Source organism: Clostridioides sp. ZZV15-6598 (genome assembly GCF_020657705.1).
Lineage (GTDB): Bacteria > Bacillota > Clostridia > Peptostreptococcales > Peptostreptococcaceae > Clostridioides > Clostridioides difficile_F.
The window spans coordinates 1-45940 of sequence record NZ_JAGWCS010000019.1 but is presented as its reverse complement, the minus strand read 5'-3'; the positions used below and the strand labels follow the sequence as shown (position 1 = coordinate 45940).

Annotated in this window: 45 protein-coding genes, 1 tRNA gene and 1 riboswitch; of the genes, 5 read left to right on the top strand and 41 right to left on the bottom strand. The window is 29.7% G+C overall.

Annotation, left to right across the window (positions count from 1 at the left end):
• Nucleotides 1-335 precede the first annotated feature (335 nt).
• From KGF50_RS05870 to KGF50_RS05850, 5 genes are all read right to left on the bottom strand, one after another.
• The gene (locus KGF50_RS05870; protein ID WP_227847222.1) at nucleotides 336-1727 is read right to left on the bottom strand and encodes an FAD-binding oxidoreductase; all 1392 of its coding nucleotides are present in this window, start codon (nucleotides 1725-1727) and stop codon (nucleotides 336-338) included.
• A 10-nt stretch (nucleotides 1728-1737) separates the two neighbouring features.
• Complete coding sequence (locus tag KGF50_RS05865) at nucleotides 1738-2958, bottom strand: FAD-binding protein (protein WP_227847221.1); 1221 nt, start codon at nucleotides 2956-2958, stop codon at nucleotides 1738-1740.
• Between the two features lie 13 nt (nucleotides 2959-2971).
• Nucleotides 2972-3760 (bottom strand): electron transfer flavoprotein subunit beta/FixA family protein, encoded by a 789-nt coding sequence (locus tag KGF50_RS05860; RefSeq protein ID WP_227847220.1) that lies wholly within the window; start codon nucleotides 3758-3760, stop codon nucleotides 2972-2974.
• Between the two features lie 16 nt (nucleotides 3761-3776).
• Nucleotides 3777-5051 carry a nickel-dependent lactate racemase gene (gene larA / locus KGF50_RS05855; RefSeq protein ID WP_227847219.1) on the bottom strand — a complete coding sequence of 425 codons (1275 nt, stop codon included), beginning with the start codon at nucleotides 5049-5051 and terminating at the stop codon, nucleotides 3777-3779.
• Between the two features lie 117 nt (nucleotides 5052-5168).
• Nucleotides 5169-5882, bottom strand: a complete 714-nt coding sequence (locus KGF50_RS05850) for a FadR/GntR family transcriptional regulator (RefSeq protein WP_227847218.1) — start codon at nucleotides 5880-5882, stop codon at nucleotides 5169-5171.
• A 124-nt stretch (nucleotides 5883-6006) separates the two neighbouring features.
• Between KGF50_RS05850 and KGF50_RS05845 the strand changes: the two genes are divergently transcribed.
• Both KGF50_RS05845 and KGF50_RS05840 read left to right on the top strand, forming a co-directional pair.
• Complete coding sequence (locus tag KGF50_RS05845; RefSeq protein ID WP_227847217.1) at nucleotides 6007-7266, top strand: sporulation integral membrane protein YlbJ; 1260 nt, start codon at nucleotides 6007-6009, stop codon at nucleotides 7264-7266.
• A gap of 268 nt (nucleotides 7267-7534) precedes the next feature.
• A complete protein-coding gene (locus KGF50_RS05840) occupies nucleotides 7535-8101 on the top strand; it encodes a tyrosine-type recombinase/integrase (protein ID WP_227847216.1) in 567 nt (188 codons plus the stop codon).
• Nucleotides 8102-8232: 131 nt separating this feature from the next.
• Here KGF50_RS05840 and KGF50_RS05835 read toward each other — a convergent pair whose 3' ends face one another.
• From KGF50_RS05835 to KGF50_RS05795, 9 genes are all read right to left on the bottom strand, one after another.
• Complete coding sequence (locus KGF50_RS05835; RefSeq protein ID WP_227847215.1) at nucleotides 8233-9435, bottom strand: homoserine dehydrogenase; 1203 nt, start codon at nucleotides 9433-9435, stop codon at nucleotides 8233-8235.
• 103 nt (nucleotides 9436-9538) lie between these two features.
• Nucleotides 9539-9645, bottom strand: a riboswitch (SAM riboswitch).
• A gap of 93 nt (nucleotides 9646-9738) precedes the next feature.
• Complete coding sequence (locus KGF50_RS05830; RefSeq protein WP_227434088.1) at nucleotides 9739-10107, bottom strand: YhbY family RNA-binding protein; 369 nt, start codon at nucleotides 10105-10107, stop codon at nucleotides 9739-9741.
• 29 nt (nucleotides 10108-10136) lie between these two features.
• On the bottom strand, nucleotides 10137-11414 hold the full coding sequence (obgE, locus tag KGF50_RS05825) for a GTPase ObgE (RefSeq protein ID WP_227847214.1): 1278 nt from the start codon (nucleotides 11412-11414) through the stop codon (nucleotides 10137-10139).
• Between the two features lie 110 nt (nucleotides 11415-11524).
• Nucleotides 11525-11815: a 50S ribosomal protein L27 gene (gene rpmA / locus KGF50_RS05820; RefSeq protein WP_003419086.1), complete on the bottom strand. Its 291-nt coding sequence runs from the start codon at nucleotides 11813-11815 to the stop codon at nucleotides 11525-11527.
• 13 nt (nucleotides 11816-11828) lie between these two features.
• Entirely contained in the window at nucleotides 11829-12146 is a 318-nt protein-coding gene (locus tag KGF50_RS05815; protein WP_227847213.1) for a ribosomal-processing cysteine protease Prp, read from the bottom strand.
• 14 nt (nucleotides 12147-12160) lie between these two features.
• Nucleotides 12161-12472: a 50S ribosomal protein L21 gene (rplU, locus tag KGF50_RS05810; RefSeq protein ID WP_003419082.1), complete on the bottom strand. Its 312-nt coding sequence runs from the start codon at nucleotides 12470-12472 to the stop codon at nucleotides 12161-12163.
• A gap of 100 nt (nucleotides 12473-12572) precedes the next feature.
• The gene (locus KGF50_RS05805; protein WP_227847212.1) at nucleotides 12573-13994 is read right to left on the bottom strand and encodes an Rne/Rng family ribonuclease; all 1422 of its coding nucleotides are present in this window, start codon (nucleotides 13992-13994) and stop codon (nucleotides 12573-12575) included.
• A 19-nt stretch (nucleotides 13995-14013) separates the two neighbouring features.
• The gene (locus tag KGF50_RS05800) at nucleotides 14014-14712 is read right to left on the bottom strand and encodes a TIGR03936 family radical SAM-associated protein (protein ID WP_227847211.1); all 699 of its coding nucleotides are present in this window, start codon (nucleotides 14710-14712) and stop codon (nucleotides 14014-14016) included.
• A gap of 1 nt (nucleotide 14713) precedes the next feature.
• Nucleotides 14714-16558 (bottom strand): TIGR03960 family B12-binding radical SAM protein, encoded by a 1845-nt coding sequence (locus tag KGF50_RS05795; protein WP_227847210.1) that lies wholly within the window; start codon nucleotides 16556-16558, stop codon nucleotides 14714-14716.
• 317 nt (nucleotides 16559-16875) lie between these two features.
• On the opposite strand from KGF50_RS05795, the gene KGF50_RS05790 reads away from it, so the two are divergent.
• Entirely contained in the window at nucleotides 16876-18069 is a 1194-nt protein-coding gene (locus KGF50_RS05790) for an FprA family A-type flavoprotein (protein WP_227847209.1), read from the top strand.
• Nucleotides 18070-18212: 143 nt separating this feature from the next.
• Here KGF50_RS05790 and KGF50_RS05785 read toward each other — a convergent pair whose 3' ends face one another.
• From KGF50_RS05785 to polA, 26 genes are all read right to left on the bottom strand, one after another.
• Nucleotides 18213-18626, bottom strand: a complete 414-nt coding sequence (locus tag KGF50_RS05785; protein ID WP_227847208.1) for a methylglyoxal synthase — start codon at nucleotides 18624-18626, stop codon at nucleotides 18213-18215.
• Between the two features lie 39 nt (nucleotides 18627-18665).
• On the bottom strand, nucleotides 18666-19796 hold the full coding sequence (rodA, locus tag KGF50_RS05780) for a rod shape-determining protein RodA (RefSeq protein ID WP_227827074.1): 1131 nt from the start codon (nucleotides 19794-19796) through the stop codon (nucleotides 18666-18668).
• 84 nt (nucleotides 19797-19880) lie between these two features.
• Nucleotides 19881-20165, bottom strand: a complete 285-nt coding sequence (gene minE / locus KGF50_RS05775; protein ID WP_054273171.1) for a cell division topological specificity factor MinE — start codon at nucleotides 20163-20165, stop codon at nucleotides 19881-19883.
• Nucleotides 20166-20182: 17 nt separating this feature from the next.
• A complete protein-coding gene (gene minD / locus KGF50_RS05770) occupies nucleotides 20183-20980 on the bottom strand; it encodes a septum site-determining protein MinD (protein ID WP_227847207.1) in 798 nt (265 codons plus the stop codon).
• A 23-nt stretch (nucleotides 20981-21003) separates the two neighbouring features.
• Complete coding sequence (gene minC, locus KGF50_RS05765; protein WP_227434078.1) at nucleotides 21004-21687, bottom strand: septum site-determining protein MinC; 684 nt, start codon at nucleotides 21685-21687, stop codon at nucleotides 21004-21006.
• A 98-nt stretch (nucleotides 21688-21785) separates the two neighbouring features.
• The gene (locus tag KGF50_RS05760; RefSeq protein ID WP_227847206.1) at nucleotides 21786-24764 is read right to left on the bottom strand and encodes a penicillin-binding transpeptidase domain-containing protein; all 2979 of its coding nucleotides are present in this window, start codon (nucleotides 24762-24764) and stop codon (nucleotides 21786-21788) included.
• An 11-nt stretch (nucleotides 24765-24775) separates the two neighbouring features.
• On the bottom strand, nucleotides 24776-25264 hold the full coding sequence (gene mreD, locus KGF50_RS05755) for a rod shape-determining protein MreD (protein WP_227847205.1): 489 nt from the start codon (nucleotides 25262-25264) through the stop codon (nucleotides 24776-24778).
• 15 nt (nucleotides 25265-25279) lie between these two features.
• Nucleotides 25280-26173: a rod shape-determining protein MreC gene (gene mreC, locus KGF50_RS05750; RefSeq protein WP_227847204.1), complete on the bottom strand. Its 894-nt coding sequence runs from the start codon at nucleotides 26171-26173 to the stop codon at nucleotides 25280-25282.
• A gap of 9 nt (nucleotides 26174-26182) precedes the next feature.
• Nucleotides 26183-27244 carry a rod shape-determining protein gene (locus KGF50_RS05745; protein ID WP_269469188.1) on the bottom strand — a complete coding sequence of 354 codons (1062 nt, stop codon included), beginning with the start codon at nucleotides 27242-27244 and terminating at the stop codon, nucleotides 26183-26185.
• A gap of 70 nt (nucleotides 27245-27314) precedes the next feature.
• On the bottom strand, nucleotides 27315-27974 hold the full coding sequence (radC, locus tag KGF50_RS05740) for a RadC family protein (protein WP_227847224.1): 660 nt from the start codon (nucleotides 27972-27974) through the stop codon (nucleotides 27315-27317).
• Nucleotides 27975-28018: 44 nt separating this feature from the next.
• On the bottom strand, nucleotides 28019-28603 hold the full coding sequence (locus KGF50_RS05735) for a Maf family protein (RefSeq protein WP_227847203.1): 585 nt from the start codon (nucleotides 28601-28603) through the stop codon (nucleotides 28019-28021).
• Nucleotides 28604-28822: 219 nt separating this feature from the next.
• Nucleotides 28823-29794, bottom strand: coding sequence for an RnfABCDGE type electron transport complex subunit B (locus KGF50_RS05730; protein ID WP_227847223.1), 972 nt, complete (start codon nucleotides 29792-29794; stop codon nucleotides 28823-28825).
• A 15-nt stretch (nucleotides 29795-29809) separates the two neighbouring features.
• Complete coding sequence (gene rsxA, locus KGF50_RS05725) at nucleotides 29810-30385, bottom strand: electron transport complex subunit RsxA (protein WP_054269663.1); 576 nt, start codon at nucleotides 30383-30385, stop codon at nucleotides 29810-29812.
• A gap of 14 nt (nucleotides 30386-30399) precedes the next feature.
• Nucleotides 30400-30993 (bottom strand): electron transport complex subunit RsxE, encoded by a 594-nt coding sequence (gene rsxE, locus KGF50_RS05720; protein WP_227434073.1) that lies wholly within the window; start codon nucleotides 30991-30993, stop codon nucleotides 30400-30402.
• Between the two features lie 12 nt (nucleotides 30994-31005).
• Nucleotides 31006-31575, bottom strand: coding sequence for an RnfABCDGE type electron transport complex subunit G (locus KGF50_RS05715; protein ID WP_227847202.1), 570 nt, complete (start codon nucleotides 31573-31575; stop codon nucleotides 31006-31008).
• On the bottom strand, nucleotides 31575-32552 hold the full coding sequence (locus KGF50_RS05710; protein WP_227434071.1) for an RnfABCDGE type electron transport complex subunit D: 978 nt from the start codon (nucleotides 32550-32552) through the stop codon (nucleotides 31575-31577). The genes KGF50_RS05715 and KGF50_RS05710 overlap by 1 nt, the downstream gene beginning before the upstream one ends.
• A gap of 22 nt (nucleotides 32553-32574) precedes the next feature.
• On the bottom strand, nucleotides 32575-33912 hold the full coding sequence (gene rsxC, locus KGF50_RS05705; RefSeq protein WP_227847201.1) for an electron transport complex subunit RsxC: 1338 nt from the start codon (nucleotides 33910-33912) through the stop codon (nucleotides 32575-32577).
• 215 nt (nucleotides 33913-34127) lie between these two features.
• Nucleotides 34128-35072, bottom strand: a complete 945-nt coding sequence (locus KGF50_RS05700; RefSeq protein WP_227847200.1) for a hypothetical protein — start codon at nucleotides 35070-35072, stop codon at nucleotides 34128-34130.
• 109 nt (nucleotides 35073-35181) lie between these two features.
• Entirely contained in the window at nucleotides 35182-36471 is a 1290-nt protein-coding gene (locus KGF50_RS05695; protein ID WP_227847199.1) for a C40 family peptidase, read from the bottom strand.
• A gap of 131 nt (nucleotides 36472-36602) precedes the next feature.
• Nucleotides 36603-36974, bottom strand: coding sequence for a VOC family protein (locus KGF50_RS05690; RefSeq protein WP_227847198.1), 372 nt, complete (start codon nucleotides 36972-36974; stop codon nucleotides 36603-36605).
• 232 nt (nucleotides 36975-37206) lie between these two features.
• On the bottom strand, nucleotides 37207-37806 hold the full coding sequence (locus KGF50_RS05685; protein WP_227847197.1) for a hypothetical protein: 600 nt from the start codon (nucleotides 37804-37806) through the stop codon (nucleotides 37207-37209).
• Nucleotides 37807-38006: 200 nt separating this feature from the next.
• Nucleotides 38007-38219, bottom strand: coding sequence for a heavy-metal-associated domain-containing protein (locus KGF50_RS05680; RefSeq protein WP_227434065.1), 213 nt, complete (start codon nucleotides 38217-38219; stop codon nucleotides 38007-38009).
• A 78-nt stretch (nucleotides 38220-38297) separates the two neighbouring features.
• Nucleotides 38298-40016, bottom strand: a complete 1719-nt coding sequence (locus tag KGF50_RS05675; RefSeq protein ID WP_227847196.1) for an ABC transporter substrate-binding protein — start codon at nucleotides 40014-40016, stop codon at nucleotides 38298-38300.
• A complete protein-coding gene (locus KGF50_RS05670; RefSeq protein WP_227847195.1) occupies nucleotides 40016-40570 on the bottom strand; it encodes a lytic transglycosylase domain-containing protein in 555 nt (184 codons plus the stop codon). Before KGF50_RS05670 ends, KGF50_RS05675 begins: the two co-directional genes overlap by 1 nt.
• Nucleotides 40563-41165, bottom strand: coding sequence for a dephospho-CoA kinase (gene coaE, locus KGF50_RS05665; RefSeq protein WP_227847194.1), 603 nt, complete (start codon nucleotides 41163-41165; stop codon nucleotides 40563-40565). The genes KGF50_RS05670 and coaE overlap by 8 nt, the downstream gene beginning before the upstream one ends.
• Nucleotides 41166-41173: 8 nt before the next feature.
• Nucleotides 41174-43822, bottom strand: coding sequence for a DNA polymerase I (gene polA, locus KGF50_RS05660; RefSeq protein ID WP_227847193.1), 2649 nt, complete (start codon nucleotides 43820-43822; stop codon nucleotides 41174-41176).
• A 329-nt stretch (nucleotides 43823-44151) separates the two neighbouring features.
• On the opposite strand from polA, the gene KGF50_RS05655 reads away from it, so the two are divergent.
• A tRNA-Leu gene (locus KGF50_RS05655) sits at nucleotides 44152-44234 on the top strand.
• Between the two features lie 231 nt (nucleotides 44235-44465).
• On the opposite strand, the gene KGF50_RS05650 is transcribed toward KGF50_RS05655, so the two are convergent.
• Nucleotides 44466-45341 (bottom strand): LysR family transcriptional regulator, encoded by an 876-nt coding sequence (locus KGF50_RS05650; RefSeq protein ID WP_227847192.1) that lies wholly within the window; start codon nucleotides 45339-45341, stop codon nucleotides 44466-44468.
• 136 nt (nucleotides 45342-45477) lie between these two features.
• Between KGF50_RS05650 and KGF50_RS05645 the strand changes: the two genes are divergently transcribed.
• Nucleotides 45478-45825, top strand: coding sequence for a cupin domain-containing protein (locus tag KGF50_RS05645; RefSeq protein ID WP_227847191.1), 348 nt, complete (start codon nucleotides 45478-45480; stop codon nucleotides 45823-45825).
• Nucleotides 45826-45940 lie beyond the last annotated feature (115 nt).

The window sequence follows — 45940 nt, the reverse complement described above, 5'->3', positions numbered from 1 at the left end:
CTTTTACACTCGTCCAATATATGTAAAATAAATTTTTTAAATAATCTTATCCATTTTAAATAACCTCATTAAATTAATAAGATGTATTTCTAATTACAAATATTTTTTATAGATAAAATATGCTTCACATATGCATTCATATTTTTAGGATGGTAACATCAACTTAACTTAAATAATATTTCATATTTCTAAAGTTAAGTAAACATTGCCATCCTAAAATCTTTATAAATAATATTAATATTTCCAAGTAATATTAACATTAAAAAGTAAATTTAAGCTATTAAATTTAAACCTGTTTTTTATAACTTTTATGTTTAAAAATAACATTTATATATTTAATATATCTTTCCTGGATTTAAAATATTTTTAGGGTCAAAAGCTACTTTTATGTTTTTAATTAACATCATATAGGCATCTGATTTTGATTCATGTAAATATTCTTTTTTTGCATACCCAATACCATGTTCACCTGAGACTTGACCATTAAGTTCTCTAGATTTTTTATACATACAGTCAAAAGTTTCTTTTAATCTTACTTTCCAAGTTTGTTCATCCATACCATCTTTTAATATATATATGTGTAGATTTCCATCACCTGCATGACCAAAACTTTTTATTCTTATTTTTAAATCATCTTGAAGCTCATGAGTATATCTTATAAACTCTGCTACCTTGTCTCTTGGTACAACGACATCACATTCATCCATTTCTGTTGTAGATGCCTTTATAGCTTCTAAGAAAGCCCCTCTGGCTGACCATATGGAATCATTTCTTTCTTGTGTATCTGATATAAATACATCTAATGCTCCATTTTCTAAACACAGATTAGCGACTTTTTCATATTCTTTTTCTATATCTTCAACACTATTTCCATCAAACGTAAGTAAAAGATAAGCATCTGATGTATTATCTGGAAACTTTTTACCTAAAAATTCTTCCGCAGCCAATATTACATCTCTTTCCATAAATTCTATGGCTGTTGGTATTGATTTTGATTTTATTATTTTAGGAACAGTCTCTATTGCCATTGATAGATTTGGAAAAGGTATAAGTAAACTTACACTTTTCTTTGGTAAAGGAAGTAGTTTTAATATCGCCTTTGTAACTATTCCTAGAGTTCCTTCTGAACCTATTAATAAATCTTTTATACTATATCCAGAACTATTTTTAACTACTTTTCCCCCTATATTTACAACTTCTCCATTTGGTAATACTACTTCAAGGCCTCTAACATAATCTCTTGTAACACCATATTTTACTGCTCTCATTCCACCTGCATTAGTATTTATATTGCCTGCTATTGTAGCACTCTTCTCACCTGGGTCAGGTGGATAAAATAAATCTCTCTCTTGAACATATTGACCTATTGTCATAAGTAAAACTCCTGGTTCTACTGTCAATGTTAGATTTTCATAATCAACCTCAAGTATTTTATTCATTTTACATAGATTAATCATTATTCCACCATTTATGGCAACAGCAGCTCCTACAAGACCAGTTCCTTGTCCTCTTGGCGTAACTGGTATATTGTTTTCATATGCATATTTCATTATTTTAGATACTTGTTCGGTTTCAAGCACATTTACTAGAACTTCAGGATATTTTTCTATTCCTCCAAGTTCATCATGTGAAAAGTCTTCATTTATATCACTTCCAACTACTACATTTTCATCTCCACAAATATCTATTAAAAAATCTATATCTTTTTTATCAATTGATTTATACATCTCTATCCCCCTATTCAGCTGCTGATGCCACATATATTTGCTTATCATCTTTTTTATTTTCTATTTTTTTAATCAATTTAGGAATAATATCATAAATATCTCCTATTAAAGCTAAGTGTGCTACATCAAGTATAGGTGCTTTATCATCTTTATTTATAGCTACTATATAATCAGCTCCTTGCATTCCTGCAACAAATTGAACAGCTCCAGATACACCACAAGTTATTATTAATTTAGGCTTGACAGTTCTACCACTAAGACCTATTTGTTTTTTAGCATCTATCCAACCTGCTTCTATAATTGGTCTTGTTCCTGCTACTTGAGCATTTAACTTGTCAGCTAATTTATATATCATATCCATATCTTCTTGTTTCTTTATTGCTCTACTTGCAACTACTATTACTTCTGCTTCTTCAAGACCAACTTCTTTACTTTTTTCCTTTACACTCAGTACTTCAATTTTAGATTTTAGCTCTCTTTTTTCTATTTCACATAAAGTTATTTTTCCTGTTGCATTTTCTACCTTTTCTGGAGCTGAAAATATTTTATATCTCACAGTGGCAAATTGAGGTCTATTATTAGGTGTATTTATGTGAGCCATTATATTTCCACCAAATGCTGGTCTTATTTGGTCTAAATCAGTGTTTGATTGAACATCAAGTATTGTACAATCTGCTGTAAGCCCTGTTTTAAATCTAGCAGCAAGCCTTGGAGCTAATGACCTACCTAATGTAGTTCCACCAACCAACATTATTGTTGGTTTTATTTTATTTATAAAGTTTTCTATTGCTTTTGCATATGGTTCTATCCTAAACTCTTTAAATTCATCTTCATCATATACAAATACTTCATCAATACCATAAGAGATAAGATTCTTACACTTATCTTTTATATCTTTTCCTACAAATACACAATATACAGGTTGCTTTATTTTTGATGCCATTTCACGAGCTTTTCCTATAAGTTCATATGTTACAGGATGTATATTCCCATTATGATGTTCTACATATACTGCCACTCCCTTCCATTCATCCTTATTTATTTTTGCTTTATCACTCTCTATAAATTCAAATGCACCTTTGGGTCCACTTTTGACACACAATTTGCACATCTTACAGCCAGCACTTATTTCTACCTTACCTGATTTTTCTTCTATAGCACCAAAAGGACAAATTTCTAGTACTCTTTTCAAATCAGTTATTTTATCTTGATTTACAACTATTTTTGACATTTCTTCTTCCCCCTTAGACTAATTTTAATTCCTCTAATTTATTTATAAGTGCAGAACTTAACTCTTCTGCATTTCCTCTCATAATATTTTTATCTGTATTTGGCTTAGGAGGAAATATTCTTACAACTTGAGTAGGGGAACCATTTAATCCATAATTATTTTCGTCATTGTCTTCAAAATCATCTAGACTGTACACAGGTATTTTTCTTTCTTTAGTCTCTAACTTTAACTTAAATGAAGGTAATCTTGGTTGAAAAATATCTTTTTCTACTGTTATCAAACAAGGATATTCAATTTCACATACTTGTAAATCATTTGGCATATCTATTTCAACAACTATGCTTTTCTCTTTTATTTCAATTAATTTTGTAACATTAGTTACATGAGGTATATCTAAAAACTCAGCTACTTCAGGTCCAACCTGTGCTGTATCTCCATCAGTAGTTTGTTTTCCACAAATTATTAAGTCTACTCTACCCATTTTTCTAATACCTTGCGATATAGTGTAAGAAGTTGCCAAAACATCTGCTCCTCCAAATCTTCTATCGCTTATTAAAGCTCCTTCATCTGCCCCCATCATAAAACTCTCTTCTATTACCTTCTTTGCTTGCGGAGGACCCATAGTAAGTACTTTTAGATTAGCTTTTGTGTCTTTTTTTATTCTAAGTGCTGTTTCTAAAGCATATAAATCATAAGGATTCATTTTTGAATCTACTCCATCTCTCTTCAATACACCTGTGGATTCATCAACCTCTACTGCGGTTGTCCCAGGTACTTGTTTAATACATGTCAAAATTTCCATAAACTACACCCCTTTTCTATTTAACTATCACAGATACTCCATCAGGTATAACTGTAACTTTACTATCTTCACCAACTATATTAGTAGCCATGTCTAAAGCATCCTTAAAATTAAATGCATGCTTCATATGCATTTTCTTTATCATTTCAGGATTACACTTATCTGTTACCATTATTACAGTATACTTAGATAGTATTCTTGCTAATATCTGAAATTCCCATTGGTCTGGAATTGTATCACATCTGCCAACACTCCTAATTTTTTCTAAAAGTTGTTTTGGAGAATCTGCATTTGCCACATTTTCATAAAAGGATTGACCTCCATGACCATCATTACATGCTGCAATCATTATTATTACTCCACCTTCTTTACAGGTAGCCTCTGCTGCTGTCATCCCCTTAACTGCTTGATAAATATTTTGGTCTAATGGGTATCCACCATTTGTACTCACTACAATATCTGACTTTATGGAATTTACTTTTGAAAGTTCTGTTACAAATTCACAACCTTTGGTATGTGCTTTTTCGACATCACCAGCAAATGATGCTATTACTTTTTTCTCTTTATCTATTACAACATTTAATATAAATGCTAGTTTGGCAACCTTAGCTGCATATACCATATCTTCATGAATAGGATTATTTTTTAATTTTCCAGTTCTTGAATTGTCGCTATCTATAAAATCACTACAATGGTTATACATTATAGTCTTTGCAGAAGCTATTCCTGGGAGCACACTTTTTCTTCCTCCTGAGAATCCTGCGAAGAAATGTGGTTCTATAAAACCTTCTGCGATTAAAAGTTCTGCCTCATATGCAAGTTTATTTATATATAAATCCCCTCCTGAAGGTAATACGCCTACCTTGCACATAGCTTCATCATCAGTAGATATATGCATGATTATTTCTTCATTATCTACAATTTCTTCTCCCATCTTATAAACTAATTCTTCTCTTGTACTTGGCCTATGAAAACCAGTTGCTACTATAATTTTCACATCAATTTTAGGATTAACCTTCCTAATTCTTCTTAAAAGAATTGGCATAGTTACTTTACTTGGAACAGGTCTCGTATGGTCACTTGTAATTATAACTACATTCTTTTTTCCTTTAACTAACTCTTCTAATGATAAAGAGCCTATTGGATTATTCATAGATTCTTCAACTATTTCTTCTTGTGTCTTATGTTCTACATAATTATCCGATTTTGATTCCAAGACACCAAGAAAACGTTTGTTAGGTATTTCTAAAATCATTCCTTGCTTTGAATAAGGTACTTTTAACTTTACCATTTTTAATCTCCCAATATAATAAACTATAAAATTGGTATGTGGTCATACCAGTTTTACATTTATATAATAATACCATTATCTTCTATTTGCAAGAATAATTTATTTTATAACAAACTTTTAATTTTCATTTTTTCTGTAGTTTTTGCTTATAAATATCATATGCTCTTTCGCTTTTTCATGAGCAAGTTCAGTATTATTTTCTATAACTGCATTATATATAGCTTCATGTTGCTTAAGTAATATAGTTTCATTTAAAGGTTCTGCAATTATCTTCTCTCTTGCATCTTCTATAAATCCATCAAACAATTTTGATGCTGTTATAAAAAGACTTTGAATTAAATAATTTTTACTTATTGTGGCCAATTTGCTGTGAAATTTTTGATCTAATAAAACCAAAATTTGATTATTATCTTTTTTCTTGGTTTCTATTCTCATTTCATCTATTATATTTTTTAACTCTATAGATTCAGAAGAAGTTATTCTCTTTGAGGCAAGTTTTGCAATCTCAATTTCTAAAATTATTCTAAGCTCTAGTATATCTTCAAGTGTACCATTATTCAGTTTAAAAATCATAGATAGAGGCTCTATTAAAGTTTTTTCTATATTTGTGCATATAAAATTACCCTCACCTTGTCTGCTTTCTATCACACCCATAGTTTCTAAAACTCTGATAGCTTCTCTAATAGAAGTTCTACTTACATTCATTTGTTCAGATAATTCTCTTTCAGACAGTAGTTTATCACCCTTTTTTAACTCTCCATTTAATATCTTATATTGAATTTGCTCAATTACTTGTTCATAAACTTTTTTACTAGCTATACTATTAAACATTTTTTCCTCCCATGTAGTAATCGTTGTTATAATATATATCTATTATATATCTTAAGCCATTACATTCATATATTTTTGTTACTTTTAATATAATATCTTATAACTCAAATTTATAGGTGATATTATGAAAAAAAATAAAATTATTGGTTTTTTCGCTCCAGCTATCATAGTTGGAGTTCTAGTTTTAGGCATTATCTTATACCCAAATGAAGCTATAAAATCTGCAAGAGAGGGGTTTTCCATATGGTCTAATGTTCTAGTCCCATCCCTACTCCCTTTTATAATTGGTGCAAACCTAATTGTCGATTTAAAAATAGTAGACATTATAGGGTTTATTATTAATCCCATAACTAGACTTGTGTTTAATGTATCAGGAAAAAGTGCTTTAGCTTTTGCAATATCAGCAGTATCTGGTTATCCAGTAGGAGCAAGTCTAGCTTCTGAATTTAGAAGCAATAAACAAATTTCTAAGCATGAAGCCCAAAGGCTTGTATCTTTTTGTTCTACATCAGGACCTTTATTTATAATAGGTTCAGTTGGTACAGGTATGTTTCAAAATTCAAATTTAGGTTACTTGATGATTTTATGTCATTACTTGGGAACTATCTTGGTTGGTCTTTTCTTTAGAAATTATGGAAATGAGAATCTTCCAAAGACAAAATTAGATTTAAAAACAAACATAAAAAACATAATTAATATTAGAAGTTCTAGTGGTAATGGTTTTTTTGTTCTATTTGGAAATGCTGTCTTTAATGGAGTAAATACATTACTTACAGTTGGTGGATTTGTAATTGTTTTTTCGGTAGTATTTAAAGTACTATCACTATTTAATGTAATATCATTAATAGCATCAGTTATATATTTACCGCTTTCACTTTTAGGTGTCAATAAGGAACTCTGTCAAGCATTTGTAAGTGGTCTATTTGAAATCACAATTGGTTGTAATAAGGTATCTAGTATAACAAGTGCCCCAGAAATCCTCAGAGCATCTTTGGCTAGTTTTCTGATAGGATTTAGTGGATTGTCCATACTAGCTCAATGTTGTACGTTTTTATCAAAGACAGATATAGACTTAAAATTATACATACTAAGTAAGTTTGCACATGGACTTTTAGCAGGTTTATTTATTTTTATACTTTATCCTATTGCAAACTCTACTGTATTAGTTTCTAGTTTTGCTGATACATATAATGTTATATATAATAACTTAATTTGGTTCTATTATCTTAGCTATTATGACACGATTCTTCAAATTGTAATCATAATTTACTTAATTTCAGCCTTATTTGTTGCTAAAAAACATATGAGAAATTTATCTACAAGTGGAAAATTAATTAGATATAAAGATACTTTTTTTATAAAAAACTTATTTCGAAAAAAATAAAATGTATAAAAATTAACTAAATGCTTCCATTTTTTAATTATATTTGTCATAATCTTAATAACCTTTTTAATTACTTTATCATCATAGTTACTTCATCACAATCTTGATAATTTTTTATAACAATATTTTTCAAAAATTCTCCTTAATCACATACAGCACACTTATATAAATTAATTGGTATATTTTTCCAATATATAATATTTCATTTATATTATATAATAAATACCGACCTAAACTTATCAAATCAAACTAAGAGGAGTGGTTGAAAATGGCAACAAGACCTATAGAAATAGACGAATATAAAAAGATAATGGAACTACTACATACGGGCTTTATTTACATTGAAAATGGCGTTGAAAAAAGATTTAGAAAGAATCCTAAGGTTGCATTAGCACTAATGTTAGAAGCTAATTTAGGTCTAAGAATATCAGATATTTTAAGATTAAAAATAGGTAATTTTAAAGGTAATATGTTGGAAATAAATGAAAAAAAGACAGGTAAACTACAGTATAGACCTGTTAACAAAAATATAATTGAATCTATAAATGAACATGCAAGAAAGTATAATCTTAAATCAGATGACTACTTAGTAAATATAAAGACAAAAGCTATTCAAAAACAATTGAGGATAATTTGTAAACACTTAAATTTGTATAACATAAGCACACATAGCTTTAGAAAGCTCTATGCTACTACTCAATTTGAAAAGAGTAACAATAACTTAGAATTAGTTAAGGAACTCTTAAACCATAGTTCTGTGGCTACTACACAGCGATATATAAGGGTAACTCAGCAAGCTATTAACGAGGCTAGTGAAAATTTTTTTATTGAATAAGTAAAATGTTATAATCTATCTATTTTTCTATTATCTTATTAAGTCACCATATGTTAAAAAGGTGAAGAAAAACAAAATAAACGTTTTGTTTTTCTTCACCTTTAAATTTTTACAATCATTACATAAATATTTTAATCTACTTTTAATAGTTTTTTAACTGACTTACTATAATCATTTCTCTTTACATCTTCTAAGAATCTATCAATTTCATGCTCTGATTTTGCATTTACAAAAATAGCAAGTTCTTCTTCATCTATAATATTATAGCTATCTATATACTTATCTAAACATTTTAAAATACCATCTCTATTATATTCACTAAATCTGACTACCGCACTACATTCATCTTCTATAAGCCCACTCAAATCCAATTTACCTTTTGAAAAAGACTTTATATTTGAACTCCTATCATCTATTATATCTATTATATCAGCATAAACAGCACTTCCTGTTGCACCTCTTCCAGCTCCCTTACCTACAAAAGAAAGTTCTCCTACTGAATCTCCTACTATAATTACTACATTAAACTCATTATCTATTTTAGACAGCATATTATCATTATCCACCAATGCTGGTCTAACAAATCCACTTACTTCTCCCAATTCATATTTACTTCTAGCAACTAATTTTATCTTACAATTTAATTTCTTAGCATATTCTATATCCTTTTCATCTATTGAAGTTATTCCTTCTAATAGCAAATCTTTCCAGTATACTATTTTCCCATAAGATAAAGTAGATAATATAGATAATTTTCTAGCACTATCATATCCTAAAACATCTGCATCTGGATTAACCTCTGCAAAGCCTAGCTCTTGTGCTTGTTTTAAAGCTACATCATATGGTAAATTTTCATCATACATCTTTGATAATATAAAGTTGCATGTTCCATTTAAAATAGCATTTATGCTTTTTATATTATTACCTTCTAGTGATTCTATTAATGGCTTTAAAACTGGAATACCTCCTGCTACTGATGCTTCAAATTTAATGCTAACATCATTTAAGTTAGCCAACTCTATAAGGTCACTACCTCTTTCAGCTAATAAATCTTTATTTGCTGTTACTACATGTATTTTTTTATTTAGAGCTCTTGTTACATAATCAAGAGCTGGATTTAGTCCTCCAATTACTTCAACTAATATATCAATATCTTTACTAAATATATCTTCTATATTTGTTGTTACCTTATCAAAATATCTCTTTGTTTTATGCTTCTCTTTGTTTTTAACTAAAATTCCAACTATTTCTATTTCTCTTTTTGAAGTATTATTCTCTATTAAATCTATTAATCCACTTCCTACTGTTCCATACCCTAATATTCCTATCTTCACTGTTCCATACCCCCATCATTTTTGATTGTATTAATTTATTTATATATATAAATAAATTAATTAAAAAAGCTTGAGTATAAACTCAAGCCATATGACGGGTTTATACTCATCTTTCAGCATAATTGCTGCAGGATTTAGCACCAATGTATATTAAAATATACTGGTTGCCGGGCTTCATAGGGCCAGTCCCTCTGCCTCTCTTGATAAGATTGCTAATTTAAATTTATGTTTAATAGTATAATACAATTTTTGCCAATTGTCACTATATTTTTTAACTTCTTTTTTCTAAAATAATCTAATTAATTATCTAACTGCTCTTTTAGTTGGTTTACCTTTTTTTGTAACGTTATTATTTTTAACCTTAGCTTTTGCCTGTTCATGCCCTGGGAAAAGTATCTTAGGCTCATCAATATTTCTCTTGTAAATAGTAAATTTAAAACCAATAGCTTGAACAAACTCTGCTCTTAAAGCTTCACATACTGCATTAGCAGTTTCTTTAGCATCAAGACCTGCATTTTCTAGTATAGTAACCTTTACTAATTCTCTAACTCTTAGCATATCCTCTAATTGCTCTAAAAAGCTTTCTGTAACGCCTTCCTTACCAATTTGTGTAGTAGGCTTTAAAGTATTTGCTAAAGATCTTAAATATGCTCTTTGCTTTCCTTTTAACATATTATCACCTCTATAATTCTATATCAAAATTAATTGTAAAATTCAAATTCCAATTCATAAATTCTAACTATATCTCCATCTTCAATTCCCATCTCTCTAAGCCTATCAAATATACCTTGACTTTCCATAGCTTTTTGGAAATATTGAAGTGATTCCATATCATCAAAATTTACAGAATACATTATTCTTCTAAGTGCCTTACCTGTAACTACATATACACCATCTTCAACATCTATGTTCAATTCTTCTTCTGTTCCAATATCAAGTTCTGGTCTATACATTTCTTCTTCTGAAACTAATTCTATATCTTCTACTTCTTTTAACATTTTAGAAACGTAGGCAATTACATCATCTATTCCTTGACGAGTTGCTGCAGACATCTTAAATACTGTATATCCTCTACCTTCTAATTCATCCTTAAATTTTTCAAATTGGCTTTCATCTTCCAATATATCAAATTTATTTGCAACTACAACTTGAGGTCTTGTTGAAAGCTTCTCATTATATAACTTAAGCTCATCATTTATTTTGTCAAAATCCTCAATTGGGTCTCTACCTTCTAGTCCAGATATATCTACAATATGTATCAATACCTTAGTTCTCTCAACATGTCTTAAGAATTCATGACCTAATCCTATACCTTCAGACGCACCCTCTATAATTCCAGGTATATCAGCAAGTACAAAACTATCTCCAAACTTAGTTTGAACAACACCTAAATTTGGTGTCAATGTTGTAAAATGATAGTTTGCAATTTTTGGCTTAGCTTTAGTTACAACTGATAAAAATGTTGACTTACCTACATTTGGAAATCCTAAAAGACCTACATCTGCTATCATTTTAAGTTCAAGAGTTATCCATCTTTCTTCTCCATCTGTACCAGACTTTGCAAAAGCTGGAGCTTGTCTTACTGCATTTGCAAAGTGTTGATTACCTTTACCACCTATACCACCTTTTGCAACTACTGCTGTATCTCCTTCTTTCTTTAAATCTGCTAATACAAGACCTGTAGCTTCATCTCTTATTACTGTACCTGCTGGTACTTTTAATATTAAGCTTTCTCCATTTTTACCAGCTCTTTTACCTTTGCTACCGTCGCCACCGTGTTGAGCTTGATATTTTTTCTGGTATTTGAAGTCCATTAATGTTCTAAGACCTAAATCAACTTCAAATATGATGCTCGCTCCACGACCACCATCTCCACCATCTGGCCCACCAGCTGGAACATATTTTTCTTTTCTAAATGCTACCGAACCATTTCCACCATTTCCAGCTTTAACAAATATTCTCGCTTTATCTATAAACAAATTCTTCACCTACTTAATTAAAAACTTTTAATTAGCATTACCAAAAATACTATTATAAATTCATCAGTATTATAAGAAAAAGGAGTGCCTCAACACTCCTTTTATGTATATTACTCAGCTATTGCTACTGGATATATACTAACTTTTTTTCTCTTCTTATCTTTTCTTTCGAATTTAACAGTACCATCAACTAATGCAAATAAAGTATCATCGCTACCTTTTCCAACATTAGTTCCTGGATGTATTTTAGTTCCTCTTTGTCTAACTATTATACTTCCAGCAGTTACTAATTGCCCATCGAATCTCTTAACACCTAATCTTTTAGATATAGAATCTCTACCATTTTTAGAAGAACCTACCCCTTTTTTAGATGCTAATAATTGTAAATTCATGTTTAACATATGGAGTCACCCCCTACTTTTTTAAAATTTTTATATTTTTTGGGTATTCCCGTTTAATTTCTTCAACCGCTAATTGAAAGTGATTTAGTAATAACTGTGCATCTTTTAGATATGTATTTTTAACTATACATTCTATATGCCCTTCTTCTCCTACTACTTTTTCAAATTCAATCTTTTGTAACTTGTCTAAAGAATTTATAACTGCAATCGCATTAGACGTAACTGCAGCACATACTATATCATAGCCTATTTCAGCAAAATCAGCATGTCCCTTTAAACAAAAACCTTGCAACAAGAAATCATCATTATAATAATACTTAACTTTTATCATAACTAGTCCAATAACTAAGCGTTAATTTTTTCTACAACTATCTTAGTGTATGATTGACGATGTCCTTGTTTTCTTCTGTAATCTTTTTTTGCTTTATACTTGAAAACTATAACTTTCTTAGCTTTACCTTGTTCAACAACTTTTGCTTGAACAGATGCTCCTTCTACTACTGGAGAACCTAATTTTAATTCTCCATCTTTAGAGCAAGCTAATACTTCGTTTAAAGTAACAACATCACCTGCGTTAGCTTCTAACTTTTCAACGAATAATACATCACCTTCAGAAACTTTATATTGCTTTCCACCAGTCTTTACTATAGCGTACATTAAATACACCTCCTCGGTCTCAAACTCGCCAGTACAAGGTACTTCATTAGAAGATTTAGACCTTTACTGTGCGGCATTACAATTATTAATTATAAAATATTTACATTTTATTGTCAACTATTTTATCAAAAATAACATTTGTTTTATTGTGTTTTAATGCACTGTTTGCGTTTAAAGAAATTTTCATATTATATTTTTCACCAATTTTATCAATTATATCCATATAATCTTCTTTTATTTGTTTAAAAACAAAATCATTGAATTCTATTATTATGTTCTTATAAACTGTATGCTCACTTATTCTCATAATTTCTTTCTCGACACTATCTACTATAGGATGTATAGATTTTATAGTTTTCGTTCCATCACAACATGGGCAATCCATTAAATAATACTTATCAACAGACTCTTTTTCTCTTCGTCTTGCAACTTCCACTAAACCAAGTTTTGTCATTCCTAACACTTCAGCTTTTCTCTTATCTTTGCTAAACTCTTCCTCTAATATGTGTAATACCTCATTTTGATATTTCTTTTTATACATATCAATAAAATCAATTATTATTATTCCAGCTATATCTCTAATTCTAAGCTGTCTTACAATTTCCTTTGCGGCTTCAATATTTGTTTTATAAACAGTCTCATCAAGTTTCCCAGTTCCAACAAACTTACCAGTATTTACATCTATAACTGTAAGAGCTTCTGTCTTTTCTATTATTAAATAACCACCACTCTTTAACCATACTTTTTCATTTAATAATTTTTCTATTTGAGATTCTATTCTATATAAATCAAACACATCTTTATTTTCTTCAAGACATAATTTATCAATATAATCATTATTTATAAGCTTCAAAGTAGGTCTTAATTCACAATATTTATCATAATTATTGGTAATTATAGACTCAATCTCATCATTTACATTATCTTTTACATATTTAGTTGCAAAATCTAAGGATTTATATAATAACTTTGGTCCTATACCAAGCTTATATTCTTTTAAAATATTATCATACTTTAATTTTAACTCTTCTATATCTTTTTTTATTTCATCATGAGTACATCCTTGAGCTTCAGTTCTTATTATTAATCCCAAATTTTCTTTATTCACTGCTTTAGTAATTTTTTTTAATCTAAATCTTTCTCTTTCATCAGTAATTTTATTTGATATTGTGGTTCTGTCGTTGGAAGGTATATAAACAATATACCTTCCAGAAATACTAATTTCAGTATTTAATTTTGCACCCTTAGTACCAATTTCTTCTTTATTTACTTGAACCAAAATATCTTGACCAGATTTTATGGTACTTTCTTTTTTTAACTGTAAATAAGCAAGTTTCTTAAATCCAATATCTACAAAACATGCTTCTATTCCTGGTATAACTTTTTTTACAATTCCACGATATATATTGGATACAGTTTTTTTATTTAAATTATCTTCAACAAAAAGTTCTACTAACTTTCCATCTTCAAGCACTGCTGTTTTCTGAGACCCTATTAAGGACTCAATAACTATCTTCTTCACAACTTCACCTCTCACTAACTTACATAGGAGTCACTAATTCCCCATCTTCTAATACATATAAATCTCTTCTCAATATATCAACTTCTAATGGGTCAATATCCAGTTCAAACATCTCTAACATTTTAGGAATAAGTATATTAGTATTTAAATTAGTTTTTGAACCTGTAGCTATAGTAGCAGTAAGAGTAATATGGTCATCTTCTAAATTTAAAACATCAAAAGTTCTTATCATAGGTCTTATATCAACTTCGACCATTTTTCCTTTTTTATTCTTTTTTGTTATGATTATTTCTTTATTATTCATAAAGTCAATTACTTTTCTTTTTACAAACTCTTTAGTCAAAGGCCTTTTTAAATCTATATTAAACAGATACTCTCCATAATCTATCACAGAAGAAAGAGAAGGTGTCTGCCTATCAATTTCCTCTGCTTTAATAAATTCTATCCCCTCTGGAAGTTGAACTGACACTTTACCTAAAAACTCATCTACTGATAAATCATCTTCTATCTCAATATCCACATACTCGCCTTGGCTTTCTGTTCCTAATGCTAAAGCATTACCATAACTCATCTTAGGATGAGGGTTAAACCCTTGAGAATGTGATAAATTTATTTCAGCTCTCCTAAATGCTCTTTGTAATAATCTTTGAAGGTCAAGATGTGATATATATATCATATCACCTTCTTTTTTAAATTTGACTCTCATTATTTTACTCATATTAACAAAGCCCCCTTCCTATATCATGTATATTTATTCCACAACCATTACAATTATGTCTGCAATCAGAAGTGATTTTTTCTTTTTTAGCATTTTCGTCTTCTCTAATCAAGAATTTTTTACTTACACCTACATCTATATGGTCCCAAGGGAATACCTCTTCATATTCTCTATTTCTATGTGCATAGAAATCTATAGAAAGATTGTTTTTTTCCATAGCTTCCTTCCATATATCTAAACTGAAGTGTTCTGCCCATCCATCAAATTTTGCACCTAATTTAAATGCGTCATATATAACTTTTCCTATCTTTCTATCTCCTCTAGCTACTACAGCTTCCATTAAACTAGTTTTTGAATCATGGTAGTTGTATTTTATATTGTTATTTCTCAATTTATTGACTAAATGTCTTTGCTTATCAACTACTTCCTCTGTTGTATCTTGACCATGCCATTGGAAAGGTGTAAATGGTTTTGGTACAAATGTAGACGTACTTACTGTAACACCAAAGCTTCTTTTTAGCTTTCCTCCATTTACTTTTCTATAAATATCAATAACTTTATAAGCTAATTTAGCTATTCCATCCAAATCATCATAAGTCTCAGTTGGCAATCCAATCATAAAATATAGTTTAACACTATTCCATCCCATTTCAAAAGCTCTTTCTGTTGCATTTTCTAAGTCTTCTTCTGTAACACCTTTATTTATAACGTCTCTAAGTCTCTGAGTTCCTGCCTCTGGAGCAAAGGTAAGTCCAGATTTTCTTACTTGTTGTATTTTATCAGCAATCTCCATTGAGAAATTGTCTAATCTAAGTGATGGAAGTGAAATTCCTATATTATTAGATGCATACTCGTCTACTAAATAATCAGTAAGCTCAGACAACTTACTATAATCACTTGTACTAAGTGATGATAATGATATTTCATCATATCCAGTATTCTTAACTAATTTGTCAAGTATCTCTTTAAGTCTTTCGACACTCTTTTCTCTTATTGGTCTGTATATCATACCAGCTTGACAAAATCTACATCCTCTTGTACAGCCTCTAAACAATTCTAACACTATTCTATCATGAACAGTATCTATATAAGGTACTATTAATTTTTCTGGATAATCTACAGTTTCAACATCTTTTATTATCCTCTTAGTAGGACTCTTAGTAATCCCTTCTCTATTAGGAGTTACACTTTGAACTGTACCATCTTCATTGTATTTAACATCATAAAAACTTGGTATGTATACTCCCTCTATACTTGATATTCTGTATAAAAAATCATCTCTAGTTGTTTTATTTTTCTTCCATTCTTTATACTCATTTACTACTTCTAAGTTAACTTCTTCACCTTCACCTAATATTACTACATCTACAAAATCTGCTAAAGGTTCAGAATTATAAGCACAAGGACCACCAACCATTATAAATGGGTCTTCCAATTTTCTTTCTTCTTTTAATATTGGTATATTGGCTAAATCTAATATATTTAAGATATTAGTGTATGAAAGTTCATATTGAAGTGTAAAAGTAACAAAATCAAAGTTTGTTATAGGCTCTCTTGACTCTAATGCAAATAATGGTATATTTTTTTCTCTCATTATATTTTCCATGTCAACAGCAGGAGAATACACTCTCTCACAAAATACATCTTCACTTTTATTTATTACATCATATAATATATGGCTTCCTAGATGACTCATACCAACTTCATACAGGTCTGGAAAGCAATGTGCATATCTTATCAATTCACTATTACTAGTATCTTTATGAATTGAATTTATTTCATTCCCAAGATATCTAGCAGGCTTTTCTACTTTTTTTAAGATTTTTTTCAAGTCTACTTTATTCATTTATTAAAATTCCTCCAAACAAGTTCTTTATTTTTATTCTTATTTATAAGTAATATTATACACGATAAAATATTTTCTATCAAAAATATAACTAAAATATTGAATTTAAAATCTATATTATTCACAAAATAGGATATCTAAAACTATTTAATAATATTTTCTATTAATTTTTTATTAAAATACAGATTTTTTACTAAATATGATATATTATAAACATAAAACTATGTTTTTGGTGACTTATAATGACATCTTTTGTTTCACTAACCTCAAAATGGGGTATGTTATTTATATAATGATAATTTTTAGGAGGGTTAAAAATGAGTAAAGTTTTTGAAGTAAAAAAAGATATCTACTTTACTGGTGTAGTAGATGAAGGTTTAAAAGTATTCGACATAATAATGGAAACAGAGTTTGGGACAACTTATAATTCTTACTTAATAAAGGACGAAAAAACGGTTTTATTTGATACAGTAAAAGCAAATTTTAAGGATGAATTTTTAAGTAATTTATCAGAAGTTACTGATATATCTGAAATTGACTATGTTGTAGTTCATCACACAGAGCCAGACCATGCTGGTAGTTTAAAATACTTATTAGATTTAAATCCTAGTATAGAAGTTTATTGTACTAAAGCTGCTAAATTATACTTAGACGGTCAAATAAATAGACCTTTTAATTGTCATGTAATAAAAGATGGTGAAGTTTTAAATATCGGTAAGAGAAATCTTAAATTTATAACTGCTCCATTCTTACATTGGGTTGATACAATGTTTACTTACATTGAAGAGGACAAGACTCTTCTAACTTGTGACGCATTTGGTTGCCACTTTGCAAGTGTTGATGCAGATGTAGTAAATAGTGAAGATTACCTAAAATCAGCTAAACACTATTATGACTGTATAGTTAAGCCATTTGCTAAGCATGTTTTAAGTGCTGTAGATAAGGTTGTAGGAATGAACATAGAATTTGATACTATATTAACTTCTCATGGTCCAATGCTTACTAAAGACCCAATGGCTGCTGTTAAAAGATATGTTGAGTGGTCTACAGAAGCTATTAATACAACTAACCAAAATCAAGTTTCTATATTCTACTTATCAGCTTATAGCAATACTTTAGAAATGGCTAAAAAGATAAAAGAAGGACTTGATAAAGAAGGTGCAAAAGCTGAATTATATGATTTAGAAAATATGACATTAACAGAGATGCATGATACATTAGTAGTATCAAAAGTAATATTATTAGGTTCTCCAACTATAAATAAAACAATGGTTAAACCTATGTGGGATTTATTCTCTGTTATAGACCCAATGGCTAATCAAGGTAAGATTGCAGGAGTATTTGGTTCATTTGGTTGGAGTGGTGAAGGTATAACTATGGCTGAAACTTTACTTAAAGCTATGACATTCAAAATGCCTGTAGAATCTCTTAAGAAAAAATTCTTCCCTAGTGAAGAAACATTAAAAGAATGTATGGAATTTGGTGCAGAATTTGCAAAATTAGTTAAATAGTTATTTTTATTTGAATGACTTACATCTATAATCCATCATTCAAATTATATAGAAAACTTATATTAGAGTTTTTATCTTATAAAACAAATTAAAATGAGGTAGCTATTTTAGCTACCTCTAACTTTATATATTATTTAATTTTATTAAACACGCTGACTTTTGTTCTTCCTAACTTCTCGCCATGATAGTTCTCCTCTATCAAGAGCTTTTATAAATATTTCTGCAGAAGCTAGATTTGTAGCTATTGGAACATGATAAACATCACAAAGTCTTATCAAGGCTTGTATATCTGTTTCATGAGGTTGAGATGTAAGTGGGTCTCTTAAAAAAATAACTAAATCTATCTCCTGTGTTACTATTAAAGAGCCTATTTGTTGGTCTCCACCTAATGGTCCAGATGCCAGTCTAGTAATCTTTAAGTCAGTTTCATCCATTATTCTTTTTCCTGTAGTTCCAGTTGCATATAATCCATACTTTTTTAAAATTGATTCATAACCTATACAGAATCCGACCATAGTATTTTTCATTTGGTCATGCGCTACTAATGCTATATTCATATACTCAATCTCCTCAATTTATATTTACAAGTATTAAATCTAGAAATTTATTTTCTTTCTTCTCATACACACATTTAGCACTAATCCTAAATTGGCTAAAGATGTTAATAGTGAACTTCCTCCATAACTTACAAAAGGTAATGTTACCCCTGTTACTGGAATTAACGCAACAGTCATAGCAATATTTTGGATTATCTGGTAAGCAAACATACCCATAACCCCAACTACAATGAGGGTTCCATAAAAATCCTTAGCATCTCTTGCAATTGCTAAAATCCGTAATAGAAATATTGCAAATAATATTATAAGTACTGCCATTCCTATTACGCCAAGTTCTTCACCCACAACAGCAAATATAAAGTCACTGTCTTGTACTGGTAAGAAATCTTCTTGGTTCTGACTTCCATTATATAGACCTTTTCCAGTCATACCACCAGAGCCTATTGCTATCAAAGATTGCATAACCTGATAGTTTCCTTTTAAGGTTACATCTTCTGGATTTAGGAAGGCTTCTATTCTTACTTTTTGATGGTCTGCCATCATTAAATACATCAATGGCATTGATACCAATAGTATTATTATTCCTCTTTTTATTAACTTGGAACTAAGACCTGCTGTAAATAGCATTGCAAATACCATACAACAAAATACAATTCCTGTTCCTAAGTCTGGTTGAGCAAGCAATAATCCAATAAATGGAAGAGAATAAACTACAACAGGTATAACCTCTTTTAATGTATTTAATTTATCCTTCTTTGTCTCAAGTATCTTTGCATAACTAAGTACAAATGTTAATTTTACTATTTCAGAGGTCTGCAAATCAAGTGGACCTAAGTTAATCCAAGACCTCGCACCGCCTTTTTCAGTACCAATTCCAGGTAATAAAACTACAGCTAATAAAACAAGGCTTATTATATAAAGAGCTTTATAGTACCTTCCTAGAAGATTATAATCAAAAAATAGTATGACTATAATCATTCCTATGCCAAGCACAAAAGCTAGTCCTTGCTTAACTAATTGATTATATGAACCTGTAGAATTAGCATGTGTTGCACTACTAAGTATAACAAGCCCAAAAATAAAGATAGCTAATACTGTAACTATAAGTTTCCAGTCTAACTGTTTTATCAACTTAATTGTCGACTTATAATTAATATTGATTTTTTTCAAAGAATCACCGTCTTTCTATCTTTAAACATATAATTAAATAAAAGGGGCATATACCAATAAGGATATCCCCCTTTTAAGCACTAATTACATACATCTATCTTTAATATTCTTTAATGGTATATTAGCAACTAATGCAGATACAGGTTTGTCATCATGTTCACCTCTGCATTTAGACATTTTTATTTCAAGGCCATCTTCTTCTATTTCTGCATAGTTGGCTATTACTTTTAAAATATCTGTTTTTATCATCTCTAAAAGTTGTGGTGAACAATCTACTCTATCATGAACTAAAACTAGTTTTAACCTCTCTTTAGCAACAGATTTACTAGTTTTAGCTTCGTTAGAAAAAACTCTAAATAAATCTAACACAGATGTATCCTCCTTTGCTACTTAGCCATGCTAAACATTTTTTTTAGTCTACCAAAGAATCCATCTTCAACTTCAAGTTCAAGTAGAGGAACTTCTTCATTTAGTATCCTTTTTGCGATATTTTTGTATGCGTTACCAGCAAGAGATTTTGAATCAAGTATTGCTGGTTCACCTTTATTTGTTGATATAATTATACTTTCATCATCAGGAACAAGACCTAATAAATCTATTGCTAGTATTTCTATTATATCTTGTTTGTCCATCATGTCTCCACGCTTAACCATATCATTTCTAATTCTATTTATAACTAATCTTATTTCTTTTATTTCATTTGCTTCTAATAGACCTATTATTCTATCTGCATCTCTTACTGCTGATATTTCTGGATTTGTAACCACGATAGCTCTATCTGCACCTGCTATTGCATTTTTAAATCCTTGCTCAATACCTGCTGGGCAGTCTATTATTATATACTCGAAAGATTCTTTTAACTTTTCACATAGGTCAACCATTTGCTCAACTGATACAGCATTTTTATCTCTAGTTTGTGCTGCTGGTAATAAATATAGATTATCAAATCTTTTGTCTTTTATTAGAGCTTGCTTAAGCCTACAAGTTCCTTCAACAACGTCTACTATGTCATAAACTATTCGATTTTCAAGACCCATTACTACATCTAAATTTCTAAGTCCAATATCTGCATCTACAACTACAGTTTTTTTATTTTCTAGGCTTAGCGCAGTTCCTAAGTTTGCTGCGGTAGTAGTTTTTCCAACTCCACCTTTACCAGATGTTATAACTATAACTTCGCTCATAATACTACCCCCTATTTTTCTTTCTATTTGTCCAACTTTGACAAATAGCTTTCGATTACAATTCTTCCATTACTCACAAAGGCTATTTCTGGGCTAATTTCTGATTCAATTTCATAATTTTCTTCATCATCTGGAGCTTCTGCAATATTATCTGCTATTTGTAATATTTTTGGATTAAGATTTCCAGCAACAACATAGGCAAACTCATTACCCTCTGAACCTGCATGCACAAAACCTTCTATTTTCCCCATTACAAAAACATTTCCTCCTGCTACAACCTTAGCGCCAGCATTTATATCTCCCATAACAACTGTATTTGATTTTGAAATGACTTTTGAACCAGGTCTCATATCATTTAATATGACTACATCACCTTCAAATTCAATATTTTCGCCAGATCTTAGGGTATTGACATATTTTGTTTGAAAATTATTATTTTCTTCAATTTTTTGATCTTCAACAAATTCCACATCAAATCTAGAAGTAATTCCTTCTTTTAATTCTAGAATCTCCATGTCAGTTAAATAATCACTGTTAATTTTACTAATTTTAGCACCATTAAAAAAACCAACATATGCTTCCAATTTGTTTATTATATTTTCTTGTATTTCTTCAAATGGAGCTTCTCTTTTTATATTTACAATTATCCCTCTTTTATTACCCTTGAACTCTACTAGTTCTTGACTACAAATTTCTCTTAAAGACATAACAACCTCCAGAGTGATATATCATTTATATTCTTCAAATGCGCTTTAAACCCTTTTATTTTTTCTATATAAAGCTAAAGTTTATAAATGGATTTAGCTTATCTATTGATTTGTGACTCGAAATTTATATTTTCGTCAGAAGAATTATTAACATCATCCGTCTTGTTGTCTTTTTTGCCATTAGTTGGCTCTAATCCCATATATGTTCCAATAACTTCTCTAGTTGGTAAAAGTGAGAATACACTTGAATCCCCTTGAGGAATTACACATACAACAGCTATTTCTGGGTCATCTGCTGGTGCAAATGCAACAGTCCATGTAAAAGAACCATAATCTGCTTTAAACTTATCTATTTGGTCATCTGTTATTTTTGGATTTAATTCTTTTATAGCTTTTCTTAAATATGAAGAATTCACTTTATCAGTATCCTCTAATTTAACTTTTACTCCATCTTCTAATTCTTCTTCTAATTTCTTTCTTTCTTCGTCCTTTAAATCTTTATTTTCTAATTTTTTCTTTATTTCTTTCTCTTTAGCTAATGAAAGTTCTTTTTCTTTTTCTACCTTCATCTTATCAGCCATTTTAATTGCATCGTTTAGATTAACATTATAAGATGACATATGACTCTTTAAATATTCATATTCATTATCTGTAGGTATTTTACCACTTTTCTCAGCTGTACCAGTCTTTGCTGCTACATCTATTGGGAAATCAGCAAAAGCACTTTTTGCTGTACCTTGTCTAGCAACCAATTTCATACCTTTTATTAGTTCCTTTAGATTATCAGGGTTTTTGAAAGCTATTTTTTCCACTTTCTTTTGGTCATTGATTTTTACTGATGAATAATCACTTGAAACAGCTCTATCAACTACAGATAATTCTACTAAATTACCTCCATTTGCTATAGCAGCTACATATCTTGATATTTGAGCTGGTGTATAGGCATTTTCACCTTGTCCTATAGCTAAGTTGAATGTGTCAGCAGTACTCCATTTTGCAAAGTTAAAGTAACTAAATACTGCCATATCTGCTACATCTTCTATTCTGTTTTCTTTAACATCCAATTTTTTCAATCTATTCATAGTTTCTACTCTACCAGGAGTTTTCTTTTCAGCTGCCCAACTTACAATTTCATCGATTCTTTTTTCGTATTCTTTAGGATTTTTATCTCTAGTTATATCAACAAAGTCATTGGCCATTTCTCTATCTAAAGCTGATTTTAACAATGCTTGTGTTGATTTTAATTTATCCTCTGTACTAGGGACTTTACCTGCTCTTTCTTCTACTTCGTCTTCAAGCCCAGTATTTTCATTTAATCCAAATAATTTTGCATACTCAAGTATCTTATTTGCATTCATATCTATACCAATACTTTTTCCACCTGGCCATGTCTTACCTGTACCAATAGTTGCCATGTATATGTTACAAGACTCTTGTATAGCTTTATATAAGTTTGTCATACCATGATTTCCTCTACCATGGTTCCACACATAGTCCCCAAATGATTTTTTCCCTAACATAATAACCCCAGGGTCATTTATAGTGAAATTTGGATTTAGGCCATTTTCTAAAGCTGCCATTGAAGTTACCATCTTAAAGGAAGAACCTGGTTGGAATTCCCCTTGTGTAACTAAGTTTAATAGTGGACTTCCTGCCAGTAAGTCATTTGGATTCTTTGGTTGTAGTGCTTTATAGTCTTCTGTAGAAATACCTTTTGCAAATTTATTTGGATCATAGTCAGGATAACTTGATGAAGCTAAAACTTCTCCATTTTTAACATCAATAGCTATAAGAGCTGCTGATTGTGCCTTTCCTGCATATGCGCTAATTGGCTTATCCCCAAACTTACTTTTAAAAGTACCTCCTTTTGAAGCAACTTCTATTATCTGTTTTAATGCATTATCTGAAACCTCTTGTAAATCTTTATCTAATGTAAGGTATACAGTATCTCCTGATTTAGGCTTTTTGGATTCAATCTCTTTACTGATTCTACCCAATGCATCAACTTTAACCATTTTATAACCATCAGTTCCTCTTAGCTTACTTTCATTACTTTTTTCTACTCCTGCAAGGCCTACCATATCTCCTGTTTTATATCCTTTTTGTAGATATGATTCTATTTGAGTTGATGGCATTTTTCCTACATACCCTAACATATGTGAAGCTAAAGTTCCATTAGGATAATATCTCACTGGTTCAACTGCTACTGAAACACCAACAAGGTCCATAGCACTTTCCTCAATCTGTGCAATGGTAGTTTCTCCTACATCTTTTGCAATTGTTACTGGATTATATTGAGAATATCCTTTTGATTTTATTAAATCTCTTACAACCATTATTTTTCTTGCATCTTCATTGCTTAAACTCTTATCAATCTTAAATGCATCACTATTTCTTACTTTTTCAAACGCTTTTTCAGCACTTAAATTAGTCTCTTTTATTTTATAACTGGCCAACCAATCTCTCTTATCTCTCTCTGCTGTAAACATCCATTTACTAACTAAAATAGGAGGATAGTATCCATTTTCATTTAGTTTTGCTTGTAATTTTGTTGCATCTAGCCTTTTATCTTCTTGAGACAAGATTCCTGCTGATATAAGTTTATCTACCAAGTAATAAAAACTCTCTTTAGCATTATAATCACTTGGTATTCCATTTTCTGATTTATATTCTCTAATCTCTCTGTCATATGTATAATAGTACTTTCCATTTTCTACATATATAGGAAATTCATCTACATATTCTTCACCATTTTTCTCAAGTAAATTTATAAGCTTCAATGATATTTCATTTGCTCTTGAACGCTTATTAGCATCTTTTTTATTAATATCGTTACCTGAAACCTGAACAGTAAATAAATTTTTATTTCCTGCTAGCAATCTTCCATATCTATCTTTTATTTCTCCTCTTGGAGCTTCTATTGCCAATTTTTTATATGTTTTATTTTCAGCTAACTCATTGTAGTATTCATATTTAAATGTAGTCATGTAGACTATTTTTACTAAAATAGCTAAAAATATCACGCTTATGACTATTTTCATTATTTTAAATCTATCAACTTGTTTATTTTCTTCCATGAAATCACCAACTAATCTTCTTTAAGTTTTAAAACTGCTCTTTTAGACAAGCGATATATTATTAAACCAATTAAACTATTCACTATTGGTGCTACTAGTAGACCTTTTACTAAAAGTGTTGATATGCTATAGCTTTGATAGATTATACTAGATGTACCTATATTGACAATTGAATCAATTAAACTTCCTATTAAAACCAAAACGAAAGTAATAATATAGCTACCTTTATATAGTTGATCCCTCATGTGTCCAATCGCATATGCAATAACAAACAAAACTAATGCATTTACACCAAGAATTCCACCAACGGTTATGTCTTTAATAAGCCCTATTATAGCTGCTATAATTCCACCCTCTAATTCATCTAAATAAAGAGAAATTATAGTCACATATATAAGAACTAAATTAAAGCTTATACCAAAAATATTTATATAATTTGTTATACTATTTTCTATAGTCATAACCACAATACCCAATAGACAAAGTAAAACTTTTTTCATTGTTTTTTATCCCCTTTATCCTATATTTCTTGGTTCTATGACTACAACGTCATCTATATTCTTAAAATCAACATAAGGTTTTACAACTACATATTTTAGTGATTTATCTTTATCATCAATTACCTTTTCAACCTCACCAATTGGTATTCCTTCTGGGAAAAATCCAAGACCAGATGTTGTTATTATATCTCCTTGAATTACATTATATGATGAGTCAAACATATAACCTTGTAAATAGCCTTTACTATTATAACTATTCTTATTGTCTAAAGTAGTATTTTGAGTAATTGCGCCTTTAGCACTAGCATTTTTTGATAATTTAAAACTTACAGATGCTTTAGAATCTAATAGCGAAATTGCCTTACTATAATCGTTAGAAACTTCATAAACTATACCAACTAGACCACTGCCATTCATAACTATACTTTCTTTTTTTACACCTGAATTTTTTCCTGCACCTATTATAAAACTCTCATACCAATTCCCATCATTTTTACCTACAACACTTGTAGAGATACTTGTTGCTTTATATTTTTCTTCTACAAAGTTAAGTGTCTTCTTTAAGTCTTCTAATGATTCTGTCTTATCTAATTTGGTATTCAAGGCTATAACATCTTTTTTAAGTTTTTCATTTTCTGATTCTAATTTTTTTGCCTTCTCAGAGTTATCTTTATAATTTAAGATATCTTTAAAACCATTTTTTATAAATGAAAATCCATCATTTACTCCTTTTCCTACACTTGTAATAGCATCTGATGCCATTCCTAAATTTACTGGGCTTCCATTTGAAAACTTACCAATTGATATACCCACAATTCCAATTAAAGTGATAGCAACTACGCCCGTTGCTATCACTTTAACATTAATCCTTTTTTTCTCATTTTTATTCTTGTCAAATCTCAAGGCCATCACCAACTTCTAATTTTTAGCATTCATCATTAATACTTTTTCAAAAATTTCTTGGTCTTCAACAGATTTTCCTGTTCCAAGTGCAACACAATCAAGAGGAGCTTCTGCTATTTGAACAGACATTCCTGTCTCTTGTGTAATAAGTTTATCAAGACCTCTAAGTAAAGCTCCCCCTCCTGTTAGCATTATTCCGTTTTCCATTATATCTGATGCTAATTCTGGTGGAGTCTTTTCTAATGTAGATTTTATAGCATCTACTATTGAACTCACAGGCTCTTTTAATGCTTCTCTAACTTCTGTAGAACATATTTCTATTGTTTTAGGTAACCCTGATATTAAATCTCTACCTCTTATTTGCATATTTATTTCTTCATCATCTTTAAATGTAGAACCTATGCTAATCTTAACATTTTCAGCAGTTCTTTCACCTATCATAAGATTATATTCTTTTTTTACATAGGCAACTATAGACTCATCAAATTCGTCTCCACCAATTCTTATAGATTTAGCAGTAACAATTCCTCCTAGAGATATTACAGCTATTTCTGAAGTACCTCCACCGATATCAACTACCATATTACCTTCTGGTTCTTCAACCTTTAATCCAGCTCCTATAGCCGCTGCCATTGGTTCTTCTATAAGGAATGCATCTTTAGCACCAGCTTGTCTTGCAGCCTCTTCTATAGCTCTCTTTTCAACTTCTGTAACTCCAAAAGGAACACAGATAGCTATTCTTGGACTTACAACACCTTTTTTGTCAGCTGCTTTTTGTATAAAGTAACTAATCATTGATTGAGTTATATCAAAGTCAGCTATTACTCCATCTTTCATTGGTCTTATAGCCACTATATTTCCTGGTGTTCTACCTATCATTTTTTTAGCTTCTTCACCTACTGCTAAAACTTCTTTACTGTCATCTCTTATTGCAACAACTGAGGGTTCTCTAACAACAATACCTTGTCCTTTTATGTAAACTAATGTATTTGCAGTCCCTAAATCTATTCCCATATCCTTTGTCATCTTGTTAAAACTAAAAAAACCTCTTTTTTCCTTCTTTTTTTCCTTAGCCATGATTTTACTCCTTCCTACTAATTAAGAATCATGTTTAAAACATTCTCCTACTATTTTATCACATATAAAGTCAAATTATCATATTTTCTTTAAAGCTAAAGTATAATCCATCTCCGATTATTATATGGTCAATTATTTCAATTCCAATTATTTCTCCACATTTAATAAGTCTTGATGTGATATTTTTATCTTCCTTTGATGGTTCTACACTTCCTGAGGGGTGATTATGCATCACTATTATTTTACTTGCACTTCTCTTTATAGCTTCTTTAAAAACTTCTCTGGGATGGACTAATGATGAGTTTAAAGTCCCTACAGATACATCTACATCAGCTATTATTTCATTTTTTGTATTTAAAAGAACTGCCTTAAAAACCTCTTTTTTCAAATACCTCAGACTATTCATATAATATTTATGTATATCCCAAGGATTTTTTATTTTATACTTCATAGGCTTAAAACTAGCTACTCTAAAACCTAGTTCTAAAGCTGCTTTAATTTGGGCTGATTTTGACAATCCAATTCCATCTATATTACACAGCTCCTCTATTGTCATTTCTTCTAAATGTCTAATACCCTGAATATCTCTATTTATTATATAGTTGGCTAGCTCGATGGCGTTTTTATGTTTGTTACCAGTTCTTAAAAGTATAGCCAACAATTCAGCATTTGATAAGCTTTTTACTCCTTCAGCAAGCATCTTTTCTCTGGGTCTTTCCTCTAGTGCCATTTCTTTTACCTTAATGGTTGAATTAAATGACTTTTTCAGATAAATCACACTCCATAAAAAAGATTTATATTAAAATGTTCCTTTAACAAGTCACCTAACCTTGAAATCGGAAGTCCAACTATATTAAAATAATCTCCTCTAATTTCTTCAACTAGCAAAGCTCCATATCCTTGTATTCCATAAGCTCCTGCTTTGTCAAATGACTCTTTAGTTTTCAGATAATCCTCAATATCTTTTTCTGATAACGTTTTAAATTTTACATTGCTGATTACATAGTCAATTATTTTTTTATCTTTGCACAAGTTTATTAAGCTAATACCTGTTATGACTTGATGCTCTCTTCCAGATAGTCTCCTTAGCATGTCTCTTGCACAAGACTCATCTTTAGGCTTTCCTAAAATAGCATTATCTAAAACAACAACAGTATCAGCTCCAATAACGACATCTTCCTTATGTTTAGATGCTACAAACATACTTTTTTCAAAAGCTAACCTCATAACTAAATGTTTTGGTGCTTCACCTTCCAATATAATCTCATCAATTTCACTTTTAATTATATCAAATCTTACATTTGTATTCTCTAGAATTTCTTTCCTTCTTGGAGAGGCTGATGCCAAGATTATATTCATTTATTCACCTCATTTGTACGTAATTTGTACCTATTTAGTCTATCACTATATTGTAAAAAATTCAACAGAAATGTCGAACCTTTTTTGTTACACTATTGTTATATTTATTACCAATAAAATAAATATACATAAAATAGAGGTATGGAAATTATTCCATACCTCTGTTTTATGTACTCATTAGAGATATGGAAATTATTCCATATCTCTATTTTGTCCATATTACAAAATTTTAATAGCTTTCTTTGGACATTTTTCCATACATAAATGGCATCCTACACATTTGTCTGCATCTACCTTATGTTTTTCTTTTAATTCACCTTCTATTGCATCAAACTTACATTGTTTTTTGCACACTGTACAACCCACACAAAGTTCTTGATCAATAGTAACTTTCTTTCTCTTAGCTATATCACCTGATATTACTTTTGTAGGGCATTTTTCTACACATTGCATACAACCTACACACTTACTAGGGTCTATTTTAGCTATTTTATTTTCAAATATTATTGCGTCAAATTGACAAGCTTTTACACACATTCCACAACCAATACATCCAGCAGTACATTTTTCTTTAACAGCTTTACCAAACTCTTTGCTATTACATTCTACAACTATTGATTGGCTTTCTGGTTTTGTAATTATTATACCCTTAGGGCATGCTTCTTTACATTTTCCACAGTTAACACATTTTTCTTCATCTATTACTGCTACTCCATCAACTATAGAAATAGCATCAAATTTACAAACAGTCTTACATGTTCCAAGACCTAAACATCCAAACTTACACATTTTAGCTCCTGAATTTAAAACATTTGCTGCTCTACAATCAGATATTCCTTCATACTCATATTTATCTTTTGCACTTGAACAAGTTCCTTTACAAATAACTTTTGCTACTTGTTTTTCACCTGCTTCAGCACTTACGCCCATTATTTCTCCAACTTTTGCACCAACATCTGCTCCACCTACAGGGCAACCATTAACTGGTGCTTTTCCTTCAACTATCGCACTTGCAAGACCTCCACAACCTGGGAATCCACAACCACCACAGTTAGCACCTGGAAGTACTCCTAGTATAGCTTCCACTCTTTCGTCTACTTCTACAGCAAACTTTTTAGATGCAAAATCTAATACTATCCCGAAGATTAAGCCCATAACTCCTAAAACTAATACAGCTGTAAGTATCACTATTTTCACCCCTCTTTTTTATAGCTTTATAAGTCCTGTAAATCCTAAGAAAGCTATTGACATTAAACTTGCTGATATAAGTGTTATAGGGAAACCTTTAAATGCTTCTGGTATATCAGCTAATTCTAGTCTTTCTCTTATACCTGCGAATATTACTATTGCTAAAGTAAATCCAGCTCCTGCTCCAAATCCGTTTATTATTGTTTCTACTAAGTTATAACTTTTTTGAACATTAACTAGAGCTATACCAAGAACTGCACAGTTTGTAGTTATAAGAGGTAAATAAACTCCTAATGCTTGATATAAAGATGGACTCATCTTTTGAATTACCATTTCAACGAACTGAACTATTGAAGCTATAACCAATATAAAAGCTATTGTTTGTAAAAATTCAGTTCCAGTCTTTACTAATAAAATTTGTATAAAATAAGTTATAATTGAAGCTAGAGTTAGAACGAATGTAACTGCAACTCCCATCCCTACTGCTGTATCAACTTTCTTAGAAACTCCTAAGAAAGGACATATACCCAAGAACTGAGATGTTATAACGTTATTAACAAGAACGATACTTAAAAATAAAAGTATTAAATTCATTTATTACACCTCCACTACGCTTTTTTACTTCTTAATTTATTAAATCCTGCAAATAAGAATCCTAATGTTAAGAATGCACCTGGTGGTAATATAAATATTAATACTGGTTGGAAAGATGCTCCAAATAGTGTCATTCCAAATAAACTACCATTTCCAAGTAATTCTCTTACTGCACCTATTACTGTAAGAGCAACAGTAAATCCAAGACCTTGACCTACACCATCAACAATTGAAGCTAGTGGACCAGTTTTAAAAGCAAAACTTTCTGCACGAGCTAGTATTAAACAGTTAACAACTATTAATGGTATATATATACCAAGAGCCTTGTCAAGAGCAGGAACATATGCTTTTAAAACCATTCCTACTATTGTAACAAATGTAGCTATAATTACTACAAATATAGGTATTCTTATCTTATCTGGTGTGATTTTTCTTAGTAATGATATAACTAAATTTGCACATATTAAAACTGCTGCTGTTGAAAGACCCATACCGATTCCATTTATTGCTGAAGTTGTAACGGCTAGTGTTGGACACATACCTATAACTTGCACAAATGTTGGGTTCTCATCTATTAGCCCATTTTTAAATACTTTAGCTAAATTCATAATTAACCCTCCTTATTTATTAAGAGCACTATTGAATACATCTATTGCAGCATTTACTCCTGTAGTAACTGCTGTAGATGTAATAGTTGCACCTGATATTGCTAATATTTGATTCTCTGCTGTTGTGCTTCCTTTTGCTACTTCAAGAGTCTCAGCAGCTTTACCTTTGTATTGACCTTTAAATGCATCATCCTTAGCTTTTGCTCCAAGTCCTGCTGTTTCTGTCATATTACCAATATCAACACCTGTAACTTGGCCATCAGATGATATACCTACCATAACTTCAATTTCTCCACCATATCCACTTGGTTTAGCTTTTAAAGTATATCCTACTACCTCTGAACCATCTAGTCCTTCATATACCTCAACTATAAGGCCATCTCCAAGGTCTTTATAAGTACTTTCCTTCATTTCTTTAAACTCTTTTGCTTCTGGAAGTACTGCTTTTCTAAGTTCATTGTTTGCCTGTATATTTCTTTGTTCTATTACTGGAGCTGTAACTTTATTTGTAGCTCCAAGTGCTAATGAGGCTATTGCACTTATAGCAAGTAAAGTTCCACCTAGTCTTACCATACTATTCATTATTTAGCCACCTCCCCAAACACTCTGTTTCTAACAAACTTATCTATAAGTGGTGCAAGACAGTTTACTAGTAGTATTGAGTAAGATACACCTTCTGGATACCCACCATACATTCTTATAACAGTTGTTATAAGACCTGCTAATACAGCATATATGATTTGACCTTTTTTAGTCATAGGCGAAGTTGTATAATCCGTAAGCATGAAGAATCCACCTAACATAAGTCCTCCAGCAAACAGTTGATATATTGCAAAATTTATATTAAAGCCACCTAAAAGGAAAGTTAATATAAATACAGTTGCTATGTAAAATACTGGGATAACATAATTTATTATGCCTTTATACATTAGGTATACTCCACCTAATAACAATAATATTGCTGATGTTTCACCTATACATCCACCAATATTACCAATCATCATATCAGCAAGGCTGATTCCATTACTAGAAAGGTCGGCTAACCCTGCTGCTCCATTTTTTAAAAAGCTTAATGGTGTTGCTGTAGTAACTGCATCTAAATTTTTACCTATCCAGTTAACGCCTGGTTGAGTCCAAGCAGTCATTGCTACTGGAAATGATGCTAATAAAAATGCTCTTGCAGCAAGTGCTGGATTGACAAAGTTACATCCAATTCCACCAAATACCATTTTAACTACTAATATTGCAAATATTCCTCCTACTAGACACATCCACCAAGGAAGTGATGCTGGTACGTTAAATGCTAATAATAATCCTGTTACAACAGCTGAAAAATCTCCTATAGTACTTTTATGCTTCATAAGTTTTTGATATAAAAATTCAGTACCTACTGTACCAAGTATACAAAAAAACATAGCACTCAATGCATTAAGTCTAAAGAAGTATACTCCTGCTACTGCTGCTGGAAGGAGTGCTATAATAACTTGTTTCATTATATATGAAGTATCTTCATTACTTCTCACATGAGGAGAAGATGATACTATCAACTTATTTTCCATCGTTTTTCCCCCTTAACTTTCTTTATTTCTGAGCAGCTTGCTTTCTTCTCTTTGCTCCTATTTCTCTTTTTGCTGATCTTATAGATTGAAGTAATGGTCTTCTTGCTGGACAAATAAATGAACAAGACCCACATTCTATACAATCCATAGCTCTATGATATTCAGCTGTGTCATAATCATCCTTCAAAGAATATGCGCTTATGAAAAGTGGTTGTAAGAATGATGGACATACATCTGTACATCTTCCACATCTTAAACAGTTTTGAACATCTGGTGTACGTGATTCTTCTTCATCTAAACATAAAATTCCTGAAGAACCTTTATTAGTTGCTATTTCAGTAGTATATTGAGTCATACCCATCATAGGTCCACCCATTATAACTTTACCAACTTTTTTACCTTCTTTAAAACCACCACATTGGTCTATTATTTCTGAAACTAATGTACCAACTTTTGTTATTAGGTTTTTAGGCTCTTTGATACAACTACCTGTTATTGTAGTAATTCTTTCTACCAAAGGCATTCCTGTTTTAATAGATTTAGCTATCTGAGCTGCTGTGGCAACGTTGTCAACAACTGCACCTGCTGCTATTGGCAATCCGCCTGATGGAACTTCCTTACCTGTACACGCATAAATAAGTTGTTTTTCTGCTCCTTGTGGGTATTTCACTTGAAGGCCAACAACTTCAATTTCACTATAATCCTTAGCTACATTTTGAATCGCTTCTATAGCATCCGGTTTATTTGTTTCAATTCCTATAAATCCTTTTTTAACATCTAATACTTTCATTAATGCTCTTAAACCAAATACAACATCTTCTGGATTTTCCACCATTAATCTGTGGTCTGCAGTTAAATATGGTTCACATTCTGCCCCATTTAATATAACTACTTCTGCTTTACTGTCTGGTGGAGGAGATACTTTTACGTGGTTAGGGAATGTAGCTCCACCCATACCTACTATTCCTGCCTCTTTTATGATACCTACTATGTCTTCTTTGCTCAAATCCTCTAACTGACCTTTTGGTTGAACACTTTCATGTAATTCTTCCTTAAAGTCATTTTCGATAACTACACATTGAGCTGAACCGCCTGGTACTTCATGTTGTTCAATAGCAATAACTTTACCTGATACTGAAGAATGAACGTTACATGAAACGAAACCTTGCTGTTCACCTATTTTTTGCCCAAACTTTACTTCATCGCCAACTTCAACAATAGGTTTAGCTGGTGCCCCTATATGTTGTTGAAGAGGAATGTAAACTATCTTTGGTGCTTGAGCTTTTTCAAGTGCCTTTGTGTTAGAGTACTCTTTTCTATATGAAGGATGTATCCCTCCCTTAAAAGTTAAGAGTTTCATTGTTTTACCCCCTTATCTATAAAAAAACATTTTTTCTGCCTTCTATAAGTATACTATATATATTAAAAAATCTTAACAATTGTTAAAAAAATATCCCTATTTTTATAATTTATTTTATAAATCAAGGCCTCTTTATTAAGTTAAAACGAGGAAAAGGATTGTCTTATTAAACAATCCTTTTCCTATAGCTTTCTAAAGTCTAAATTTTCTGTATTTTATTTTATGGAATTTATGAACAAAGAATACTCTTGCATAGATGATAAAAGTAGACTTTTGCTTACACTATATTTTTCTTCATTTGCTGCTTTTGAGGCAGTATCAATTTTTTCGTTTATGTTGTTTACATAGCCAATTAAATTATCTTTAAATAAACGCATTTCAGAATAATCAATCTTTTCAGCTTCTTTTGATATATTTTGTGATATTGCCTTTCTATTTGTCAAAATAGTATTATATTTTCCCATATCTACATTATTTTCATCATTCGACCAAAAACTTGATTCTTCTTTAAAGTTTGTTATTAATTTATTTAATTCTTTGGATATACTATCTATATAAGCATAATTGCTTGTATATTCTAAAGATAGCATAGGTGCATCTAAATGAGATAAAAACGCATCTGGAAATACTTTTCTTATAGAACCCATATGTTTTCTAACTTCATTTTCATCAAAAGAGGAGTATGTTTGTATTTTTTTTACTCCATCTTTCTCCATAACTGAAAAAGGTATATCACTACTAACTAATGATGTTTGTATTTTTTTCAAATCATCATCATTATCTATTGCAGCAACTTGAATAGTATATATATCCCATCCTTCAATAGTAGCTAATTTTACTTCTTCTGGTTCCTTGGTATTATTTACTGCTTTTTCTGAATTATTATTTTGATTATCATTTGAATTGGTTTGCGATTTAGATTTTTTTCCATTTTTTATGGCATTTAATTCATCAGATATATCTTTATAAGTTATATCTGATGAACTATTTAGAAATGGTATTTTAGCTGATATATACTCTAACATCTTGCTATCTTTTATTTTTGTATAAGAATAATAGCCAATTAAACATAAACAAGCAATAGTTATTATATACTTACGCACATCTATCTTATGTCTATTATTATTAAATCCTCTGTATATCGTCTTTCTTCTATTCATTAGTTTGTCCCCTCCCAAAATTATATTATTAATAAAGTATATTTTTAAGAGACTCAATTTATGAATAGAAATCTTATTTATTTTAATTTTTTAATAAAAATTATATCTACTAAGCAAATCTTCTTGCTCCAAGTAATGCTTTAGACCAATATGAAGTAGTCAAATTGTCCACTTTAACCTTGTTAGGATTAGTTTGAGTTCCACTACAATGTATAAACTTACTATTGCCTACATATATACCTACATGGTTCGTTGTTCCATCTCCATCAGTATCAAAGTAAACTAAATCTCCTGGTGCATAGTTACCCATAGAAACTGCACTTCCATATTGAGCTTGCTCTCTAGAAACTCTTGGTATAGAAAGTCCAACTGAGTGTTTAAAAACATACTGTGTAAATCCAGAACAATCAAACTTATCTGGACCTGATGCTCCCCATTGATAAGGTATTCCAATAAGAGTATATGCAAAGTCTACTACTTTTGAACCATTTACAGTCGATTTATCTGAATTTCCAATAGATGAAGAATTTGAATTACTATTAGATTGGGAATTACCATTAGATGATGAACTAGAGTTTTCTTTTAATCCTTCATTAGTCTCAGAAATATAACTAGAACTTACCCATCCAGTTGTCCCATTTGATAATTTTACTTTATACCATCCATTACTTTTAGCTTTTAGTTCAACAACATCTCCACCATTTAATTTTCCAATTACAGAATAGCTTGTCCCAGGACCGCTTCTTACATTTAAACTTACAGTAGATGTTACTTTCCCTCTCTTGCCTTCAAGTGATACTTCACTAGATTGATTTTTATCAGTATTGTTATTATTATTATTGTTATTAGTATTACTTGAATTAGAATTATTTGTTCCAACATCTTCTGATGTTTTTGAGATATACTGACTACTAGCCCATCCAGTAACTCCATTTGATAGTTTTATTTTATACCATCCATTGCTTTGTTCTAATAGCTTTACTACATCTCCATTATTTGCTTTGCCAACTAATGAATAGTTTGTACCTGCTCCACTTCTTATATTTAATCTAGAACTGACATTTACTTTTCCATTCCCACCAATAGCTGTTCCACTTGATGTTGAATTATTTTGGTTTGAAGTACTTCCAGATGAACCACTCGTTGATATGTATTTTGCACTTCCCCAGCCAACAACAGAACTTGATACTCTTACTTTATACCAACCATTAGATTTTTCTAAAATTTCTACAGTTTTTCCCTTATATAACTTTGCTACTTTGTCACAATCAGCACTTGGCCCGCTTCTTATATTTAAAGCACTAGCTGTCACAACTCCCTTTTCAAGGGCACTTGCATGTATAGAACTAACAGATACTGCTACTGCTCCAATCCCTAAAGCCGTTATAGCTTTCTTCACTACTATCACTCCCCCCAACATATTTTTATAATCATAAAGTCATACCACTATTATCCATTTTTAATAACTATATTTTAATGATAACTTATTCTATTATTAATTGTAAAGAAATTATAATTATATTCTTAAAATTAATGATTCTTAGGAAGTATTTCAATCCAATAATTATCTGGGTCCGCTATAAAATAAATTCCCATACCCTCATTTTCAAAACATATACAGTCTAAGTCTTTATGAAGTTTTTTTGCCTCATCAAACTCTTCAACCTCTAAAGCCAAATGGAACTCATTATCCCCTAAATTATATGGTCTATCCCAATCTCTAAGCCAAGTTAACTCTAATGTATGGCTAGTAATCCCATCTCCTAAATAAACTAGTATAAAACTTCCATCTTCTGCTTCTTTACGCTTTACTTCTTTTAGACCTAAAGCTTTATCATAAAAATTCAAACTTTTTTCTAAGTCAGTAACATTAAAATTATTATGGCAAAAACTAAACTTCATTTTGAAATCACTCTCCAATTTTTACTTTTTTTATATTATATCATTATTATAGCTTTATTTAAATCAAATTAAGTTAAAAATTTGAATAATGCTGTGTAATACCTAAGTAGCATTAAATTATTTAAAAGAATATGTCAAAAAAAGAATAAGTTCTATTAAACACATAAAAAAATTGTACTCAAGTTATCTTGATGTGTAAAATAATAGAACTTATTTTTTAAAATTTTTATATTTAATTTTTAATTTTTTCTTTTATAATATAGTTTATTACTTTTTTTCTAATATCTTCAGCACTATAATCGTCCTCTATTCCTATATCTAAAAGTTTTGCTATTGATTTCATATCTTCCCTAGTTTTTGACCTATAGCTTGATATCAATTCATCTTTTATTTTCTCAGGTTCTAAAAGATATTCTTCATCTCCTCTTTTGAAAGTGACGTATTTTTGAGCATATGAACTTCTATTATAGTATATATACCTTGATATTTTTCTTAAAATCTGATTATATGAAAGTCGCTTATTAACATTAAGCTTTAAGTACTCTGAAAAAGCAAATAGCTCTTTTTTTGATTTAAATAATGTTTCTTTTTTGATAGTTCTTGATATCGAAGTTACACTTTCTTGATATGCACACTTTTTTAACATTTTTAAATATACTCTATTAAGACCAATACTTTGATTGAATTTTTTTATATTATTATTAATAACTTTATCCAAATTACCTTCAAAGTATTTTTTTGCTCCTTTTTGTGATACATAACTTTCAAGTTCTTTGTGGGCCATATCAAGTATCATTTTTTTTAAATCTTCTTTATATCCTCTAGACTCCATGATACTCCCTCCCTTAGCTATTTATAGTATATTCAAAAAGTTTAAGAAATGTGAATCTTTCTCTAAATCTTTTACTTTTTATGTATATATTAATTTAAAAGGGGAGATAATAGTAATGTAAAATCAAACATACTCAATCTCCCCCATTTTTAGACCTCTATTACTCCCCCAATAGAGGTCTTTTTTTATTTTATTATTTTTTATTCAATTCCTTTTAATTCAAAACCTAACTCTGCTATTACTTCTTTTAATTTATCAACTGATACATCATCTTTCATATCTACAGATGCACATTTATTTTCTAAATCTACATCTAAAACTTCAACACCATCTATATCTTCTGTTAATGCAGTTTTAAGATGATTTACACAGTGTCCACAACTCATACCTTCTACTAATAGTTTCTTTTTCATATCAATTACCTCCTTATACCCTATAAGGGTATTTTATCATACAGTTTAAATTTTTTAAATATAAATTAATCATTTAATTTATTTTGATTCATTTGAGCTTATATCTAAGTTAGAGATTCCCTCATATACATCAAATTCATTTGGAGTAATTTTTCCTTTTAGTCTACTATTGCTTACAATATAGTTGTTTCTAATAGCTAAACTTATAAATGTTGCATTATCCTTAACATATGTCTGTACATCTTTATAGGCTTTCTTTGTTTCAATTTCAGATGCAGAACTTGTAAGTGCAGACATGTATCCATTTAACTTATCATCAGTATATCCGCTACTTGCTATTATACTACTTACATCTGGTACATTTGATAGTTTCCATCCCACTAATGCTAAATCGTAATTTTTAGAATTAAGAGCACTTTCCATTTCTTTATCTGATAACTGATTTATTGTATTATTTATTCCTATAGCTTTTAGGTTTTCACTTATTATATGTGATGTTTTTATTCTCTCACTATTATCTTTATTTACTATTATTTTTAAATTCATTTCAGAAAGTCTTTTCTTTACTTCCTCTTTTTCTTTATTCTTTTTATCTTCAGCTTCTTTTTTTGCTCTATCAGCTTCTGCTTGTTCAGCCTTTTTTTGTTCTTCAGCAGTAAGTTTTTTTGTATTTTTTTTAGTTGCTTTTTTTTGTTTTTTATCTACCTTATCATTTTTTGGATTTACTGCATTTATATTTGCATATTCTACTTTATTAAGATACTCAATTGCTTTATCTTTATTGTACTCTAAATCTTTCACATCATTGCTGTAATATTTTGATTTTGAGTTAAGCGGAAAATTAACAGGAGTTGCATCATCCATATAACCTTCACTAATAATTCTGCTTTTATTTATAGAATGTGCAATTGCTTTTCTAAAATTGACATCCTTAAAAAAAGAATTATTATAATTAAATAATACACATTCATAATCTCTACCTTGATATTTTGTTATATTAAACTCTTTTTCTTGAAATTTGCTCAAATCATTCAGTGTAACATTTGTTATATCACTGTCAAGAGCCATAACCATAGATGTTCTAGCATCTTCATTAGGAACCATTCCTACTTTTACATTTTTCATAGCTTTAGGAACTTCTTCATAGTAATCCTTATTTACAGATAAAATCATTCCTTCTCTTTCTGTATATGATTCTATTTTATATTTCCCATTTCCTATCATATTATTATTTTTGTCATTTACATCTTTTGAATCTAAATGATTTTGAGATACTATTGGAAAGATTAAACTATCAATAGAAAAGGCATACTTAGCTTTAAATTTTATTGTAAAATCTTTATCTGATTTAATATTTACAGAAGCTATATTTTTTGTAAATTCATTGTATGGACTTTCTGCACTTTTTTGAATTAAACCAATTGTATAATTTACATCATTTGAAGTAACTTCTTTTCCATCATGCCATTTTGCATCTTTTAACTTTATATCTATACTCATTCCATCTTGAGCTATATTGTACTCCTTCACTAATTGAGGAGTTACATTATAGTTTTCATCTATTGTAAACAAACCATCATAAAGCAAGTTCATTATATAACCAACAGACTGATCAGTATTTGTTATAGGATTTATAGTTTTTGGATTTACCATAGTCAAGTTTATATACTTGGCATCTATAGAACTTTGACTTTTAATACTTGATTCACTACTACTTTGTTTTGTTTTTGTATTACTACAACCAACTATCATAAGAGTTATAGCTAAAATTACTGTTAAGACTTTTATTTTCTTCATTAGTTTTTCCCCTTCTCGCCATATATCTTATTATAATTTTTATAATTATTTTTTACTTTTTCTACATACTTTGAAGTTTGTTCAAAGGGTATATCATGTAGATTCTTTCCATCTTTACTATATTCGTTATTTTCTAACCATTTCTTTACATTACCTGAACCACCATTATATGCAGCTATTACTAAATCCAATGAACCAAATTCTTTATATAATTTATTTAAATACCAACAACCAATTCTTATGTTAGTTTCTGGGTCAAAAATATCGATATTTTCTAGATTCAGTTCTTCCGCTCCCCAATCTCTAGTTATGTCTAGTATTTGCATTAACCCTTTTGCCTCTTTTTTTGAAATAGCAGAGCTATTAAACTTACTTTCTGCTTTTATGACACTGTAAACTATATTTTCATCTAAATTAAATTCTTTAGAATATTTTTCTACATACTCTGAGTATTTTTTAGGATACAAAAACTTATGTATTATTTTGCTTTCCATTAATAGTGCCCCAAATAAGATTATAAAAATAGATAGAATCAATACTTTCTTATTATTCACGCCAATTCTCCTTCATGTATTCAATAAATTTGTATACTTTATTCTCCAATTCAGTTATTGTTCCCGAATTATCTATTATATAATCACCATATTTGGATTTTTCTTCCTGACTCATTTGTGAATTTATTCTGCTGAGTGCTTCTTGTTTACTACAATTATCTCTCTTTTGTATTCGGCTAATTTGTACTTCTTGTTTACAAGTAACCACTAATAGCTTATCTACTATTTCCAAAAATCCACTTTCTACTAATATTGCTGCATCTAATATTACTATCTTTTCGCCTTTTTTTCTGGCTTCTTCTATATCACTTATTATTTTTTCTCTTATTATTGGATGTGTCAAATTATTTAACTCATTAAGTTTTTCTTCGTCATTAAAAACTATTTTCCCAAGAGCTTTTCTATCTAAAGTTCCATCATCCTTTTTTATATTTCGACCAAAATGTTTAAATACTTTTTCTAATAACAATTTATCATCAAATATTTGTCTAGATATAATATCTGCATCCACTATAGTAATGTTAATTTTTCTAAATATATTTGATAGGCTGCTTTTTCCACAGCCTATTCCTCCTGTAAGTCCTAATATCAACATAAAATCACCTACTTTGTCTCATACCAAGAACTACCAACATTTAAATCTACATCTAAGTGAACATCCATATTTACAGCATTTTCCATTTCATCTTTTACAATCTTTTTAACTATATCTATTTCATCGTCAATTGCTTCAACTATCAATTCATCATGAACTTGTAGTATAAGTTTTGATTTCAAATTATTTTCTTCTAACTTTTTGTGAACATTTATCATAGCAATCTTTATTATATCTGCTGCACTTCCTTGTATTGGTGCATTCATTGCAAATCTCTTTCCTCTATTTCGCTCCATAAAATTGCTAGACTTTATTTCTGGTATATATCTCCTTCTGTTTAAGATAGTCACAGCATAACCATCTTCACTAGCCTTTTCTACTGTAGTGTCCATAAACTCTTTTATCTTATGATATTTAGCAAAATAACTTTCTATATACTCTTTTGCTTTTGGCACAGGTATATTTAAATCATCAGCCAATCCAAAATCACTTTTACCATATATAATACCAAAGTTTACTGCCTTAGCTGCACCTCTTAATTCACTAGTTACATCTTCCATAGAAACATTGAAAACTTGTGAAGCTGTTTTAGTATGAATATCTTCATTATGTTTAAATGCTTCTATCATATTTTCATCTTGACTCATGTGTGCTAGAACTCTAAGTTCTACTTGTGAATAATCGGCATCAACTAGCTTACAATTTTCATCTGCAATAAACACCTTTCTTATTTTTCTACCCATTTCCATTTTTATAGGTATATTTTGAAGATTTGGTTCTGTAGATGAAATCCTTCCAGTAGTTGTTATAGTTTGATTAAATGATGAATGAATTCTATTACTTTCTGGATTTATTATGTTTAGAAGACCTTCAACATAAGTAGAGTTCAGCTTTACTATTTGTCTATATTCAGTTATTTTATCGATTATTGGATGTTTATCCCTTAATTTTTCTAAGACATCTGCATTAGTTGAGTATCCAGTCTTGGTTTTTTTGATTATTGGAAGTTCTAATTTTTCAAACAATATAACACCTAATTGTTTTGGTGAATTTATATTAAATGGCTCTCCTGATAATTCATAGATTTCCTTTTCTAGTGTAGAAATTATTTCTTTAAACTCAATACTTAGGTCATCCAATATACTCTTATCTACTTTTATACCTTCATACTCCATATGTCCTAAAACTTCCACTAAAGGCATCTCTACATGATAAAAAAGGCCATCCATACTCATATCGATTAAACTTCTTTCCATCATAGGAATTGTTTCTTTAACTGTGCATATTATTTGCCCCATATACTCAGCCAAATCTTCAAATTCTAAATCTTCGTAGTTCTTAGATTTAACACCTTTACCTAGTAATTCTTCTTTTGATTTAACTTTTTTTGATAAGTATTTCATAGCTATAGCACTACAGTCATATGAGGTAGATGAAGTAGAATCTATTAAATACTCAGCTATTGTTATATCAAAATTTATATTTTCCAAGTTTATATTATATGGCTTTAAAGATATATAATCATCCTTTAAATTATATCCAAATTTCTTAATTTCTTTATTTGAAAGTATACCATCTAATTTTGTCACTTCATCCGAATCTATATAATATATTTTTTCTCCATCTACACTTATAAAGATATATATTATATTTTTTTCAAGTATATTACCTTGTCCTCTAACAGTTTTTAAAATAACTTGTCCTTTTTTATTTACTTCATCTATAAACTTATCTATATCTTTTAATTTTAATATTTCTATTTTTTCTTCTACTTGTTCAGTATCATCTGAGTCAACCAAATCAACTAATCTTGATAAAAGACTTGTAAATCCAAAATATCTAAACTTATCTAAAAGTTCGTCTTTATCATAATCGCCAAAAATCATACTATCTAAATTTACTTCTATTGGTACATCCCTTATAATTGTTGCAAGTCTTTTGCTTTGAATAGCTATTTCTTTATTTTCTTCTATCTTCTTTTTTACGCTTCCTTTAAGTTTATCCGTATTTTCTATTAAATTCTCTATGCTAGAAAACTCTTTTATAAGTTTTATTCCTGTTTTTTCTCCTATTCCAGGTACTCCTGGTATGTTGTCTGACTTATCTCCCATAAGCCCTTTTAAGTCAATAAACTGAGTTGGAGTCATTTCATATTTTTCAATTACAGAGTTAAAGTCATACTCTTCAACTTCTCCTACACCTTTTTTTGTTATAAGAGTAGTCGTCTTATCTGAAGCAAGTTGAATGGCATCTTTATCTCCAGTTACTATGTATACTTTATATCCATTATCCTCTGCTTTTTTAGACACAGTTCCTATAATATCATCTGCTTCATAACCATCTATTTCTAGTCTATTTATTTTAAACTTATCTAAAAGGTCTTTTAGTGGCTGTAATTGCTCTGCTAATTCATCTGGCATTCCCTTTCTTCCTGCTTTATACTCTTTATACTCTAAGTGTCTAAATGTAGGTGCTTTTCTATCAAAAGCTACACTTATATGTGTTGGTTTATATATATCTATTATTTTAAACAACATTGTCGTAAATCCGTATATAGCATTGGTTTTTAAGCCTTCTTTATTATTCATTTCTGGCAAAGCATAAAATGCTCTGTTTATTATTGAATTTCCATCTATTATAATTAATTTTTTTTCCAAATTATATCACTCCTAAAGATTCTCTATTTTTCTAACATATATATTATATACCAATATGCTGTTATTTAATATTCCCATAATAATAATAGTATATTAAAATTAAATATGTTGCAAACAATATATTTTTTTGCTATAATAATAAACATGACATAACCGAGTGGTGGAATTGGTAAATGCAATTAACTCAAAATCAACTGTATTTTTTCATAAGAAAAAGCTAGTATTTATGATATTTTGACTGTTTAATGAGTATTTTGTATTCAATATTCCTCTTGCATATTCTTGGAAAATCTGGTAGGATATACAAGTAGTTCGGATTTAAAAGATAAGCCGCTGTGGCGGAACTGGCAGACGCATACGACTCAAAATCGTACGGGAAACCATATGGGTTCGAGTCCCATCAGCGGCACCAATAAATTAAAACTCTTTAGTTTAAACTAAAGAGTTTTTTTATTGTCATATTCCCTAAATATTCACTAACACTTTTTCTTTTACTTTCAATATTATATACGGAAATAAATGATTTCTAATTTATTTCTGACTTTTATTCAGTAAACTTCAACTTATCCAAAATAGGCAATTATGACTGCTTTAAAGTAGTCTATATCTTCTATTAGTGTAACATAACCAATTAAAAAATACTCTAGTACATCTGTTTAACAATAGAAATAAAATCACAAAGATTCTTAGACAGCCACTTATCTTTATGATAAATGAGTTGAGAAACAATGTTATAGTTTATAGGATATGGAATCTTAATTAATTCATGCCTTTTTAATTCTTTCTCTACTGCAAGCTCTGGGAGAAGACACAATCCAAGACCACTAAGCACTGTTTGTTTAATCACCTGAATACTTCCTGTTTCAAGAACTATTTTAGGAACTACAGATGACTCAAATAATTCTTTTTCAAATAGACTTCGATAACAACAGCCCTCCCCTGTTAAAATAAAAGGAATATCTTGAAAGTCTTGAATAGACACATTTTCTTTTAACGCTAAATTACTTTCTGGAACAGATAAAACACATATTGGCTCATTATTTTTCAATACAGAAACAACAGACTTATCAGCAACAGGTGAATCAAGGATAAATGCAATATCAATTGTATTGTCTGCAAGTAATGGAATAAAATCAGATGAATCCAAAGTTTTCAAAAACAGATCAACCTCAGGATGCTTTTCTTTATATATCTTAATAATTTCAGGTAGTTTAAAAATACAAATAGATTCTGAAGCTCCAATAACAATACGACCTGAATTATCTTGGTCCTCATACATTTTTTTAATATCAGATGAAAGTAGAATCATTTTTTTTGCATAGGGAATTAATTTTTCTCCTTCTCTAGTTAATGTAACACTTTTTCCTATACGCTCAAAAAGACGTACATCTAATTCTTTTTCTAACTGCTGTATCTGAGTTGTAATATTTGATTGTGCATAATTAAGATACTCAGCAGTTTTAGTAAAATTTTTGATTTTACTAAGTGTTAAAAAGGTCTTAAGATGTTTTAACTCCATATTTATCACACCTCCAGTATTATCTAAATTTAAGATTGATATAATCAAATCAATCTATTTCACAAATAGTTAAACAAATGTTAGCATATACATATACTAAAAGTCAAATAAAACCAATAATTACAGGAGGCTTATAATGTTAACAAAATCTAATATAATTAAAGAAGTAAATAATATCGAGCAACTATATGTATATAAAAAAATAGGAATTATCAATAATAATGTACTAAGTGTTGTTCAAGTAGCAAATAGAAGTTTAGATTTTCATGTTCATGAGAAATCAGATGAACTATTTTATGTAATCGAAGGAGAATTTGAATTAGAAACTCAAGAAGGATTAACAAAAGTTGAGGAAGGAGAATTTATTATTGTACCGAAAAATACAGTACACAGACCTGTAGTTAAGGAACTTACAAAATTTCTAATGCTTGAATTAGATGGAACTCTTAATAAAGAAAATAGCGGAGATTTATATGAGGATTAATCCATTTAAAAATATATAAAAATTACTTACAAATAGAACCCTACAATATTTTTCTTTAAAACCTTTATAATCTTTATATATAAAAAAGCCACAAAATATAATATATACTTGTGGC

Coding starts and splice junctions, on each gene's coding strand:
- KGF50_RS05870 (WP_227847222.1), bottom strand. CDS start 1,727: ATGTATAAATCAATTGATAAAAAAGATATAGATTTTTTAATAGATATT.
- larA (WP_227847219.1), bottom strand. CDS start 5,051: ATGGTAAAGTTAAAAGTACCTTATTCAAAGCAAGGAATGATTTTAGAA.
- mreC (WP_227847204.1), bottom strand. CDS start 26,173: ATGGCCTTGAGATTTGACAAGAATAAAAATGAGAAAAAAAGGATTAAT.
- KGF50_RS05830 (WP_227434088.1), bottom strand. CDS start 10,107: ATGTTAAAAGGAAAGCAAAGAGCATATTTAAGATCTTTAGCAAATACT.
- KGF50_RS05785 (WP_227847208.1), bottom strand. CDS start 18,626: ATGAATATAGCATTAGTAGCGCATGACCAAATGAAAAATACTATGGTC.
- rplU (WP_003419082.1), bottom strand. CDS start 12,472: ATGTACGCTATAGTAAAGACTGGTGGAAAGCAATATAAAGTTTCTGAA.
- KGF50_RS05680 (WP_227434065.1), bottom strand. CDS start 38,219: ATGAAAAAGAAACTATTAGTAGAAGGTATGAGTTGTGGACACTGTGTA.
- coaE (WP_227847194.1), bottom strand. CDS start 41,165: ATGTTGATATTAGGACTTACAGGAGGAATAGGCTGTGGAAAAAGCAGC.
- KGF50_RS05700 (WP_227847200.1), bottom strand. CDS start 35,072: ATGAATAGAAGAAAGACGATATACAGAGGATTTAATAATAATAGACAT.
- KGF50_RS05800 (WP_227847211.1), bottom strand. CDS start 14,712: ATGAGTAAAATAATGAGAGTCAAATTTAAAAAAGAAGGTGATATGATA.
- rsxC (WP_227847201.1), bottom strand. CDS start 33,912: ATGAAACTCTTAACTTTTAAGGGAGGGATACATCCTTCATATAGAAAA.
- KGF50_RS05795 (WP_227847210.1), bottom strand. CDS start 16,558: ATGAATAAAGTAGACTTGAAAAAAATCTTAAAAAAAGTAGAAAAGCCT.
- KGF50_RS05685 (WP_227847197.1), bottom strand. CDS start 37,806: ATGGAGTCTAGAGGATATAAAGAAGATTTAAAAAAAATGATACTTGAT.
- KGF50_RS05790 (WP_227847209.1), top strand. CDS start 16,876: ATGAGTAAAGTTTTTGAAGTAAAAAAAGATATCTACTTTACTGGTGTA.
- KGF50_RS05845 (WP_227847217.1), top strand. CDS start 6,007: ATGAAAAAAAATAAAATTATTGGTTTTTTCGCTCCAGCTATCATAGTT.
- KGF50_RS05690 (WP_227847198.1), bottom strand. CDS start 36,974: ATGAAGTTTAGTTTTTGCCATAATAATTTTAATGTTACTGACTTAGAA.
- rpmA (WP_003419086.1), bottom strand. CDS start 11,815: ATGTTAAACATGAATTTACAATTATTAGCATCTAAAAAAGGGGTAGGT.
- mreD (WP_227847205.1), bottom strand. CDS start 25,264: ATGAAAAAAGTTTTACTTTGTCTATTGGGTATTGTGGTTATGACTATA.
- KGF50_RS05715 (WP_227847202.1), bottom strand. CDS start 31,575: ATGAATAGTATGGTAAGACTAGGTGGAACTTTACTTGCTATAAGTGCA.
- KGF50_RS05675 (WP_227847196.1), bottom strand. CDS start 40,016: ATGAAGAAAATAAAAGTCTTAACAGTAATTTTAGCTATAACTCTTATG.
- minC (WP_227434078.1), bottom strand. CDS start 21,687: ATGTCTTTAAGAGAAATTTGTAGTCAAGAACTAGTAGAGTTCAAGGGT.
- rsxE (WP_227434073.1), bottom strand. CDS start 30,993: ATGAATTTAGCTAAAGTATTTAAAAATGGGCTAATAGATGAGAACCCA.
- KGF50_RS05710 (WP_227434071.1), bottom strand. CDS start 32,552: ATGGAAAATAAGTTGATAGTATCATCTTCTCCTCATGTGAGAAGTAAT.
- radC (WP_227847224.1), bottom strand. CDS start 27,974: ATGGCACTAGAGGAAAGACCCAGAGAAAAGATGCTTGCTGAAGGAGTA.
- KGF50_RS05760 (WP_227847206.1), bottom strand. CDS start 24,764: ATGGAAGAAAATAAACAAGTTGATAGATTTAAAATAATGAAAATAGTC.
- KGF50_RS05650 (WP_227847192.1), bottom strand. CDS start 45,341: ATGGAGTTAAAACATCTTAAGACCTTTTTAACACTTAGTAAAATCAAA.
- minD (WP_227847207.1), bottom strand. CDS start 20,980: ATGAGCGAAGTTATAGTTATAACATCTGGTAAAGGTGGAGTTGGAAAA.
- KGF50_RS05860 (WP_227847220.1), bottom strand. CDS start 3,760: ATGGAAATTTTGACATGTATTAAACAAGTACCTGGGACAACCGCAGTA.
- rsxA (WP_054269663.1), bottom strand. CDS start 30,385: ATGAATTTAATACTTTTATTTTTAAGTATCGTTCTTGTTAATAACGTT.
- KGF50_RS05850 (WP_227847218.1), bottom strand. CDS start 5,882: ATGTTTAATAGTATAGCTAGTAAAAAAGTTTATGAACAAGTAATTGAG.
- KGF50_RS05745 (WP_269469188.1), bottom strand. CDS start 27,244: ATGGCTAAGGAAAAAAAGAAGGAAAAAAGAGGTTTTTTTAGTTTTAAC.
- KGF50_RS05865 (WP_227847221.1), bottom strand. CDS start 2,958: ATGTCAAAAATAGTTGTAAATCAAGATAAAATAACTGATTTGAAAAGA.
- KGF50_RS05840 (WP_227847216.1), top strand. CDS start 7,535: ATGGCAACAAGACCTATAGAAATAGACGAATATAAAAAGATAATGGAA.
- KGF50_RS05645 (WP_227847191.1), top strand. CDS start 45,478: ATGTTAACAAAATCTAATATAATTAAAGAAGTAAATAATATCGAGCAA.
- KGF50_RS05735 (WP_227847203.1), bottom strand. CDS start 28,603: ATGAATATAATCTTGGCATCAGCCTCTCCAAGAAGGAAAGAAATTCTA.
- KGF50_RS05815 (WP_227847213.1), bottom strand. CDS start 12,146: ATGATAAAAGTTAAGTATTATTATAATGATGATTTCTTGTTGCAAGGT.